At 46.9% G+C, this 50,358-nt stretch carries 45 protein-coding genes (1 of these 45 cut by a window edge); 33 read left to right on the forward strand and 12 right to left on the reverse strand.

The genetic code is table 11. The annotated features are described in order from the left end of the window. Together BM210_RS27375 and BM210_RS35040 are read right to left on the reverse strand one after the other, a co-directional pair. Positions 1–648: the 5' end (the start) of a helix-turn-helix domain-containing protein gene (locus tag BM210_RS27375; protein WP_177238029.1), read on the reverse strand. 1,665 nt of this gene lie to the left of the window's left edge; the window shows 648 of its 2,313 coding nt (coding positions 1–648); it begins with the start codon at positions 646–648; its stop codon lies off the left edge, out of view. Beyond that, a complete protein-coding gene (locus BM210_RS35040; RefSeq protein ID WP_177238030.1) occupies positions 641–778 on the reverse strand; it encodes a hypothetical protein in 138 nt (45 codons plus the stop codon). Before BM210_RS35040 ends, BM210_RS27375 begins: the two co-directional genes overlap by 8 nt. A gap of 294 nt (positions 779–1,072) precedes the next feature. Here BM210_RS35040 and BM210_RS27380 point away from each other — a divergent pair, with 294 nt between their 5' ends. Both BM210_RS27380 and BM210_RS27385 read left to right on the forward strand, forming a co-directional pair. After that, complete coding sequence (locus BM210_RS27380; protein ID WP_091175456.1) at positions 1,073–1,624, forward strand: S-layer homology domain-containing protein; 552 nt, start codon at positions 1,073–1,075, stop codon at positions 1,622–1,624. Positions 1,625–1,755: 131 nt separating this feature from the next. Beyond that, complete coding sequence (locus tag BM210_RS27385) at positions 1,756–6,045, forward strand: hypothetical protein (protein ID WP_143101105.1); 4,290 nt, start codon at positions 1,756–1,758, stop codon at positions 6,043–6,045. Positions 6,046–6,134: 89 nt separating this feature from the next. Here the strand turns inward: BM210_RS27385 and BM210_RS27390 are convergent, their stop codons facing one another. Further along, positions 6,135–6,557, reverse strand: coding sequence for a MarR family winged helix-turn-helix transcriptional regulator (locus tag BM210_RS27390; protein WP_091175459.1), 423 nt, complete (start codon positions 6,555–6,557; stop codon positions 6,135–6,137). A gap of 177 nt (positions 6,558–6,734) precedes the next feature. Here BM210_RS27390 and BM210_RS27395 point away from each other — a divergent pair, with 177 nt between their 5' ends. The 6 genes from BM210_RS27395 to BM210_RS27420 all read left to right on the forward strand — a co-directional run bounded on the left by BM210_RS27395 (position 6,735) and on the right by BM210_RS27420 (position 13,923). After that, positions 6,735–7,190, forward strand: coding sequence for a CBS domain-containing protein (locus BM210_RS27395; protein ID WP_091175460.1), 456 nt, complete (start codon positions 6,735–6,737; stop codon positions 7,188–7,190). A gap of 32 nt (positions 7,191–7,222) precedes the next feature. Beyond that, positions 7,223–8,467: an MFS transporter gene (locus tag BM210_RS27400; RefSeq protein WP_091175462.1), complete on the forward strand. Its 1,245-nt coding sequence runs from the start codon at positions 7,223–7,225 to the stop codon at positions 8,465–8,467. 161 nt (positions 8,468–8,628) lie between these two features. Beyond that, positions 8,629–11,124: a WG repeat-containing protein gene (locus BM210_RS27405; RefSeq protein WP_091175463.1), complete on the forward strand. Its 2,496-nt coding sequence runs from the start codon at positions 8,629–8,631 to the stop codon at positions 11,122–11,124. A 127-nt stretch (positions 11,125–11,251) separates the two neighbouring features. Continuing rightward, positions 11,252–11,821 (forward strand): RNA polymerase sigma factor, encoded by a 570-nt coding sequence (locus BM210_RS27410; protein ID WP_091175465.1) that lies wholly within the window; start codon positions 11,252–11,254, stop codon positions 11,819–11,821. Beyond that, complete coding sequence (locus BM210_RS27415) at positions 11,802–13,637, forward strand: DUF4179 domain-containing protein (RefSeq protein WP_091175467.1); 1,836 nt, start codon at positions 11,802–11,804, stop codon at positions 13,635–13,637. Before BM210_RS27410 ends, BM210_RS27415 begins: the two co-directional genes overlap by 20 nt. Then, a complete protein-coding gene (locus tag BM210_RS27420) occupies positions 13,627–13,923 on the forward strand; it encodes a hypothetical protein (protein ID WP_091175468.1) in 297 nt (98 codons plus the stop codon). Before BM210_RS27415 ends, BM210_RS27420 begins: the two co-directional genes overlap by 11 nt. 108 nt (positions 13,924–14,031) lie before the next feature. Here BM210_RS27420 and fliD read toward each other — a convergent pair whose 3' ends face one another. Then, positions 14,032–15,315 carry a flagellar filament capping protein FliD gene (fliD, locus tag BM210_RS27425; protein WP_091175470.1) on the reverse strand — a complete coding sequence of 428 codons (1,284 nt, stop codon included), beginning with the start codon at positions 15,313–15,315 and terminating at the stop codon, positions 14,032–14,034. 359 nt (positions 15,316–15,674) lie between these two features. On the opposite strand from fliD, the gene BM210_RS27430 reads away from it, so the two are divergent. The 6 genes from BM210_RS27430 to BM210_RS27455 all read left to right on the forward strand — a co-directional run bounded on the left by BM210_RS27430 (position 15,675) and on the right by BM210_RS27455 (position 22,407). Beyond that, the gene (locus BM210_RS27430; protein WP_091175471.1) at positions 15,675–16,151 is read left to right on the forward strand and encodes a GNAT family N-acetyltransferase; all 477 of its coding nucleotides are present in this window, start codon (positions 15,675–15,677) and stop codon (positions 16,149–16,151) included. A gap of 303 nt (positions 16,152–16,454) precedes the next feature. Continuing rightward, entirely contained in the window at positions 16,455–17,978 is a 1,524-nt protein-coding gene (gene zwf / locus BM210_RS27435; protein ID WP_091175473.1) for a glucose-6-phosphate dehydrogenase, read from the forward strand. A 162-nt stretch (positions 17,979–18,140) separates the two neighbouring features. Next, positions 18,141–19,205: a metallophosphoesterase family protein gene (locus BM210_RS27440; RefSeq protein WP_091175475.1), complete on the forward strand. Its 1,065-nt coding sequence runs from the start codon at positions 18,141–18,143 to the stop codon at positions 19,203–19,205. Positions 19,206–19,252: 47 nt separating this feature from the next. Further along, a complete protein-coding gene (locus BM210_RS27445; RefSeq protein ID WP_371263560.1) occupies positions 19,253–20,830 on the forward strand; it encodes a peptide chain release factor 3 in 1,578 nt (525 codons plus the stop codon). 58 nt (positions 20,831–20,888) lie between these two features. Further along, a complete protein-coding gene (locus BM210_RS27450) occupies positions 20,889–21,419 on the forward strand; it encodes a CcdC protein domain-containing protein (protein ID WP_177238031.1) in 531 nt (176 codons plus the stop codon). Between the two features lie 97 nt (positions 21,420–21,516). Continuing rightward, a complete protein-coding gene (locus BM210_RS27455; protein WP_371263558.1) occupies positions 21,517–22,407 on the forward strand; it encodes a YheC/YheD family protein in 891 nt (296 codons plus the stop codon). 100 nt (positions 22,408–22,507) lie between these two features. Here BM210_RS27455 and BM210_RS27460 read toward each other — a convergent pair whose 3' ends face one another. From BM210_RS27460 to BM210_RS27470, 3 genes are read right to left on the reverse strand one after another with little or no spacing between them, the layout of a single operon-like run. Then, entirely contained in the window at positions 22,508–23,434 is a 927-nt protein-coding gene (locus BM210_RS27460) for an iron-hydroxamate ABC transporter substrate-binding protein (protein WP_091175482.1), read from the reverse strand. Between the two features lie 22 nt (positions 23,435–23,456). Continuing rightward, positions 23,457–24,473: a FecCD family ABC transporter permease gene (locus BM210_RS27465; protein ID WP_091175484.1), complete on the reverse strand. Its 1,017-nt coding sequence runs from the start codon at positions 24,471–24,473 to the stop codon at positions 23,457–23,459. Beyond that, positions 24,474–25,469 (reverse strand): FecCD family ABC transporter permease, encoded by a 996-nt coding sequence (locus tag BM210_RS27470; protein WP_256224094.1) that lies wholly within the window; start codon positions 25,467–25,469, stop codon positions 24,474–24,476. 742 nt (positions 25,470–26,211) lie between these two features. Here BM210_RS27470 and BM210_RS27475 point away from each other — a divergent pair. The 4 genes from BM210_RS27475 (at position 26,212) to BM210_RS27490 (ending at position 30,550) form a co-directional block, all read left to right on the forward strand. After that, entirely contained in the window at positions 26,212–27,237 is a 1,026-nt protein-coding gene (locus tag BM210_RS27475) for a LacI family DNA-binding transcriptional regulator (protein ID WP_091175487.1), read from the forward strand. Between the two features lie 112 nt (positions 27,238–27,349). After that, a complete protein-coding gene (locus BM210_RS27480) occupies positions 27,350–28,510 on the forward strand; it encodes a Gfo/Idh/MocA family protein (RefSeq protein WP_091175488.1) in 1,161 nt (386 codons plus the stop codon). A 153-nt stretch (positions 28,511–28,663) separates the two neighbouring features. Then, positions 28,664–29,386, forward strand: a complete 723-nt coding sequence (locus BM210_RS27485; protein ID WP_091175490.1) for a ThuA domain-containing protein — start codon at positions 28,664–28,666, stop codon at positions 29,384–29,386. A 60-nt stretch (positions 29,387–29,446) separates the two neighbouring features. Then, positions 29,447–30,550 (forward strand): Gfo/Idh/MocA family protein, encoded by a 1,104-nt coding sequence (locus tag BM210_RS27490; RefSeq protein ID WP_091175492.1) that lies wholly within the window; start codon positions 29,447–29,449, stop codon positions 30,548–30,550. 136 nt (positions 30,551–30,686) lie between these two features. Here the strand turns inward: BM210_RS27490 and sspI are convergent, their stop codons facing one another. Further along, positions 30,687–30,890 carry a small acid-soluble spore protein SspI gene (gene sspI, locus BM210_RS27495; RefSeq protein ID WP_091175494.1) on the reverse strand — a complete coding sequence of 68 codons (204 nt, stop codon included), beginning with the start codon at positions 30,888–30,890 and terminating at the stop codon, positions 30,687–30,689. A gap of 168 nt (positions 30,891–31,058) precedes the next feature. On the opposite strand from sspI, the gene BM210_RS27500 reads away from it, so the two are divergent. The 5 genes from BM210_RS27500 (at position 31,059) to BM210_RS27520 (ending at position 34,749) form a co-directional block, all read left to right on the forward strand. Then, entirely contained in the window at positions 31,059–31,718 is a 660-nt protein-coding gene (locus tag BM210_RS27500) for a potassium channel family protein (RefSeq protein WP_091175521.1), read from the forward strand. 27 nt (positions 31,719–31,745) lie between these two features. Next, positions 31,746–32,594 (forward strand): TrmH family RNA methyltransferase, encoded by an 849-nt coding sequence (locus tag BM210_RS27505; RefSeq protein WP_256224091.1) that lies wholly within the window; start codon positions 31,746–31,748, stop codon positions 32,592–32,594. A gap of 95 nt (positions 32,595–32,689) precedes the next feature. Beyond that, a complete protein-coding gene (locus BM210_RS27510; RefSeq protein WP_091175495.1) occupies positions 32,690–33,526 on the forward strand; it encodes a hypothetical protein in 837 nt (278 codons plus the stop codon). A 277-nt stretch (positions 33,527–33,803) separates the two neighbouring features. Beyond that, positions 33,804–34,250: a hypothetical protein gene (locus BM210_RS27515; RefSeq protein WP_091175497.1), complete on the forward strand. Its 447-nt coding sequence runs from the start codon at positions 33,804–33,806 to the stop codon at positions 34,248–34,250. 52 nt (positions 34,251–34,302) lie between these two features. Further along, positions 34,303–34,749 carry an ExeA family protein gene (locus tag BM210_RS27520; RefSeq protein ID WP_091175499.1) on the forward strand — a complete coding sequence of 149 codons (447 nt, stop codon included), beginning with the start codon at positions 34,303–34,305 and terminating at the stop codon, positions 34,747–34,749. Positions 34,750–35,014: 265 nt separating this feature from the next. Here BM210_RS27520 and BM210_RS27525 read toward each other — a convergent pair whose 3' ends face one another. Further along, the gene (locus tag BM210_RS27525) at positions 35,015–35,929 is read right to left on the reverse strand and encodes a helix-turn-helix transcriptional regulator (protein ID WP_091175500.1); all 915 of its coding nucleotides are present in this window, start codon (positions 35,927–35,929) and stop codon (positions 35,015–35,017) included. A 179-nt stretch (positions 35,930–36,108) separates the two neighbouring features. Here BM210_RS27525 and BM210_RS27530 point away from each other — a divergent pair, with 179 nt between their 5' ends. From BM210_RS27530 to BM210_RS27540, 4 genes are all read left to right on the forward strand, one after another. After that, on the forward strand, positions 36,109–37,248 hold the full coding sequence (locus tag BM210_RS27530) for an oligogalacturonate lyase family protein (RefSeq protein WP_091175502.1): 1,140 nt from the start codon (positions 36,109–36,111) through the stop codon (positions 37,246–37,248). A 138-nt stretch (positions 37,249–37,386) separates the two neighbouring features. Then, positions 37,387–37,551 carry a hypothetical protein gene (locus BM210_RS35045; RefSeq protein WP_177238032.1) on the forward strand — a complete coding sequence of 55 codons (165 nt, stop codon included), beginning with the start codon at positions 37,387–37,389 and terminating at the stop codon, positions 37,549–37,551. A gap of 132 nt (positions 37,552–37,683) precedes the next feature. Beyond that, complete coding sequence (locus BM210_RS27535; protein ID WP_091175503.1) at positions 37,684–40,746, forward strand: endo-1,4-beta-xylanase; 3,063 nt, start codon at positions 37,684–37,686, stop codon at positions 40,744–40,746. Further along, positions 40,700–41,380: an S-layer homology domain-containing protein gene (locus BM210_RS27540; RefSeq protein WP_177238033.1), complete on the forward strand. Its 681-nt coding sequence runs from the start codon at positions 40,700–40,702 to the stop codon at positions 41,378–41,380. The genes BM210_RS27535 and BM210_RS27540 overlap by 47 nt, the downstream gene beginning before the upstream one ends. An 863-nt stretch (positions 41,381–42,243) precedes the next feature. Here BM210_RS27540 and BM210_RS34435 read toward each other — a convergent pair. Further along, positions 42,244–42,597 (reverse strand): transposase, encoded by a 354-nt coding sequence (locus tag BM210_RS34435; protein WP_218184983.1) that lies wholly within the window; start codon positions 42,595–42,597, stop codon positions 42,244–42,246. 40 nt (positions 42,598–42,637) lie between these two features. Further along, the gene (locus BM210_RS35050) at positions 42,638–42,826 is read right to left on the reverse strand and encodes a hypothetical protein (protein ID WP_091175508.1); all 189 of its coding nucleotides are present in this window, start codon (positions 42,824–42,826) and stop codon (positions 42,638–42,640) included. Positions 42,827–42,977: 151 nt separating this feature from the next. Between BM210_RS35050 and BM210_RS27555 the strand changes: the two genes are divergently transcribed. The 6 genes from BM210_RS27555 (at position 42,978) to BM210_RS27575 (ending at position 49,893) form a co-directional block, all read left to right on the forward strand. Beyond that, positions 42,978–45,242 carry a helix-turn-helix domain-containing protein gene (locus BM210_RS27555; RefSeq protein ID WP_091175509.1) on the forward strand — a complete coding sequence of 755 codons (2,265 nt, stop codon included), beginning with the start codon at positions 42,978–42,980 and terminating at the stop codon, positions 45,240–45,242. 106 nt (positions 45,243–45,348) lie between these two features. Further along, positions 45,349–45,642, forward strand: a complete 294-nt coding sequence (locus tag BM210_RS35870) for a hypothetical protein (protein WP_256224096.1) — start codon at positions 45,349–45,351, stop codon at positions 45,640–45,642. Then, positions 45,584–46,462 carry an ABC transporter permease gene (locus tag BM210_RS27560; protein WP_371263559.1) on the forward strand — a complete coding sequence of 293 codons (879 nt, stop codon included), beginning with the start codon at positions 45,584–45,586 and terminating at the stop codon, positions 46,460–46,462. The genes BM210_RS35870 and BM210_RS27560 overlap by 59 nt, the downstream gene beginning before the upstream one ends. Before the next feature lie 28 nt (positions 46,463–46,490). Continuing rightward, the gene (locus BM210_RS27565; RefSeq protein WP_091175512.1) at positions 46,491–47,372 is read left to right on the forward strand and encodes a carbohydrate ABC transporter permease; all 882 of its coding nucleotides are present in this window, start codon (positions 46,491–46,493) and stop codon (positions 47,370–47,372) included. 56 nt (positions 47,373–47,428) lie between these two features. Beyond that, positions 47,429–48,982, forward strand: coding sequence for an extracellular solute-binding protein (locus tag BM210_RS27570; RefSeq protein WP_091175514.1), 1,554 nt, complete (start codon positions 47,429–47,431; stop codon positions 48,980–48,982). A 191-nt stretch (positions 48,983–49,173) separates the two neighbouring features. Then, positions 49,174–49,893: a glycoside hydrolase gene (locus tag BM210_RS27575; protein ID WP_143101107.1), complete on the forward strand. Its 720-nt coding sequence runs from the start codon at positions 49,174–49,176 to the stop codon at positions 49,891–49,893. Between the two features lie 245 nt (positions 49,894–50,138). Here BM210_RS27575 and BM210_RS27580 read toward each other — a convergent pair. Beyond that, positions 50,139–50,358 (reverse strand): integrase core domain-containing protein (locus BM210_RS27580; RefSeq protein WP_143101108.1); only part of this gene is annotated, 220 nt, incomplete at its 5' end.

The raw sequence follows: 50,358 nt of genomic DNA on the forward strand, positions 1-50,358 counted from the left end.
TTTTTCACCCAAACGATTATTCTGAGTAAGCAGCTCCTTGAATTCATTCATTGCAATATCAATAATTAGCAATTCGCGTGGAGTGTTCGGGCTGGGAATGGCCGGAATTTTGCATACCAGACTGATGGAATTCACCACATTCGTCTCCGACAGGGCATCCCCTTCGCCTCCTGAAGACAGATTTACATATTTGCGGTATACCCAGAACATGTTATTGGGATGTTTCGTATATTCCATAATTTGCTGCCGATACGGATAAGTGCTAAAGCTGCGTGATATACTGAAATTGACAATCCAATCATCGTACAGGTTGATCAGCGATGCATCAGTTACGCGGGCAAACGTCTGCAGGGTGTATAAACCTTTGGATAAGTCCCGAATTCTAGGGAAATCGTAAGGATCCAGCGGCTGAATGGCCGAATTGATTACGATCGGTGAATTCATGTATTGTATCGCCGAAAGCTCAAGAGTCTTCAGTACCTGCTCTACGCGAATTTGAGTTTGCTGCAAGATCTGGGCATTGCTTTGATTGGCGTTATCTTCTATATCCCCGGAAGCCATATAGTAAGAGGTTGCCCCGATGATCAACACCGGAATGGCTCCCAATACAATGCCGAATACAATTAACCGCAACAGAAACTTAGGCATAGTCCCGCTCCCTTTCTTTAACCTGAAATGAATTGCCATGGGTTGACAATCTAAAATAAATCTTATAAACGATTTCTTTATGAATGGTATCTACATTGTAGAGGTACATGTCATTACAATCGATACCCATTATTTAACTCCTTTAGTAAAAATAGCTCCCCACAATGTGTAGGACTACTAAAAAAGTCCGCCTTAGAGTTAAAAGGTACAGTTTCTCAAATTTTTGAGGAAACTGTGCCTTTTTTTGATTTATCTAAGGATGCAGCATAACATGCTACTTTTCGGTCAAAACAGCATCACATACACAGGGAGCACTTTCTTTTAAAAAACAAATAATACCTAAAAACAAAATTTTTGGAAGGAATTCATTAACCTCAATTGAATCTATAAGTAGGTAGTATATATTGGAGGGAGTCCACATTTAATGAAAAAATTATCAATGTCGATGCTGATCTTTTTGATCTTAGCATGGACCTTATTTCCAGGGATTGCGCCGATTGCTAAGGCGGCTGTGGATACAAAGCAGCATTGGGCGGAGCCAATCATCGATCGATGGACAAGCGAGGGATTGATTAAAGGCTATGAAGATGGGACATTTCAGCCGGATCATTCGATTACACGTGCCGAGATCGCTGCGCTCATTAATCGTAAGTTTAAACTTACATCCACGAGGGAAATGATACCTTTCCCGGACCTAGCGAATAACGAATGGCAGTTTGAGTCACTAGGTACGGCGGCAGAGGTCGGTTATATCAGCGGTTATGAAGATGGGACAATTCGGCCCAACGAGGCGGTAACCCGGCAACAATTAGCCGTCATTATAGCGAATCTCTTAAGATTGGAAACGATGGAAGATGTTTCATTTATAGACAGTGATGAATTTCCCAAATGGAGTAAGAAAGAGATCGCTGCAGTAGTAGCACACGGTATAATGGATGGTTACAGTGACTTAACCTTTGCCCGACTCGAGCAGTAACTCGTGCAGAAGCTGTGGTGGTCCTTGATCGTTCAAACCAAGTAAAACAGAAGATAGGCCCGTTAGTATACTCGTCTACCGGTGTATTTGGTTCGGAGAAAGGCAACGAAACTTGGAACCGGGATGTTATAGTGAACGTACAAGGTGTTACACTTCGAAACATGACTATCTATGGGAATTTACTATTGGGAGAAGGAATAGGGGAAGGAAATGTGACGCTTCAGAACGTAAAAGTACTCGGAGCTACCACGGTCAATGGCGGAGGATCGAATAGTATTCATTTTGAAAGTAGTACGATAACTACCCTAATAATTAAAAAAGCAAATGGTGAAGTTCGAATTGTAGCCAAGGGTACTACTTCGGTGCAAGAGGTGGAAGTACACTCTGCCGTTAAACTTGAAGAAGAACAAATTAATGGAGTTGGATTTACGAGAGTTGTGCTGCTGGCAGACTTGGCAGAAGGGACAGAGGTAGAACTCATTGGTGATTTTCAAGAAGTCCAGGTTAATTCGAAAAATACTAAAGTGCAAATTATCCAAGGTACCATATATAAGATGTATGTCACCGAAGGAGCAACGGGCAGCTTGATCTACTTAGGTCAACAAGTTAACGTCAAGGACCTTGTTCTAGATGCAGTCGCTCAGGTTTCAGGACAAGGAACCATAGAGAAAGCAACAGTAAATGGGAGAGCAGGAGCTACGACCTTCGAAAAGAAGCCGTCTACACTCAATGACCAAACAATAACAACGACGACTTTCGGCGGCGGTGGTGGAGGAGGAGGTAGTAGTGGAAGTAGCGGTAGTAATGTAAATAACGGAAGTAACGGAAGTAATGGAGGTAATGGAGTTAATGGTAGTAGCGGTAGCGGCGATGGAGTTACGCAGCCCCAAACGCAACCGGATGACCTAACCTTTCAAGCGGCGGTTATTGGCCACAATAAATTGGGGATTACGTTCTCGAAATCCGTAATTCCCTCCTCTGTGAGTATAACATTAAAAAATTCAAGTATCGAAGTCGATCGGGTGGATTACTCAGGAGATAATAGAAATGCGACATTGATTTTAAAAGCACCCTTAACCGAGGGCAGTTATACCATTGTGGTTCAGCAAAAGTTAACTGATAGTGTTCGCACGATAGAGCAAAACATCATGGTTGAGAATGAGAGGGTTACTTTTTCCTACCTGTATGACTCTGTCATTTGGAATGCTTCGTCTCCAGCATACATTAAAGTGAAATATAAGCTCATGAATCAGTATGGGGAAGATGTAACCGCCGGATACAGTCGCCAGATTAAGTTTTCATTTTACCCTGATATTACTACCTCTGACCACCCGGCTGCAGATAATGGATCGGAGACACTACAATATCATCGGCCACTGAATGAGAATGAAAAATTATTTATATACGCTTTCCTTGGAACTACAAATCAGCTAAAAAAGGAAATGGTTGTATCTAGGGAAGGAATTTCATTGACCTCCCCGGGAATTACTTTCGTGACTCCTTCGTTTGAGGTTAAAGGCTTGTATCATCCGACAAATAAAGTATTGACAGTTATTTCCAGCTTCCAGGAGTATTCCATTTTATTTCGATGGAAAGGAGAAACGGCACTCCTCTCCGAAAATTTTTATACTAATATTAATCACTCTAATGTATTAAATGTAAGAACAAATACGAAAGGTCCTGAATTCGGTACGCTGACGATTGGCAATGAGAACTGGTCCTCTTTAACCTTAACCAGAGGAAATTCTCCTTATCCCGGTGATGTCATAATTTACTTGGTTGACAAGAGTTCGGGCGTGTCAATGAAGATCGTTGTAACCGTCTTTCCTATTGGACCACAACAATCAACAGCTGAAGCATTTTTTATTATAGGTAATCAGTTGATTACAAAATACACGATACCTGGTTATTTTTCTGATGCGAGCTGGACGCTTAACGGCAGCGTTTCTCAAGCAGTCTACCAAGCACAATACTCCTACTCTCAGCAGGACATTGCCGTATTTGCCATTCAGGGCGGCACAGTTCCTTCTGGTTTGTACACGGCGACTCTTCCGGGTAGCTCTTCTGTGTACAAAACATTCATGGTTGGAACGACCACAGTGAACGGTGCTGTGTACGGCAAAGTGTATTATAACGGTGGTAGTGAAGTGACAACGGTAATTAATGAATCGTACCTGGATCCGAATGCGCCGCTCCCGAGTGCACCGCTAGCCGTAAATGATATCATTCGTGTTTTCTATGGGAACAAGCTTTTGTTAAAAGCGACTTGGAATGGAGCTGCTTGGTCATTAAATGAAATGAAGCCGATCAATGCCCCCTCAAATGTGACGGCATCCGCTAAATCGAAACAACAAGTTCGCGTTAGCTGGGCACCAGTCGAGAGTGCGGATTATTACAAAATTTATACAAGCTCAACAGAAACGGGTGAATATAAACCACTTCTGGATGCTCAAGGGAGTGTGATCAAGACCAAGGAAACTACAATTCTTGATGACACCCTGCAGCCTAACACAAAAAGATATTATTTGATCAAGGCTGCTTTTGGCGGAACAAATTGGGAGGTAGAATCCAATGCTAGTGCAGCGGTAGCGGCAACGACTTACTATAACGAGCATATCCAGCTTGACTTTCTCGTTACAGATTCGGTGCAGCATCCGATCGAACCTATTCTATATTTGACGGATAAGGAGAATTTAAAGCTGTACGCGGTAAACTATGAAACCGGTAGTATTAACTCTGTATCCTTAGCTTTGCCACCAGAAAGCGTTACCTTCGCTGATGGGAAGATCTATGTTTCTTTATTGAAGGGCGCGCATTCTTATTATTGGGGGGATGAAGAACAAAGTGGGGCCGTGGCAATTGTTGATTCGACCGACCTATCGCTCTCCAGAACATTTGACGTCAATATCGATCCATATGATATAGCAGTAGACAGGTCCGGGTATATTTATATTGCTTCAGGTTCTGGGCAGTGGACGAGTATGAAATCATACAGTCCAACTGTATTTTCGGAGGTGTACTCTACCAGAATAAGACAAGCAAGCTATATTCATATGCATCCGATTCTTAACCGAATCTACACAATCACAACGGACACTTCTCCAAGAGATATAATAGCGTATAACCTACAGAATGGAACCTTAACTTCAGGAGGATATGATTCACCCTATCATGGAGACTATGCTATGAACACAGAAATGCGAATTTCTCCAGATGGAGAGTATTTGTTTAACGGGGCGGGAACGGTGTTTCAAGCAAGAGAAGCGCGTTCAAGTGATATGAAATATGTTTATAGTTTGAATACAGATTATACTGATATTACTTTTGACATCAATAAAAATCGCTTCTATACGGTTAAGGACAAGCTCATAGGCGCTTATCAATATGATAACTTTGAGCAGTTTGGCAAGTATCCTACCGATGGACTCACAAAATCCTTGTATAGTAGCTCGAACAAACTTTTTGCTATTTCAACGATTAGCGGTCGCAGCGTAATCGAAGTCGTCTATAAAAATGATATGCAAACTATACCGCCAATAGTAAGACAAGGTATTTACCTTCATGGTGCGATATCAGACATCGTGAGCGGTCCAAATGGGCAAAAGGCTTATGCACTGGATGAAGCATTTCATAAGTTATACGTCGTAAACCTTGTAGACAATACAATTGAACGTACGATATCGCTCACGTATAAACCATCTGAACTAACCGTATCTGAAGATGGAACTAAGTTGTATATCCGCAATAATGACGAGAACGTATTGGTGACGGAAATCAGCTTAAGCAATTTTACACAGCGGTACTTGAGTTACCAAGCGCCGTTAGATTATAATGACCCTGCCCACGGGCAGATTTATCAGAGAGGTCAGTTCCTTTATGTCGTCACAGGTGAATGGGCTCCACGCCTATTAGTGTTTAACGCATCGACCTTTCAGAAAGTGAATTATGGTGCAGAGCTTGAATCGATAGGCAATATCGCTTTCGCCAGAGATAACAGTAAGCTATATTATTGGTTCCAGTATGGTTGGAGCGCAGGTCTAGCCGGAACAGATGTATATGAGATATCAATCTCTAACACACCGTTCACACAAACAAGCCGTACAAATATCGGTTATCCAGACTTTAAGAGAGACCCTTTGGATACCCCGACTCTATTACTAGAGGACAGAGGGCTTGTTATTGTCAAAGATCGAATCCTGAGTAAAAATCAACTAAACCAAACGATAGCCGTCATGCCCGAGCCCATCTATGCTGTAAGTCCTGATAGCAAGATGTTCGTAGGGAAAAATGGACTGTACGACGCCCAATCTTATCAGAAGCTGAGATCGATCTCTCTTTCTGGAGCTCGTAATATCTTTTTTGCCAACGGTAAGTTGTACTACCTGGACGGCAGCTCACTGAAGCAATTGGAATATAAATGAGACCGAGAAACATGGGTATATATCTTCATTAATATACAAAAAAAAGACACTCGAGAGGGTGTCCTTTTTTGTTGCGATTTGCTCTATTTTTATTGTTCCATCAACGAAAGATTAAACTTTTTCAATAAATCTCCGAAGTTTTGGCATTCCTCATCTGACCATCCATTGAGCAATTTTTTCATCTTATCCAATCGTTCTTGTCTGTATTCTATCAATTCCTTTGATCCTAAATCCGTGATCTGATAAAAATAGGATCTTCCATCCTGAGGGTCGGGAATTCTGGAAACAAAGCCTTTTTGCTCCATCGCTGTAGTTTGTCTGCTTACTGTGGAAATATCCAACTGCAGATTATTGGCCAAAGTTTTTACACCAGAGGATTGTTCAACGGATAATTGATGCAATAATAAATAAGCAGATCTGTCCAGTCTGCTAGAATCAGATGTTACAGAATTAATGCGGCGAACCAAAACTGCCATTTCAAGCTCTATGGTTCCAAGTGAATGTTCGATCATTTTTTACCACCTCATATTATCCCTCTATAGGAAACATGATAACTTACCTTAGCCGTTTGTCAAATTCCCTTCAGCCAACAATAATGTTGACATATTTTTATATAGTTGTATCATACAATTATGTGGTTGTATGATACAACTAAATGATGATTCACTATATCGGAATGGGGGATCCATATGCAAGCTCATGAGATTATGAATAGTCACGTTTATAAAGTAAAAGAAGTTGATACGGTTCGTTCCGTCATAGAAAGGTTTATTAAATATCGCATCAGCGGTCTTCCTATTGTTAACGACAGAAATGAAATCGTTGCTTATATAAGTGATGGTGATATTATGCGTTACATCGGGAAACATAAGGACATTATCGTAGATACCATCTACTTCGTGAATGTAGTGCAAGGGGACGACGAGGAATATGAGGAAAGAGCAAAGAAAATACTTGATTTAAATGTTTTGAGTATCGCTAAGAAAAAGGTAATTAAGGTTAGCTGGAATGAGGAAATGGAAAATGTAGCCGCTATTTTAGGGGGAAAGCAAATCAAAAAATTGCCAGTTGAGCGTAATGGAGTTTTGGTTGGCATCATTAGTCGCGGGGACGTCATCCGTCACTCTTTTCATGCAATCCTTTAAGGTAGACGAATCTAGAATAGGAGCAAATAGCTATGACTTCTAAAATGCCAAAAGCATCAGCTGCTATAGATACAACCAATTCTTTGCTTCAAGAAGAACCAAGTCTTCTGAAACAACCCAAAGCAGTGTGGGCCGTCTTCTTCGCTTGTATTATCGCCTTTATGGGACTTGGACTTGTTGACCCGATATTGCCCGCAATTGCCAGCAAATTGAATGCAACACAAAGTGAGGTCACCTTGCTATTCACCAGTTATAATGCTGTTATGGCAGTCGCCATGCTCATTACAGGTGTGATTTCATCAAGGATTGGCATCAAATGGACACTCCTAACGGGAATAGTGATTATTGCCTTATTCTCAGCACTTGGAGGATTTTCGAACGATATTTGGTCACTTGTTGGTCTCCGGGGCGGGTGGGGCTTAGGAAATGCACTATTTGTTGCGACGTCTTTAGCCGCTATTGTATCTCTTTCGAATAGTGGAACTGCTAAAGCGATTATTTTGTATGAAGCAGCGATTGGACTTGGCATTTCAGTTGGACCGCTGATTGGCGGTTGGCTTGGAGCTATTTCATGGAGAGGTCCTTTTCTTGGAGTTGCGGCGCTAATGGTTACTGCCTTTATGGGACTTATCTTATTCATGCCAAAATCCAATATCCAGCAAACGGTGAAATCCAAAACCTCTTTATTGGATCCATTCCGCGCATTAAAGCACCGTTCGCTCTTAGTATTTGGAATTACAGCGGCCCTGTACAACTTTGGTTTTTTTACTTTGTTGGCATATGCCCCTTTCGTGATGGGATTGGATGAGCATGGACTGGGTTTTGTGTTTCTAGGTTGGGGTATTTTGCTGGCTATCACATCTGTTTTCATGGCACCCAAGCTTCAGCTGTGGTTCGGTACCATTAAATCTATGTGCCTGATGCTCATTTTGTTTTCTTGCTTACTGGTTGTTATCGGCATATGGACATCGACGCAATGGGTGGTAATCACTGCTGTTATTTGCGCTGGTGCATTATTAGGGAATAACAATACGTTAATTACGACAGCGGTTATGAATGCCGCCCCTGTAGAACGCTCGACGGCATCTGCAGCCTATAGCTTCCTGCGCTTCCTGGGAGCAGCGGTGGCACCATTTATGGCAGGCAAGCTGGCTGAGGTATACAACCCCCATGTTCCTTTTATCGTCGGTGCTGGATTTGTTTTTATTTCGGTACTCTACATCTTGTTCAATTACAAACATGTGAAGCATGTCGATGATATCAAAGCGGGTCATTGATTGCATATCCATATAAAGGAACCTATATGGCATAAACAACCTGAGCCTCATCAAATAACGGGCTCAGGTTATTTGATTTCTTTGATCACTTATAGCCCGACATGCACCGATATGGTAAGTCGCCCATATACTATAGGCGACTAACCATATGAGGTGCTGAGATGATGATGAATGAAACACAGACCGATCAGCTGAACCGGGCGTATGCCGCCCAAGCTGCGCAATCGCTGACTGTAGACATGAACTCTCCTCGTCCCGTATCTATTGCGATTGATCTGGATGGGGATGGGTATCCGGAATTAGCCTATGCCAACAGCTTGAACGGTGAGAATGGTATTACAATGTTAAAGCAGGTCGGTAAGGAATGGAGAACATTCGCCCATCTAAAAGGCCCAGGCTATGCGGTAAGCCTGCTTACTGCTGCACCGGTGACTAGCCGTGATCGCAATAACTTAATAGTCGGCTGGCAGATTGGTTCGATATGGTCGAAGCTGTCTGTTTATGAATGGACGGCAGATGGGTTCAAGGATGTCGCGCCGCCCGATATGGATTACAGTTATTTGGATATCGAGGATATGCCGGGACAAAACGGAAGAGATGGATTAAGTGAATTGGCGCTGTGGATTCACGATACGGGCGAAGCTTACAAAGTGGAAGTGCTGAGATGGCACAATGGCGAGTTCACGAATGCGTGGGATGTGTATCCCTATTATTTTCACCGGGTAGTCCGCTATTATGAGGCATTGACTCGCAAGCATCCGGATTATGCGTTCTATTGGTACTATTTGGCGGATGCGCAATATAAAGCTGGTATGCCTCATGCCGCTGCTCTATCTTTGGATAAAGCAATCAGCCTGAAGCCATCGTATCCTTCTCCTGACATGTTGAATCAGCTGCAGCAGCTCATTCAGCACGAGCAATCACAGCAGGCATCTGATATGCGTGCCACCCCGCTATATTCCTCTTCACAGCAAACGATTCATGGTATGGAGTGGGGTTATATCAACGATAGGGGCGATTGGGTAATCAGGCCCCAGTATGAGTATGCTGCAGATTTTCAGAGCAACGGCTATGCGGTAGTGCAAATCAAAGGCCAAAGCGGCATAATCGACCTTACAGGTGAGCAGGTTGTACCGCCTGTATGGGATTCCATTAGTTCATATACCGAAGGACGCGCTATTGTTATCGACAAGCAGGGTTTTAAGGTCATAAATGAGAACGGGCAAATCCTCACTGACAAAGCCTACAGCTACATTGCTCCTTACAGCAATGAGCGAGCTGCATTTGCTACTATAAACCCTAACAATCAAGGCAACCAACGCTATGGATATTTGGATCTGCAGGGTCACGAGGTCATAGCGCCCCAGTATGAGGAGGCTGGAGACTTTCATGCGGGCAAAGCCGTAGTAAAGCTGAAAAAGAAGTCATTTGGCTTAATCGATCGAAATGGAGCACTCCTATTCTCGTATCCTTATGCGGATGTCGGTGCATTGGGGGATGGACTGCTGCCTTTTCAAAAGGAGCTCTCTGGTAAATACGGATACATCAATGAACGCGGCAAAATCATCATTTCGCCACAGTATACAACAGCGATGTCCTTCGAGGATAAGAGGGCGATCGTGAATACATCCGAAGACTACACTTCACAGTACGGACTAATTGATCGCGATGCCAATTTTGTTATCAAACCTGAGTATAATTTTATTCGCACCTTGGGGGAGCAAAGGGTAGCGATCGGAAAGGCAATAGATCCCAAACGGCCTTATCTAGGCTCGAAATATGCAATTGCCGATCTGAATGGCAAGCGGCTCTCGGAGTTTGTGTATACGGATGTATCCGAGTTCAAGAATGGGCTTGCTTCCGTCACCGATGGAGATCACACTTATTTTATTGATCCAGGAGGTAAAGCTGCACCCGGCTTTCCGCGGTTGGAGGGAAGCGGTACCTTGGTCTGGATGAAGCCGCTCATTCAAGCGAATATCGATCAAAGATTGTCCTATTTGGATCGCAATGGGCATGTCGTATGGCAGCAAAATACCGTGATCCCGCTTCGCCCGCCTTATCGTGTCAAGGAGCTTAAGTATAAACCGAATAAAGACTATTTGGTGTATTATCCACAAATTGAAGGTATGAGTGCTCATACCGCACAAACACAGGTGAATGAGAAGCTGAAGCAGCTATCGCAAGTGAAACCGATACCTGCGGATACTCAGCTTGATTACAGTTATAGTGGTAACTTTAATGTCTCATTTTTCAGAAAAAATTTGTTGCAGCTTCAGTTGATTGGCTACAATTTTCCGTTCGGCGCCGCTCATGGGATGCCTACGAAGCTGTATACACCTATAAATCTGATGAATGGACGGATCTATGAACTGAAGGATCTGTTTAAGCCCAACAGTGATTATGTGGCGGTGCTTAGTGAAATCGTAGGCCAACAAATTAAGCAGGACCCACAATATTCATATGTGTTTCCGGATACTTACAAGGGAATCAAAGCTGATCAGCCGTTTTATGTATCAGAAAATGCACTGCATCTGTATTTTTATCCGTACGATATTGCGCCTTATGTGGCGGGTTTTCCGACATTCAACATTCCTTTTTCCAGCATCATGAATCTGATTGCGGTCAATGGTGAGTTCTGGCGAGCTTTTCACTAAACAACGGACGATGGAAGCAGCTCCTTGCCTAATGGCAGGTGGGCTGTATTTTTTTATTTGTGAAAAATGAAAGGAAATACGCTTGAGCTGCGTCTATATAGTATAGAGAATGTTGTGGAGGTTGATTATGGATGATCAGTTGAACGACGAAGCGCTGATCAAAGAAGTGCTTCAAGGTCGAAAGGAAGCTTTTGCGACTCTGGTTAACCGCTATAAAAACCGGGTGTATGGTTTACTTAGAGGCATGGGCGCGCAAAAGCAGGATGCTCAGGATTTGACTCAGGAGGCATTTATCAAAGCGTATCGAAGTTTATCCTCCCACCAGACTGGTCGCAGCTTCTCTTCCTGGCTGTATACGATTGCAACTAACTTACTGCGGGATTCATGGAGGCGTAAGCAGGCTGATCCGTCGTATGAACACAACCTGAGCGTGGTTGAACCTATGAAATGCCCCGAAACTGTGTATTTGCAACTGGAGAAAAAATTGGAAATCCATGATATTCTACTGGGACTATCCCAACATCACCGACTAGTGCTGCTGCTTCGATATACGAATGATCTGAGCTATGAGGAAATTGGGATCATTTTGGACGTACCCGTAAGCAAGGTACAGAATGACTTGCATCGTGCCAAGAAAAAGTTGAAGCAGTTGTTGAAGGACAAGGAGGTGAGCGTACATGAAATGTTGGAGCGCTGAGGAAGCGGATTTATATCTGGCTAGCTGGAATGTACATAAGAGCACACATAAAGCTTGTTTAAAAGAAAGTAACCTCAACGGTCAGGGAGTTCCCTTTGAGGAAATTCAGCAGCATATTAGAAGCTGCACGACGACCTGCCGTATTCGGTTTGAGGAATGTCAGAGGGAGCAGTCGCAATGGGCTGAACAGCTGTATCCCCGAGAGGATGCCCTGCCGAGTTCATTTACAGCTGATTTAATGGCTCAACTAGATGATGTGGAGCTAACAGCAGCATACATAGAGAACGTGCCGAGTTCTGCGTTTGTTCTTTCGGAGGCTGAATCAGAAATTCAGCAGGAGTTCACTCTAAACCCGCAGGAAGCTCATTCTGTGCAGTCTGTGCAGTCCATGATATCCGTACCAAGCAGTTTGGAACCGAAGTACGAACAAGAGCCGCTTCCTATGTGGAACAGCTGGTTTTTGATTCGCAAACGGAAGTGGATGTTTACGACCGCTGCATTGATCCTTCTAATATCGAGTACTTTGGCAGTCATAGCGTCTCCAACCTTGGCGGAATATGTCCGTTCCTTGTTTATGCCGGGTGTTGTGGATTACGGGCTGCTAAAGTCGCAGGAGCTTGGTTTAGTAAACGATCCCAATATCAAGGTCAAGGATCAGGGTTATACGATGGAGATCAACGAGGTAGTAGCGGATTCTACAAGAGTCGTTATGGCGTTAAAGCTGACAGGACCCGATGGACTGCCCAATCACAATATGCTGGAGCTAAGTGGCCCTAATGAAATCCAGATTACAGATCGTAATGGGAATAAGCTCGGCGAGCTGCATGATATCGGCATGACTTCACAAATGTATGTACTTGTAGCCCATTTTCCACAGGAAATCCAGGCAGATGAATTGATGATCCAAGCTACCATTTCAAGGCTGGGTAATGAGATCCTGCGTATACCTTACATTCAGGGAAAATGGAATTTTGCGTTTTATGTAAACTTAAAGAAGGCGAAGGCTTTAACTACGGTACAACCTTTAAATCAATCGTATACAACGGACAACGGAATGACCATCCGAATGAAACGGTTGGTTCGAACCCCAAGTGGAGTAAGGCTTGATCTGGATACTGAGCTTTCGGCAGCTGCCGCAGAACGATCTTCTGCAAAGCTGCGGGAACGTGAATATCTGATGTTCCATTTTGAAGATGAGAGCGGTCAAGAGATTCACAGTGTAATGAGCATGAAATTTCCGCATATCGACAGCCTGTTGACCTCATCCAGAGTAAAAGATCCTTCAGCCGATATTCTGCATTGGTCTTATTCATTCAAATATTTGCTTGCAGATAGCTTTGTACGATTTGTATTTGACGGGTACATTGTTCCTGAACTAACGGAGGGTAGGTTTACCTTTAGGCCAAGTGATTTGTCATCACATCCTGCAATATTCCGTCATGAAGGGGATGAGCTGCGCTTGACTGGCTTTGAAATGGACGATGCTCCAGATCCAAGGGAGCATAGGAAAGAAGCTGTACTGAGGGTTCAAGGGAAGTTCAGGAACCACTTTGCTAGCGACGAGTGGGTGTTAAAGGATGCAGCTGGTAATGAATACCCAGTGAATTACCGCGGAGGCTCATCAACTATTGATGGTTACGTGACGCTGGATAATGAGTTTCCAGGTAAGGATTACGCGTTTCGGATTCCGACGCTCCAAGCCATTCCGGAGCAGCTGACCTTAATCCGCAAGGTAATTGACAGAATATATCTTGAATCACCTAAGAACGGTTGGTCCTTTATTTTAAATGATGGAGGCAGAGCCAATGGCCGTTAGTACAAAAGCCTCTTCAATCGAGAAGGTAATTCCATTGACAGCCCATGAAAAGGTAACGATGCTGCGTGCCTATGAATGCAGCTGTTATCAAATTACATCGTTTATGCTGAGGGATGAGAAGCTGGCTGTCCATGCGGCCAAGCAAATTTTACTGAAATTGTATACACATGAAGAATGGTTTTATATGGATGAAGCCGCCCGTATGGCCGAGGTCAGACATGCGGCGTTGAATTATTCGTTGGAATGCAGGAAAAAGGCGCTAGTCAATGCCCTTCGTAACACGTAAACATACAAAAAGCCTTGTCTCCACTTACAGCGCGGAGACGAGGCTTTTTAGTATAAGGTTTAGCTTACGTAGCAAGACTTATTCACCGAACTTCTAGATAGGTGAAGACTAAATATAGTTATTCATTAAGATGCCGGACAGAGGCAGGGGAAGATAAGTATTAACAGGAGCTCCATCCCGCTGACTTACTTGATAGTTGTTGAAAGATTGAAATAATGCCTGTCCTTGATCCAGCAATTCAAATGAAGGCGGGTCAAGAAGTGTCTTCGCGGCAACATTTAATGCGGCAGCGAGACCGCCGAAACCTCGTAAACTGAATTCCAGCAGATCAAAGCGTGACTGGGCCTGCTGCTCCAATATGGACAAGTCCACTTTAAGTGAACCATCTGCATTCAACTGGATCCCGATCATCTCAAGAGGCAACGATGTAAGCTTGCTCATCACGGATTCAGAAGCTTCGCTTGTAAGCAATCCACCTGATTGGGTGAGCATTAAATGAAGAGAGTTATAACGATTAACAAGAGCCTGAACCTGTTGACTAATCCCGATCCTATCCGGTCGAATATCGACTTGTACAGGTTCTTTCGAAGCAGCTTGTAACGTGATTAAGACATTGCCCTGATCCAGATCAATTTGATTGGAGGCAGAGACAACCTCAGCACTACCATTGATATGGTAGATGGCATCTGCAGCTTGTTGTGTAACATTAGTTATTCCGCTGATTGCCACGGCATTACCATATATATCGACTATCGAAAAGGCGTATTCTGATCCTGTGTGAAGACTGTTGAGTCTCAATTGTACGGTATTCTTAAGATCGTCCCAGGCTATGGAAGCATGGAGATCTGATTTGGTGCTGTTGATCGCACTGCGGATTTTTTGGAGTGCTTGCTGATTCGTGTCTGTCGCTAAAATATATATGGAAAAAGAGGCTGTTTGATTTTCTGTGATCAGCTTCATCTGATTGGAGCCTGCTGTCATGAGGGTTGGTGTCGTGCTCTGTAAGATGGCTCCGTCATTTAGCTGTGATTTTGCAATTTGCTTGGATTGAATGACATAGGAACCGATTTGGGCACTTTTTTTAACTTGTGCTTTCAAAACCGAAGGGTTGCTAATTTCAACCGCTCGACGATCCAAAGACGAATCTGAACCCAGCATCGCTTCCCCAGCTTGCTTCAACTGCTCTGCTGTAGTCAGCAAGCCAGCTACCGCCATCGCAGTTGCACGGGCATGCTGTCCAAAGGCATACCGTTGAAACACAACCTCTGCACTTGCTTTGGATGAGACCAAAGGTCGATACTGCCAGCCGCCCTCCTGCCATGCATGTTCTTCCTCACGCCATATCTCATTTGTTCGATACACACGATTGACCTCGGATATTTTGGAAATCATAGCCCATACACCTCACGATCACGGATGTTATATGTATAATTATACATTAATGAAAGTTATTCGTAAATTATTATTGACAGTTGGATGAAAGATCATTTATGATGTAAAATTGACTTCACAAGGTTCGTTTTAATCTAATTATCATTTAATAAACTCCAGATACAGAATTTGAAACAGATTTTTGTAAATTTGATTAAGGGGCATAGGCTATGGACTGGATTCAGATTGCCGTTATTATCATTGTAGTTGTTATCAGCGTATTGTTTTTGGGCTTTGTCGGCAAAAAGTATTTAAAATAATAGCAGACAGTAAGCGCTCTTCATAAGATAAAGTATAAGTATCTTTGGAGGCGATGGTCATTGATCTGCAAACATCTTCCGCTTCATGACAAAGCGATCCTGGGGCTGGTTAAGAGCTTGCTACTGCCCTATGCCAGAATAACCCAACCTCATGTAAAATTGGATCTTAAGACGCTCAGGAAGCGATTACGCGGCTGCATGACCTTCGTTTTTATCCGTGGCGGGCGTAAGGTGTGTGGTTTTATAGCTATCAGACAGGACAAGAATGTGATGTATGTCGACATGCTGGCAGTTGATAGAACGAACCAAGGGCTTGGAATTGGGTCTACCTTGCTAAAGCATGCGGAGCGATATGGGCAGTTGAAGGGTCATAAGGAAATATTCCTATGGGTTGATGATACGAATATACAGGCGCAGCGCTTTTATACGGCCAAAGGTTATGAGTCGATTCATTACGATGCAGGCATTCGTTGTTACATGCTTAGAAAGTTTTTGAATGTAATTCAAACCCAAGAGAGACAATGGTCTATGGGTTAAATAGCTGTAAAAGGTTTTCCCGCAATCATGAATGAAAATGACCATTGGACAACAAGATAAATGGTGAGCACATTCATTTTAAAGGTGGGATTATTCAAATCCAAGGCTTCGCACCATGTGGCGGAGCCTTTTTGCGCCAGCTATGATGTCTATATACAAATTTTATGTAGAAGCTTATAAAAATTTGTTATAGCTGGGATGTTGAATCCTGCGTTATATTTGGTTATGCTTAGGAAGCTGAGATCATGTGAGTTGAATTGAAATAATAGTAACGAAAAATACATAAGAGAGAATGATGATAAAATGACCGATACGGTAATTTTGCTTTTTGGAGCAACTGGAGATTTAGCACGCCGCAAGCTATATCCTGCAATATACAGTCTTTACCGTGAACGTAAGCTTGGCGACCGCTTTGCTGTGATCGGTTTGGCGCGCAGACCGCGGACGAATGAGCAGTTTCGTGAAGATGTACATGCGTCCATTAAGGAATTTGCTCGCTACAATGTGACGAAGGACGAGCAATGGGAATCCTTTGCCGAGCATTTTGAGTATATGTCGTTGGATACGAATAATGTGGAAAGCTTTAAAGAGCTGAGCATTATGACCAACCGTCTGGATACCAAGTTTGAAGTAGGCGGCAACAGGCTGTTCTTCCTGGCGCTTTCCCCTGAGCTGTTTGGCAACGTGTCGTACAATTTGAAGGAAGGCGGTTTACTGGAAACATCCGGTTGGGCGCGTCTCGTTATCGAGAAGCCATTCGGTTATGACTTGCCATCCGCAGAAAAACTGAATGCTCAGATTCGCGATGTGTTTGAAGAAAAGGACGTCTATCGGATTGATCACTACCTCGGTAAGGAAATGGTACAAAATATTAATGTGGTGCGGTTTGCTAACGCATTCTTTGAGCCGCTGTGGAACAATAAATATATTGCTAACATTCAAATTACGTTAAGCGAGACGGTTGGTGTTGAAAGCCGCGGCGGTTACTATGATCACTCAGGCGCATTGCGTGACATGGGCCAGAACCATATGCTTCAAACGCTGGCTATGATCGCGATGGAACCGCCAAGCCGATTGTCTCCGGAGGATATCCGTGATGAGAAAGTGAAGGTATTCCGTTCGCTTCGTGGCTTCCAAACCGCATCAGAGGTACGTTCCAATACGGTCCGCGGTCAGTATTCGGCAGGAACGATGAAGGGAGCTCAAGTATCCGGCTACCGTCAGGAGGATTCGGTGAATCCGGAATCGACGACGGAAACCTTCTTTGCAGCCCGAGTTTTTGTTGACAATTTCCGCTGGGCTGGCGTACCGTTCTATATTCGTACAGGCAAAAGGCTGCCGGTAAAAACGACTGAAGTCGTTGTTGAATTCAAGAATGTTCCTAACAATGTGTATTTATCCAAAAAACATAAGCTAGAACCTAATCTGCTCGTATTCCGGGTCAATCCGATGGAAGGCATTTATTTCAAAATGAATGCTAAACAACCGGGCTCGGAGGGATCCATCCTGCCGATCTCGATGGACTTCTGCCAAAGCTGCCAGGTAGGTTTGAATACACCGGAAGCTTATGAACGTTTGCTGTACGATGCTGCTCGCGGCGATTCCACCTATTTCACTCGTTGGGACGAAGTCGCATTAGCCTGGAAGTATGTAGATAAGATCGCTTCCGCATGGGCTGAGCGTACAGACAATTTGATGCTATATCCTGCTGGAACGTGGGGACCGGATCAAGCCCAGCAGCTGCTCTCTGAGGATGGCTTTAAGTGGTGGCCTGTCAATGGACAAGACGAAGGCGAAGTTGCTTGGGAAACTGCTCAAAGAAAATAAGCCCAGCACAGGTTAAATCATTCCGCTGTTTGCAGGCAGGTCCGTACTTTATCGGGTACGGGCCTTTTTTTGCTTACTGGCCGTCAAAAAGTGTACAGATACCCGTCTAACAAGATATAATATAAAGACATCATTTTGGAGGTCGTCAGGGGGTTATTGAATATGTCGCGTCGGGCTTTTATACGTTGGATGCTCGGGCTTTTTGTCATGATAGGAGCGGCGACAACCGGTCTTATTTATTTGCTCCAACGCTCCGTTAATTCACAGAGCGTCGCTAAACATGCTGCTGAGCAGCCTGTGGCTGTACCAGAGCCCGCCGCACCTGAGGCGAAACCAGCACCGGTCCCAGATAAAGAGCCCATGCTGTCGTTCATGATATTAAGCGATCTTCACGTATCGGTCTACGATCCGGATACGATCAAGCATTTGAAGGAAGCCTTGGATGATATCAAGAAATTCGAATCACCTGTGGAGACTGTGCTGTTGACGGGTGATTTAACGGATTTTGGAGACCCTGATGGATACAACGAGCTTCAAAAGGTATTATCTGCCTACAAGCTGCCGCCGCTGTACGCCAATATGGGGAATCACGACTATTACGATATTTGGATTGACAAGAAGGGTGCATTCAATAAAGATACGATGCCTAATGGCAAGACCGATTGGCAGGCTCGTGAGCGGTTCCAGAAATTTTTTGGCTTGCAGAAGCCTTACTATGCCGTAGAGATCAACGGTTTACCTATCCTTATGCTATCACAGGAAGCTTATGTTCAAGAGAAGCCTGAGGTGGGTGAAGGCGCCTGGTATTCCGATGACCAGTTGGACTGGTTCAAAACGGAGCTAGCCAAGCACAAGGATGGCAAACCGGTATTCGTAATGGTCCATCAGCCATTGCCTCCAATCGGCTCTGATGGTGGCAGCCATACACTGATCCGAGCCAAGCTGTTCCGCGAAATTCTAAAGCCGTACCCGAATGTATTTGTGTTCTGCGGCCATCGTCATCAGGATTTCCAGAATGGGACTGAGCATTATGTGAAGGAAACCTTCCACTTTTTTCACAACTCCTCGGTGGGCCGTGTATTGAACCGTAATTTTCAGAATGAAGGCAAGAACAAGTCCCAAGGGCTTTATGTGCAGGTGTACAAGGACCGGGTGACAGTACGGGGACGCGAGTTCAGTAATCGTACCTGGCTCAAAGAAGCCGATTGGAATTTGAAGTTGACTTAGTGTAATTATTTAGTGAGATGAAGGAAGGAACAATACAACCAATGAGTATGAACATGCCACAGAAGATGCAAGAAGAAGTTGAAAAACGCCGTACGTTCGCGATTATTTCTCACCCCGATGCGGGTAAAACCACATTAACAGAGAAGCTGCTGCTGTTTGGGGGAGCGATTCGACTGGCTGGTACGGTCAAGGGCCGCAAGGCAAGCAAGCACGCCACCTCTGACTGGATGGAGATTGAGAAGCAAAGAGGGATTTCCGTTACTTCCAGCGTGATGCAGTTCGATTATGATGGGCATCGCGTCAATATTCTGGATACACCGGGTCACCAGGATTTCTCTGAGGATACGTACCGGACGTTAACCGCGGCTGACAGTGCCGTGATGCTGATTGACTCCGCCAAAGGGGTCGAGCTGCAAACGAAAAAGCTGTTCCAGGTATGTCGTAAACGTGGAATTCCGATCTTTACGTTCATTAATAAAATGGACCGTGAAGGGCAAAATCCTTTTGAGCTGCTGGAAGAGCTTGAGCAAGTGCTCGGTATCAGATCGTACCCAATGAATTGGCCAATTGGCTCGGGCAAACAGTTCCGTGGCGTCTATGACCGTCAACAGACACAGGTTGAACTGTTTCAGGGTGACGATCATAAAATGATTGAAGTGCGCAAGGTAAGCGGCTATGAGGACCCGCTGGTCAAAGAAATTGCAGGGGAGTTTTTCTACGATCAGCTGGTACAGGACTTGGAGCTGCTGGATGTAGCTGGCGATCCGTTCGATTATGACAAAGTGCAGAGCGGCGAACTGACACCTGTGTTCTTCGGCAGTGCGATTAACAATTTCGGAGTACAAACCTTTCTGGAGAATTTTTTGGAGCTGGCGCCTATTCCTTCAAGTCGTAGAAGCACTCAAGGAGATATTGATCCGCTTAGTGAGCAATTTTCCGGTTATGTGTTTAAAATTCAGGCGAATATGAACCCGGCGCATCGGGACCGTATTGCTTTTCTGCGTATTTGTTCAGGTAAGTTTGAGCGTGGGATGTCGGTTAAACACGTTCGTCCCGGTAAAGATATCAAGCTGGCTCAGCCGCAGCAGTTCCTCGCACAGGATCGCGATATTGTCGAGGAAGCTTATCCGGGCGATATTATCGGACTGTTCGACCCCGGAATTTTCCGAATTGGCGATACGTTGTGTCAAGGCGGTAACTATGAATTCGATGAACTTCCGACCTTTTCACCTGAATTGTTTTCCAAGGTGACGGTCAAAAATGCACTTAAGCATAAGCAATTTCAAAAAGGTATCGATCAGCTGACAGAGGAAGGCACCATTCAAGTGTTCCGTACGATTGGCTTCGACGATATGATTCTTGGTGTGGTTGGCCAGCTGCAGTTTGAAGTGCTGGAATATCGGATGAAAGCGGAGTATGGAGTTGAAGTGCAGCTGCAGCGGATGAATTTTCAGTTCGCACGCTGGCTTGTGGATACCGATGTCGACCCTGCCAAGTTCCGGATTAATTCTCAGCTGGTTAAGGATAAGAAAAATAATTATGTCGTGCTCTTCGAGAGTGAGTACGCAATGCGCTCAGCAATGGATAAGAATCCGACTGCACAATTTTTGGAGAATGCTCCTTAAGGAGTTAAGGTTTTGATCGATGTGTTCTCAATGAAAACGGCTGGGAGGGATGATCCACATGGAGCATATGGGGCCCACACTGCTTATTATGGCATTGATTGCCTTTGGAATTTACCGCAGGGTGAAACGGACAATCGGGTTTCAGAAGCTGAGCCGAAAACGGCTTATATTTCGTACGACGATATTCAGCTTGTTAGGCTGCGTGTTCTTGTACACAGGGCTGCTGCATCCTATCCATTTTATTGCCGACGCGATAGGTTTGGCTGCTGGTCTGATTCTCAGTTACTATGCTATCAAACATATTCGTTTTGAGAAGAGAGACGATGTTTGGTACTATCGAACCCATTTATGGGTGGAGGTAACGATCATTGTGCTGCTGCTGGGGCGGATAGTATATAAACTGCTGTCAGTGTATTACTTGCAGAATGGCTCGGATATGAGCTCAGCAGCGCCATCGTTGGAAAGCTATACGAAGGATCCGCTGACAGTAGGCATATTCTTTGTACTGATTTCGTTCTATATCCGTTATTTCACTTACCTGCTGCGAAAGCAAAAGGAATTGGAGGCACCTGAATCGAACTTGACTTAAGGGCATCAGGCAAACAACCGCATATGAAGGTTAAATCGAACAAAAAGCAGTCTCACGGGGGCTGCTTTTTTGTGTTCCGGCAAGTATGCGGCAAGGAATGAGTGAAATTGGAAGCGCCCTTTCAAGTGGCTACGCTCGTGCATACAATAGGTTGAAAGTGGCAGCTATTTGTCTAAAGTCTGTGACTACTGAGGAAGCGAGAAGAAAGGTGGAGCCGATGCGTAAAGTAAACCGTAAGAGACATATTGTAAGTAAATGGAGAAAAACAAGCGTAATGCTGCGGAATGCCAAACTGCGTGCTCATGTCCCCGAGACGAGAAAAATGACGCGCACCACTCTGCATGAGCTGCTAAATCAATATGGGATGGTCTATATCAAGCCGGATAGCGGCACTTATGGCAACGGTGTTATGCGAGTGGAAAAGAGCTCACTAGCAGACGGAAAAAGCTATAAGTACCAGAATGGAGTGGTGAAAAAATCATTTACCGACTTTGATAATCTTTATAATTCGATCCGAAAACGCACAAGAAACAGGCTCTATCTCGTACAGAAGGGAATCCACTTAACCAAATACCATAAACGGCGCTTCGATATTCGTGTTATGGTCCAACAAACTCCGAATAAAAAATGGGAATCAACGGGTGTCATAGGGCGTGTTGCGCATCCTAAAAAAATTGTCACGAATGTCCATAATGGAGGTACGTTAAAACCGATAGAGACACTGCTGTCCGCCTATGTATCGGGTACTGCCAAGAAAAAATATATTCAGCGGTTACGGAAGCTAGGTTTATCGACAGCTCGTCAGCTTCATACGACGTTTCGTGGTCTGAAGGAAATCGGCTTGGATGTGGCGTTGGATAATAAGCTGCATCCCTGGGTGCTTGAGGTGAATACATCTCCTGATCCATATATTTTCAAACGATTAAAGGATAAATCCATATTCGGAAAAATTCGCCGATATTCGAGAGCATACGGCAAGCCTGTATGACTTAAGAAGAAGTCTCACCTGAACGGTTCCCTTATTTGGTAAATCGACACAAAAAAGCTGTGCAGTCGGTTCGACCACACAGCTCTTTCATATGCTCCAATTATTTGGCGAATTTTTTCTCGGCATCATCAAGTGCCATTTTGGTGCCGAGCGCGGAGTAGTCCAACCACGGTTGATCAGGGATCAGATAGACATGTTTGGATTTCACAGCTTTAAGACCTTGCCAAATCGGATTGCTTTCAATTTGCTTATATAATTTTTCCGCTCCATCTTCTCTGTTCACAATAACGAAGATCGCATCGGCATCATAATCCGGCAGAACCTCTTGAGAGATCACGTCAAATGATTTATCCTTGCTTACCTTCTCAACACCTTTGGCTGGCTTGAGGCCAAGGTCTTCATACAAGAGAGGACCCATGGGGCGCCTCGTTCCAAATACACGCAGCTCCTTGGCTGTTACACGAACGGCCATTACGGTGGCATCCTTGCCGAGCTTGTCATTGATAAGTCCTTTTACACGTTCCTTCTGGGTTTCATAATCCTTAATAAAAGTCTCGGCTTCCTTATCGCGATCGACAAGCTTTCCGATTTTTTTCAAGTGATCCCGCCATGTGCCTTCATCCAGATCGAATACTACGCTTGGGGCGATTTTTTCGTACTTGGAAATATCTTTGCCGGCATATTGCTTATCCAGGTAAATAACGTCAGGCTTTAATGACAAAATAGCTTCCATATCCGGTTCGGTGACCACACCGAGCGGTTTCGTGTCTTTCAAACGGTCCGCTACGTGAGGCAGGAATGCTTTTAGATCGCCACCGATTACAGAGCCGACCGGAGTGATACCGAGCGCCAGCAAATCATTCGTTAAATGGATCGAAACGGAAGCAATTCTTGGTGCTTTGGCTGCTGGTTTATCGGCAGTGGCTGTAGGGGCAGCAGCGGGTGCTGGTTGTGGTGTGGCTTGACCGCAAGCGGAAACGGTAATCATCGATACGGCGCTTAATAGGATCATGAGTGTCTTTTTCATAAGGTCTCCTTAATATTGAGTTTTATTTGGATTTGGTAAGTAAATATAAGAAATAGGGAGCACCGATAGCGGCGACTACAACACCTGCAGGAATGGCATTAGGCTGGAATAAGGAGCGCCCTATCGTATCCGCCACAACGAGAATCACGAGACCTATAAGGCCTGCTATCGGTAAAAAGTGTTGGTGCATCGGTCCGACCAAGCGGCGTGCAAGATGAGGTGCAACCAAGCCGATAAACCCGATTCCTCCTGCCATCGCTACACTTGCACTGGATAAAGCTACGGCAGTAGCCAGAAGCAGCAAACGCTGCTTGCGTACGGCGGTTCCAATACCGGTGGCCACCTCGTCCCCGAGCGAAAATGCATTTAATGCTTTCGTCTGGAAGAAGCTGTAAGGAACAAAAATGAGAATCCATGGAAGCAGAGCATAGACGTGAATCCAATCCCGTCCCCAGACATTTCCGACCAGCCACCTTGCGGTGAATGCATAGGTCGTTTCATCCAGACGAAGCGATAAAAACAACGTGATGGCACTAAATCCCGCAGCAACTGCAATTCCAATTAGAATTAAGCGAATAGGCAGGAGACCTCTTTGACGGTCATAAGCTAGAATCACAATCAGAAAGGCTGACAAAATACCACCGATCAAAGTAAATAAAGGAATCAGAAGTGCGGAAGTATCCTTCATCGAATGAAAAAAACTAACGAATGCAATCAGACCAAAAGCGGCCCCTGCATGAAGACCGAGAATACCGGGATCAGCCAACGGATTGCGTGACAACCCTTGTAAGATGGCTCCAGAAACACCTAAGCCGATTCCTGCCAGCATTGTGATCAAAATTCGCGGCAGGCGATATTCGAATAAAACCAATTTGTCATCAGGGCTGCCATGACCCAAAAAGGTTTGGATCACCTGAAAGGGAGCGAGCCGTATGGTTCCTGTGTTCAAGCTGATCAAGATGGCACACATGCCAATAATGAGCAGGATGATCCCGATCTGAATTGTTTTTTTCTCACGTGTCGGTGCTTGCCGTTTCATCTATAAGCTCCTCCTTTCTTTACGAGCTAGATAAAGAAAGAAAGGAACGCCGACCATAGCGACCATAATGCCAAGTGCAAGCTCTCTGGGCGGGTTGACCATTCTGGCACCCATGTCGGCTACAACCAGCAGCACAGCACCCAATATCGCAGAGAGGGGAATGATCAATCGGTAATCAACACCGACCAGCTTGCGTGCCATGTGCGGGATAACCAGCCCAACAAAGCCAATCGCACCCACGGCTGAAACCGATACCCCGGCAAGAATCACTGATGCGGTCATGCCAAGCAGCCGGATCCGTTTCGTATTGACCCCGAGATTCAGCGCGACATCATCACCCAAAGAAACCAGCGAGACTGAACGTCCAAGCGTAAAGGCCCACACGATAGTAATCAAAATAACCGGTACTAGCAGCTTCAATTGTACCCATTTGACTCCGGCAACGCCGCCGGCATACCAATAAGCCAAATCCTGAGCCAAATTGTAATAAATCGCGATCCCAGAGCTCAGTGAATGAAGCAGAGCAGCTACCACTGCGCCTGCAAGGGTTAGTCTTAAGGGGGTTAGCCCGCCGGCCGAGGATCTGCCCAGCATGAAAATAAATAGCGTGCTCAGTACAGCCCCGCTGAAAGAGAGCACAATTAAAGCCGAATAGGGCAAATTAGGGAAAAACGCAAAGCTAAGAGCGACGGCAAAGGTAGCACCTGAGTTAATTCCCAGTATTCCCGCATCCGCCAGCGGATTACGTGTCACACCCTGCATTAAAGCTCCAGCGACGGCAAATGCTGCCCCCATGACCGCTGCCCCTATTACTCGAGGAAGTCTGAGCTCATGAATGATCTGGTGAGCAGTCAATTTGGGATTATAATCGATCACGGCTGTCCAAACGGTACTAAGTGTCATCTCCTTGGCTCCATAGGATATCGCCAAAAACATAGCAGCCAATAATCCACACAACGCAATAATAATGATAAGGCTAAAGGAAAAGAGCTTCATACTTGAAGTGGCTTGGATTTTTCTCATAGGATTGCTGTGCTGCTTTTGACACCTCCAGCGTACGGATCCCTCTGTATGTAAAACGATAATGATAATTATTATCAGTCGAAATTATACGTTCTTTTCTATAGAATAGCAAGCAACAATTTAGGATTCCTTGGGAAGAGAGATCAGAAAGCTGGAGCCGATTCCCGGTGTGCTGCTGGTCTCGATGGTTCCGCCATGCGCTTCAACAAGATGCTGGACAAAATCGTGAAATGAATGAAGGTAAGACTTGCAGATTATGTATTGACATAGGAAGCATCCCATGAGAAAATGTACGCGTGTACATTGTGTATAAATATACTATAAGATATTGCTCGTGAAGTCAGTTTTCTGAATGTTGTGCGTAGATACTAAGCCTAATTTTAAAGAGGTTAGTCAGTCATTCAGTCATTCAGTTTGCCTACAAACTGTAAGAGTGTGATGAATAAATGAGCGAAGCGACCGTGGTGTTCTGGAGATAGCGGAGCGGTGCCTTTGTTTCCGGAATTTAACCGCTAAATATCTTATAGAATAAATCTGGAAACAACAGCAATCGGAAGAATACTTCGGTCGCGCAGCGGGACTTATTCACTGCATCTTGCTAGTTTTCTACGAAAACTTTAAGGTGGATGCTTACGAAGTCAGTTTTCTACGAAAACTTTAAGGTGGATGCTTACGAAGTCAGTTTTCTACGAAAACTTTAAGGAGGGATCGTCCTATTGTAACCAGGAAGGAAGTTGCTGAGCTGGCAGGTGTATCCGAGGCTACAGTTTCCCGTGTTTTTAATGGTGTAGGGCCAATGAAGGCACAGACGAAGCTGCGAGTGCAGGAAGCTGCCAAAACACTTAACTATCATCCCAACGCGATAGCTCAGAGCTTTGCCCGCCGCAAAAGCGGAAATTTGGGCGTTATACTTCCCTTTTTGCCAAAGGTTCATTTGTTCTCGACGTATTATTTTTCTGAAGTGTTAAGCGGTATTGGCGCCAAGGTGAAAGATAAGGGTTACGATCTGCTGCTTACGTTTCGTTCGCTTGATGAAGAGAGCGATTACATTGAACGCTTCCGCTCGCAAAAGGTGGATGCCTGCATTATTCTGGGAGCTAGTGATACCCCGCAGGAAAGGGAACAGCTGAAGACACTGGAGTCGGAAGGGCATCACTTTTGTCTGGTCAATCAGCATTTTACCGGTGAAAGCTTCAATGAAGTCGACGCGGATCACATCGGCGGCAGTTATCGCGCGGTCAAGCATTTGATGGATAAAGGACATAAGCAAATCGCTTTTCTGAATGGCTCCTCGCAATTTTCCAATAGTGCGGATCGTTATGAGGGCTATAGAAGGGCAATGGGGGAAGCGGGAAAGAACGCGGAGGCTGTTCGTAATTTATATTACGAAGGCAATTACAGCCGCACCAGCGGATACCGGATGGCGGCAGTATTGTATGAACGCAGGCATGAGATCGATGCGATATTTGCGGCGAACGACCGGATGGCCATAGGTCTTATGCAAGGTTTTCGTGAGCTGGGTTGGGAAGCCGGGAGAGATGTTGCCATCGTTGGCTACGATGACTCCGATGCGGCCAGAGTGACAGACCCGCCGCTCACAAGCGTGTCGGTTCCTTTCTATGATATGGGCAGTCTGGCAGCGGAGCGACTGCTTGCTCAAGTGAATGGTGAGCAGGGCAGCTTTCAAGTTAAGCTGGACACCGAGCTTGTGGTCAGACAATCATGCAGCAAAATCACATAAATTGAACACAGCTAAGTCAGGCTTACGGGTGGTTCAGCCCATTCAGTGAGGGCATGTGCACCCAATTTCAGATGATAGTCCAGTGTGAAATGATGAAGGAGGCAGATTGAGTATGAAGCAGATTAATATCGGGATGGTTGGTTATAAATTTATGGGCAAGGCGCACAGCCATGCTTACCGTGATTTACATATGTTTTTCCCGAAGGTTGCCAAGCCAGTTATGAAGCTGATCTGTGGCCGTGACGAAGAGGGTGTGGCTCAGGCAGCCGAACAGTTCGGTTGGGACGGTTATGTGACCGATTGGCGCGATATGTTAGATCGTGACGATATTGATGTGATCGATATTAATGCGCCAAGTAATGCGCATATGGAAATTGCCCTAGCAGCGGCTAAGGCTGGCAAGCATTTGTTCTGCGAGAAGCCGCTGGCGCTGACGCTGCCAGATTCCAGGGAAATGCTGAAAGCAGCAGAGGATGCAGGCGTGAAGCATATGGTTGGCTTCAATTACCGTTTTGCACCGGCTGTAATGCTGGCCAAGAAGTTAATCGATGAAGGCCGATTAGGAGAAATTTACCATTTTCGCGCTTGGTTCCTGCAGGATTGGATTGTTGACCCGGAGTTCCCACTGGTTTGGAGATTGCAAAAGGAAATTGCCGGCTCCGGCTCTCATGGAGATTTGGGCGCGCATCTGATTGACCTGGCTCACTATTTGATCGGCGGCATGACCGAAGTGATCGGGATGAGCGAAACGTTCATTAAAGAACGACCGGAGCCTACATCCATGACAGGCTTGAGCGCGAAGGGCAGTAAGGATGCACCTAAGGGTCCAGTTACAGTCGATGACGCGACACTGTTTATGAGCCGTTTTGCGAATGGAGCTCTGGGAAGCTTTGAAGCGACGCGGTTTGCACCAGGACATCGCTGCACGAATTCATTCGAGATTAACGGCAGCAAGGGCAGCGTGAAATTCGATTTCGAGCGGATGAATGAATTGCAGGTATATTTTACAGATGACGCCGAGGATGTTCAGGGCTTCCGTCGTGTATTGGCGACCGATCCTTCTCATGCTTATATGGACGCTTGGTGGCCAGCCGGTCATACCATCGGATATGAGCACACGTTTATCCATGAGGTTGTCGAGCTCATGCAAGCGCTTCAAGAAGACCGTCAGCCTGTGCCTAATTTTGTTGATGGCGTGAAGTGCCAAGAGGTTCTGGAAGCCGTCGATCGCTCGATAGCAGAACGCCGCTGGGTTCGAATAGACGAAGTCTAAGAGTTTAGTAAATTAAATCACGCTGCGCGTCTATATATGCTTCAGAAATTATGCTTACGATGCAAGTTTGCTCAAGCAAACGCTCAGCTGTTGAAATGATTCTTATGAGAGTATGCAATCATCCAATCCTACTAGTTCAAAGGAGCGTATAGAATGAAAAAAGCATTGATCGTTCAAGGCGGTTGGCAAGGTCACCAGCCTAAGGAAGTTTCTGAAATTTTTCGTGTTGTCTTAGAGGAAGAAGGTTTTGAAGTCGAGGTATCCGATACGCTGGAGGCTTTTGCCGATGCTGATAAGCTGTTGGGACTAGACCTGATTGTACCTGTGTGGACCATGGGCGAGATTGATAAGCAGTACGCCAAAAATGTATCGGAAGCCGTACAAAGCGGAGTTGGACTTGCAGGCTGCCATGGTGGTATGTGTGATTCCTTCCGTAATAATGTCGACTGGCAGTTTATGACCGGCGGCAACTGGGTAGCACATCCGGGCAATGATGGTGTCGAATATGTAGTCAATATTAAGGGCAGTACGAGTCCGCTCGTAGAAGGAATTGAAGATTTCACAGTATCCAGCGAGCAGTATTACCTGCACGTGGATCCAGCCGTAGAGGTATTGGCAACAACGAGATTTCCTGTGGTAGAAGGCCCACACTCCTTGAATAAAGCAGTCGATATGCCAGTGGTCTGGACTAAACGCTGGGGAGTTGGACGCGTATACTACAACTCGCTTGGTCATCAAGCAAACATTATCGACATACCTCAGGTTAAATTGCTTATGCGTCGCGGCCTCTTATGGGCGGCAGAGGGTAAGGCTCAAGCAAGTACCAAGGCTTCTGCTTCTGCCGCATACTCAGGTATGGGCGATAGCCAGGTCTAGGTCTAGTCAAGCAATGAAATAACTTAATCAAAATCAAGAACCAGAGAGGAAGCATTTGAAATGGAAAAAGTACGTGTAGGTATTATCGGATGCGGGAAAATAAGCGCTATTTATTTTAAAAACTGCCAAACATTTTCGGCTTTGGAGGTAACGGCATGCGCTGATTTGAACGTGGCAAGAGCAGAAGCAAGTGCGGAAGAGTTCGGCATTGCCAAAGCTTGCTCAGTAGCCGAGCTGTTGGCTGATCCGGATATTGATCTGGTCATTAATTTGACGATTCCAGCAGCTCATGCTGATGTATGCATACAGGCACTTGAAGCAGGTAAACATGTGTATGTAGAAAAGCCGCTGGCTGTAACCCGTGAAGAGGGACAACGTATTCTGGCTGCTGCGAAGAAGCAAGGACTATTGGTAGGCAGTGCACCGGATACATTCCTTGGCGGCGGAATCCAGACCTGCATCAAGCTGATCAACGATGGTTGGATTGGAACTCCGATCGCTGCCAGCGCATTCATGATCGGTCGCGGTCACGAGCATTGGCACCCGGATCCTGAATTCTATTATGCACCGGGTGGCGGCCCTATGTTCGATATGGGTCCTTATTATTTGACTGCTCTCGTAGCTCTGCTGGGCCCTATTCAACGTGTAACGGGTTCCGCTAAAATCTCATATCCTGAGCGGACCATCACCAGCGCTCCAAAATTTGGACAAAAAATCAAGGTAGAGACACCTACACATGTTGCCGGCGTACTCGATTTCCATAGCGGCGCTATTGGAACAATTATTACGAGCTTTGATTCCTTTGGCGGTTCGCAAGTGCCACGGATTGAAATTTATGGCAGCGAAGGTACGCTGAGTGTACCGGACCCGAACACATTTGGTGGTCCTGTACTAGTACGTCGTCATGATGCGAAGGAATTTAGTGAAGTGCCGCTAATTCACGGTTATACGGATAACAGCCGTGGTTTAGGCGTATTGGATATGGCTTTCGCTATTCGTAACGGCAGATTGAATCGTGCGAATGGTGAGCTTGCCTACCATGTGCTTGAGGCGATGCATGGCTTCCACGATGCGTCCGAGCAAGGTAAACATTATGTTATGCAAAGCACGTGCGAGAAACCTTTGCCGCTTCCAAGCGGATTGGTTCGAGGTATATTGGACTAATCTTTAATCATTGACTGGTTAAAGAATATGATATTAATACAAATAGCCACTACGGTCCGAGCTGCTTTCGAATGATAGCAGGATTCGGATACCGATAGTGGCTTTTGTGCAATCTGCTCATTGTAGACGAATGCCTCTAAACCAAGTGCTCCTTTAAAGCAGTTACCATTTGCGATTGAGCGCTTTTTTCGCTGTGCTGCCAAATGATCTCGAACAATACACCCAAACCGGGAAGTACCTGCTCGGCGCCACCAACAGAATCCTCGATAATACCTGTCAGCTCATCATCATTTTTATCCGTCACACGTTGAATAATGGCTTCTCTAAGGGAAATGTTCATAGATTGGTTCCTCACTTTGCTTACTGAATTTACTTGAATTAATATGTGCCAAATCGCTGTCGTTCATGCTTGATTATGGAGAAATCATTTTATGGTATAATAAAATACAATGGAAAGTTGTTCTGATATGAAGTCAAACCGTGATTTATAGAAGGGTGGTCGTTGTCCGTGAAAAAACAATTTGCCGTTATTGGCTTGGGTCGTTTCGGCACAAGCGTTGCCAAAACCTTGTCAGGCTTAGACTTTGAAGTATTAGCTATTGATAGCAGTGAACAACGGATCCACGAAATATCGTCTATCGTTACCCATGTTGTGCAGGCGGATTCGACAGATGAAGAGGCACTCAGAGCATTGGGGCTGCGCAATTTTGATGTTGTCGTTGTCGCGATCGGGGATGATATTCAAGCAAGTATTCTCACCACCATCATCGTCAAAGAAATCGGAGTGCCTACCGTTATTGTGAAGGCGCAAAATGAGCTTCATGGCAAAGTGTTGAAAAAAGTGGGTGCCGATAAAGTTATTTATCCGGAACGGGATATGGGCCAGCGGGTAGCGCATCATTTAATTTCCACAAATATTATTGAATATATCGAGCTGTCTGAGGACCATAGCATTGTTGAACTTAGAGCATCCCGAGCGATGATTGGAAAAAGTTTAAGCCAGTTGAACATTCGAGCCAAATATGGCTGTAACGTTATCGGAATCAAAACAGGTGCCAAGATGAATATTGCTCCGAGTGCTGATGACTTGCTCGATGCTGAAGATATTTTAATTATTGTTGGGAACAATGAAGATTTGCAAAATTTTGAAAAGACGTTCGCGGAATAGCAGGATGATGAGGAGCAGTGAAAAGCATTGATTACATCTGTACACAATCCGCGAGTCAAAGCGTGGACACAGCTGCTGGACAAAAAAGGACGGGATCAGCAGCAGCAATATATGATCGAAGGCGTACATCTGGTGCAGGAAGCATTGGCTTCCGGTGTCAAGATGGATACGCTCGTATACGCGGAGGAGCGGCAGCACGCGCTGCCCTCGAATTTATTGAATAACGCTGTCAGCGCCGGGGTGGAATGTATTGCCGTCAGCGATGCGGTTTTAAGTAAATGTGTGGACACGCAAACGCCACAAGCCGTATTTGCTGTGCTGCCAAAGTTGAGCTGGAGACCCCAGGATTTGCTTCAGCCCTACGAGAGTGATAGGGAAGCTGGACAAGATACGAAGCATATAACCACTGCCGCGGCTTTAGTACCGAGCCTTGTTGTAGTTATCGACGGCGTGCAGGACCCAGGCAATCTGGGCACGATTATTCGCAGCGCGGATGCTGTAGGTGCTACCGGAGTCTTACTGGGGAAGGGCACCGTGGATTTATATAATCCGAAAACCGTACGTTCCACGATGGGCTCGATATTCCATTTACCGATCGCTTCAGGCGATTTGGTAGAATGGCTGCCTTCAGCCGCTTCGCAAGGGGTTGCTATTGTGACAACCAGCCTACAGGCAACAGCAAGCTGCTATGATTTCGACTTTTCCCGTCCGGTCTGGTTCGTTATAGGTAACGAAGGTCAGGGAGTATCTCCCCAGGTATCCAGTCTGGCGACAGAGCGTATCCGGATTCCCATGCAGGGTCAAGCTGAGTCGCTGAATGCGGCGATGGCAGCGACAGTTGTGCTTTTTGAAGCGATGAGGCAAAGGGGTTTGTAATTCATTTATTTTGTTATTTAAATCAAGAAGATAAATCAAAACAAACACTAAGATGTGATGCACCTTGGTGTAAAAGTTTTGGAGTAGAAGGGAAATTGCTTTCAACCACAACAAAGAATGCCCAGAGATATGGTCAAAGCCTAAAGCGTTATTTAATCTGTCCGGATTGTGGTTGTGAATATGCCATAGACTCTAACAAAAAATTACTTGAAAGGACGTATTTTATAAAGGGATTTGAGGTGCTTTCAAATTTTAACATTGCTAATTTAACTTGGCCAGAAAGGGAAAGAGTATTTGGGCTAAAGCGAAATAGGATCCTCCGAATCATTGCATATTTTTCCTCAAGGGGGAAAAATGCGGATATTGCTAAATATACTGAAAAGGATATAGATGAGACAAAAATTGATAAAATTATTGAAAACATTAAAGCAGGTACAAAAATTTATGAAATTCAACATTGGGAATGTTGGGGAAATGATGAATACTATTTATTACATAGGTATCATTCAAGAGTGATCTTAGCTTATATTGCTAATAACTATTCTATATCACCAACGATAGAACAAGACAAAGATTTGGCTGGTATTATTGAAAATGTTTGTAGTGAATTATTGGAATCTGATGGAGACATAACATTGACGACGGTTTCAATGAAAATTGGTTGCAGCGCTACAACAATTCGGTGCAAAGGATGCTCCTCAATAATTAACAGATATAGAGAACAACAACAAATGAAACGTAGACATTCTCTAATTTTAAGAATAAAGCATTCCGTTAATGAATTTTTCAATCGGCATAAGGACGAAATGATTTATTTAAAGAATCTTTTCGAAAATCTCGAAGTATGTAGAGAAACAATCAGGAGGATTTCCCCAGATTTATGTAAACAAATCGATCGAAGAAGGGAAGAATGGAATCAAAGAATAAAATGAGAGATAATGTAAAGTGTAATACGCTAGGTCCAAGTCTGAATTGGCTTGATCTATATCACGAACAAATATTTTCTGACTTACCACAAGCATTCTTACAAGTCGAACGACTGCGGCCGCGGCGACTCTTCACTGAATAATTTTGGATCTTAGCTCTATTGGTTGGGTACACAAGTATGAATAGACTACCATCCTTCCCACTGATTATTTTGAGAAGGCAAGGTTTATCTAACTACCTTTTTTTATCAAGGCCCGATAATCATCATTAAAGGTAAAGCTTTTGAAGGAAGTAAATGCGGAGCTCGTTCAGCAAAAGCAGACTCTTGAGACGCTGGATAGCAATTTGACAGCTCTTCGTCAGCAAAAGGATGAATTAACACACCGATCCAATAATAAGAAGACAGAACATGCTACGGAAAAGGCATTCTACGAACAGGTGATAATGGTCATTCCAGAAGATTTGCGAAATCTGCAGCAGCTTGAACTGCGGATCCGAACAGAGGAAGAACTCAAAAAGTTGCTCGATGTAGAATGGAAGAAGGCGCAGCAGCAACATCAAGAGTGTAATAAGCGGTACGTAAAGGCTGTGGCTGTTTGTGACGTTGGACCCCATGAGCTACCTGCCGATCTATCTGTGCCACGCCACGCTCAAGCCGCGGGAATTCTACGGAGGCCTGCTGGAGGCACTGGGCGTCGAACCGGTCGACACGGTATCCAAGGCTCGTAAGCTATGGTAGGAGACGGTGAAAAGCCGTTGTGTACCGGGAGAACGAACGATTGTGCCGATCATTGATGAAGCCCATGAGATGAGCGAAGAGATGCTGCTGGAGCTGCGATTCGCGCTGAACACCAACATCGATTCTACCCTGCTGTTTCCCTTGATTCTGGTGGGTCAGCCCGAGTTGCGCAAGCTGCTGCGGCTCAAAAAGTACGAAGCGACGGTGCAGCGCATCGGGCTGCAATACCACCTGGGTCCGATGAGCAAGGAAGAAACCAGCGCGTATGTCCGGCACCACATGAGCGTCAGCCAAACCCAGAAGCCGGTATTTGCCGAAAGAGCCCTTCATCGGCTGTTTGCGGCAAGCCAAGGTTTGCCCCGCGTGGTCAACCAGATCGGCAACCAGATTCTGTTGGACGCCACGGCTCGCAATCTGGAGGTGATTGAGGAAGCCGATGTGGTCCGGGTGCTGGCGGATATGGACCGGCAGCGCGGCGTTACGAGTTAACCTCTCCGTATCCCCATCATCCCCAACGATTGGCGGATGCTGCTCGTATTCACAACGAGTGGCATCTGCTTTTTGCTTGCTTGTTTGGCTGGCGGTACATGTCTCACGCTGTTGGCGGGTTGTCACTCGGCTTCTACCGCCATTGTCGTTGATTTCTAAGCCGTCATTTTACGTGAGCGGCAACATCATGCTAAATTCGCAACACTCAAGTAAATCAGAAAGGATCTAATACCGGGGGAAGGGGAGCCCTTTCTCCGAAAGGGCGTCATCTACAGCTTGAGGGTCCTGAATTTCTCCTGAATTCGTTAGGACTCAGGCCTGCAATCGCTTTGAACACCTTGCTGAAATAATACGGATCGGAGAAGCCGACTTGCCCGGCTATGTGGGCTATGGACTGGGAGGAGCTGTCCAGCAAATACTTGGCCCGCTCTACCCGCAGCTCGCGAATGTAGGACTGCATCGAAATGCCCGCATATTTCTTGAACAGCTGGCACAAGTACACGTAGTTGTGATGGAACTGCTTCTCCAGCGTATCCCGTGTCAGCGATCTGTAGTAATATTCGTCCAGGTAGCGGACGATTGCCCGGTATGTGGCAAAGGAAGCGGGAATAACTCTTCCCGTGACGCTTTGCTCCAGAAACTGCCCCGCCAATTTGCTCAAGATTTGCCCAAGTAGTAAGGTCGAGTTGAACCGGAAGAAGCCCCGTGGGTCGTTCTGGTAGTCCAGCAATTGCTCGAACAGGCTTAATATTTCGTAACGGCGCTCCAATACATGCCGACGGGGAATCCAAAGTGGGTCGTGAGCAATGAATTCAGAAGTGCGCAGATCCTGCCGGTGCAGCTGTCCGGATTTTAGCTCCTCTGCTAAATGCCCTCCATCCTCCACAGAGCGCAGGCTCGGGTCGGCTGTGAACTGTGCCCAGAAAAACCCTGCGCTGTCCGGGACCTCCCTCCACATCGTATGTGTCTCCCAGGGCTGCAGCAAATACCATTCCCCCGATAGCAGCTCCAGCTTATTTAATCCGACCTGCAAATAAATCGGCCCCTCAAACACGATAAGCAGCTCAAAAAAAGGATTGCAATGCTCATTGTGGTTGAAGGCAAACAACGAGCCCAAATACCGTTTGGCCCATTTGACATCCAGTCTTGCCAAGCGCGACAAGGCGAATAGCTCCGGCATCCTGCACCTCTCATTCACGATTTTTCTTCATTATATCAAAAACTGAATAAATGATGGGAGTAAAAACGAAAGGCAGTCCATTTCAACCAACCAAGGAACACTCTATAGTAAGGGTACCCAATGCTTGCAGCGGATTACCGTAATCGGCAGAAGCGGGATAAGAGAGGGAGGGGATTGACATGGGCAAAGGAAAGATCTGGGCGCCGGAATGGAGCACGTATAATGATATGGACACCGGCGTGCCAGTGACGCAATTGACGAATTACAAGGGGCATAGCCATCACCTGTATTTCACCAACAATGGCTGGTATGACCAAGGCAATAAGCTGGTATTCGGCTCGGACCGCGGGAACCGCTCCGACCTGTTCTCGATTGACTTGCGTAATGGAGAGATCACACAGTTGACGGACACGGGGGACAACATCGACAACTTGACGGCTTGCCTTAATCCGCGGCGCAGGGAAGCTTATTTCTGGCAGGGACGCAAGATTATGGCCATCGACTTGGACAGCTTAAACGAACGGGTTCTGTACGAACGGCCGGAGCAGTTCCGGGGACACATCATGAATGTGACCGCTGATGGCAAGTATGTATGCACCAGCATTCATGAGCAGCTGCCCGCCCATCTGAAGCTGGACCGCACGAAATCGGCGGACTACCCTAATAAGGAAACCTTCGAGCATCAGCCCATCAGCCGGATCATCCGCATTTCCACGGATAGCGGTGCAACTGATATTATCTACGAGAATCAGGTCTTTCTCGCTCACGTCAATACTTCGCCAACCCAGGCCCACTTGCTGACCTTTTGTCACGAGGGGCCGTGGAACCGGGTAGAAAACCGGATTTGGGGACTGAATATGGACACCGGGCACACCTGGATGATCCGCCCGCGTACTACGCCCGAAGAAACCATTGGTCATGAGTATTGGCATGCCGATGGGCTAAGCATCGGCTATCACGGCTCACGCGGAGGAGAGAGATTCTTTGGCAAGGTCCGCTACGATAATACGGGGATGGAGGAAGAGAGCTTTCCGTTTCGTAACGGGCATGTTCATTCCAACGATTTTGAGCTGATCGTAGGCGACGGACAGGCGGGAACGTCGGTCAGGCTTTGGCAGAGAACGGGCAAAGACTTCTCCGGGCCGCGCACCTTATGCGCCCACCGCGGCAGCTGCCATGTGCAGAAGCTGCATATTCATCCGCGGTTCGACGCTGCCGGCGGCAAGGTGCTGTTTACCAGTGACATGTCCGGGTACGGCAATCTGTATTTGGCCCAGGTGCCCGATTTCAGCTCACTGCCGGAGACGGTGGAGGGGTAGCTGCTTGGAACTAAGACTTTGCATGTGGCATTCCTCGGGCAGTAAAATGGGTATCAGTCATGAGCTAATATGGCGTAAGCGAGCATGCAGCTTTACCGGAGCGCAGGGTTTCATACTAGGAGGGATTCATCGCCAAATATGATCCATCAGATTAAGCAAAAAATTGGAGGCCGTTGCCAAGATGATAGTCGGCGACAGCCGATGGAGTCTTTCGATGAGTTTGTGACCATGTGGAAGAAGCAAGGCGGCGATAAGATTATCAAGGAAGCTACCGAATGGTATAACAAGAACGGCAAGAAATAATCGGCAGGTTGAAGGTTCATTCCGAAGCGTCCAGATGCTATCCCTTGCATAGGCTAATACGCTTATTGTCATGGGATTGCTGCTGGCGCATTCGGTTGATCCATATATTAAGGCAAAAAGGGGCGCGGATTAATGAGAAGGCTTACAGCATTTATTTTAGCGGTTATTTTAAGTGTGATTCCGTTTTCTTCCTTTTTTGGCGGTGTTGCATCTGCCAACAGCAGCATCGTGAGACAACTGATATTTGATGACCGGGAAACTTTTGAGGTTAATCATGATTTTGTTATGGGCGGTGCATACAAGGCTGAGTATGTATCGCTTTCGACAGAGGTGGATCACACAACCGGTGAAGGCAAGAGCCTCAGAATGGGAAATCGCACAGCTTCTTATCACAGGGTTAAGCTGGAGAATATTTTCTTGGAGTCGGATCTGGGCAATAAATTTACGGTTGTGGCCTGGGTTTACTCCAAGGATGAGGCTGCTACCGGCGTATCAATAGGAGCTTATGGGGCAATAGGCACAGCATATGCAACTTCGCCCGCAACTTACGCTGCAGTTGATGTGCCGCCGAATACCTGGACCAAGCTTGTGATGGAATATGAGCATAAGAATGGGACCATTACTCAGCTTGGCATTGACCAAAGAGGCAGTGTCGGTACAAGCGCCGCCTCCACCTTGTTCATCGATGACATTACAATAACCAAAACAACCAAAACCGAAGGACTTCTTCCCTTCGAGACGAGGGTTACAAAAGAAGGCAGAAGGCCGATCCCGGTTGTTGCGGACACGGGAAAAGGTTATGAGAATTTAATTTTCTATGACAGAGAGTTTAATGATGATTCAAAGACGGACCCCGAAACCCAATTTAATAAGCTTCCTCCGGGGAGGGTCGTCAAGAACCAGAGCGACTTGATTAGCGCCAGCGTCACAGGTTCGCAATACGGCCAACTGGATATCGTCCCGGTAACGGAAATGCCCTTTACTACCGCGTGGCAAGCCGATGTCATTTCGGCTCCGGAAAATCCGTGGAACTATCAGCTTGTATTGGACAACATGACGGAGGGCACTGATTATACAGCCGGAGACAATATGCTGCTGGTGTTTTATATGAGAACACTGGAAACTTCTAAGGAAGACGGCACAGGCATGGTGCAGACTATCGTAGAGATGGATCAACCGCCAAATTCGAAAGCGCTTGCAGAAAATGTGGTAACCCTTGCGGGGCAAGGATGGCTCAAGGTATATCTGCCGTTTATAGCCAAGGCTGGGTATCCACGCTTATGCATTCGCTTGGGGTATCACCTGCAAACCGTACAATTCGGCGGGTATGAGCTGATAAATTATGAAAATCAGGTTGCGTTTGACAAGCTGCCGTCCTCCTCCATTATGAAAAGAAGTGATGGACGAGGCGTATTCAGCAAGGATAAAGCATGGCGCATAGATGCATGGGACAGAATTGAGCAGAACAGAAAGGGTGATATCAACATCGTTGTAAATGATCAAAACGGAAACCCGGTTGAGGGCGCTCAGGTAGACGTGAATATGGTCGAGCATGAATTTAAATGGGGATCAGCGATTAACGCTAAACTGTTGGCCAATGATCTGAGAGCTGTACGGGCAAGGGCTGCAGTAGCCGCCCTGTTTAACTCGGCTGTTCTGGAAACTGAGCATAAATGGGTGCCGTATGAGAATGATCCACAGAAAGCCGCAGACCTTGTGGACGCAGCAGCATCATTAGGGCTTAAGAGCTTAAGGGGCCATGCACTAATATGGGACAGAAGCTTCCCCAACGGTTGGACACCCAACTCGTCCATACCTCAGGATATGGCGGAGATGCTGGCGCAAGACGACAGAACTGGATTGGAAGCCAGGATTAGAGGACATTTCCAGAGTATTCTTCAATCGGCGCCCCATGTGATTGATGAATGGGATGTACTTAACGAAACACTGTCCAACAGGGCCATGCGCGAAAAATACGGCAACATTATAATTAAGGATTGGTTTCAATGGGCAAGGGAATATGCTCCTCAGGCGAAGCTGTATTTAAACGAGACGGGGATTATCGGCTTGAATCCGTCCAAGGTGTCCGCACTAAAAGCCGTGCTGGATTCAATGGTGGATAACCAGGTTGAATTTGACGGAATCGGTATTCAGAGTCATATTGGAGACAATTACACGGACATAGAAGATGTGTATGCCGATCTCATGGAGTTTGCTGCATATGGAAAAGAAATGAAAATCACCGAATTCGATATGGGAGCTGGAATTAGCAAGGACAGGGAGTATGAATCCAGCTTTACCCGAGATATGATGATCCTGTCGTTTAGCATTGAGAATATAAACGGATTTTACATGTGGGGCTTTCACAGCGGCATGCATTGGCTGAAAAATGCTTCAATTCTGAACGATGACTGGACGCTCAAAGCATCCGGAGAGCAGTATCTTGATCTGGTATACAACAAGTGGTGGACGCAGGAAAGCGGCCAAACCGGCACGGACGGCAAATTCACCACCAGGGGATATTACGGCCAATATGATATCACCGCAACCGCACTGGGCCAAACCAAGACCGTTGAAGCAGACTTCTCTAAGGGCCAGAACAACACCATCGTCATCACCCTGCCGGTCGAGCTTCCGCCAACCGAAGTAGTACTGGGAACGCCTGTTCTGAGAGTTGATTCAGTCGGTGATGCTCAGGTTGCTCTCAGTTGGGAACCCGCAATCGGGGCAACGGGGTACACCATCTATCAGAGTGTAACTGCCGGAGTTTACGGTGAAGAAGTGCAGTCGGTACAACAATCGGTATACCAGTCGGTATATCAGTCGGTATATCAGTCGGTATATCATTACACCGTCACCGGACTCAGCAACGGCACAACGTATTATTTCACCGTAAAAGCCACCGGTGCGGATGGAAAGAACTCGTATTCCCATGTGGTGAGTGCGGTGCCCATCTCCGCCGTAGGCTACGTATTTGCTCCACCACCACAAGGTACTGATTCCGATACAGACGAAACCGACAGTAGGAAAGACATTCATTCTCTGACCGTAGATGAGGAGGAAGCAGTGGCAGTGTTGCGAGATGCAGCCAATCAGGCACTGGTTCTTGATCTCAGCGGTTTGGGCGGTGAAGCCGGGCGGCAAATCGGTGGTGCAGCCCGCAGCAGTCATTCAAGCGGCCAGGGAAGCTGGTAAACCGCTTGTGCTCCAGGATGAAGGCACCGAATGGATAATACCTGCAGTTGCTTTAGCTGGAGAGGAAGCGGTGGTCTTGTCCATAGAGTCAGTGAAAACTTTCGGCGATATGGCGAACCACTGGTCGCAGCGGACGGTGGAGGTGATGGCGGCATGGCAAATTGCCAACGGTGTAAGCGAAGATGAATTTGCTCCGGATGACACCATCACCCGTGCCCAACTCGCGGCACTGCTGTCCCGCATTCTGCAACTGGAAGGAGCGCAAGCGTCTTTCTCTGATGTGGAGCCGGGAGTCTGGTATGAAGAAGAAGTAGGAGCGGCAGCCGCAGCAGGTATTATCCAGGGCGATGGAGACAGCTTCCGGCCCGATGATGCGGTTACTCGCCAGGAGATGGCGATGATGATTTTCAGAGCGTATGAAGCAGCAGGTGGTGCAGGGGTCGCTGCAGGCTCGTCTCTCCCGTTCACCGATGCGTCCGAGATCAGCGGATGGGCAGAGGAAGCGGTGGCCGCAGTATACAGCCTGGGCATCGCAGAAGGGAATCCCGACGGCACCTTCGCTCCCGGCAACAATGCTGCTCGTGGGGAAGCTTTAACTATGCTGCTGCGTTTTATGGATATTACAGGAATGTAAAAAGACACCGACAAAAGTGATATCCAAATTCAGCTGTTGGTCTCCTAATGCAGGTTCACTGAATACTTACAATAATTTCTACATTTAAATGATATTATCCCATCTTTCGCACCTTGAAAATCAATGTCAACAGGTTAAGGCTGAGGATGCCAAAGGTCAACAATTCACCTTGCGATTATGATGGAATTTGGATTTTCTGGGTGAAGGAATTCTAGGAATCGAGCGTCCCAAGCGCTTGGATCGACAGATCGGGCGATTTCATCCATCATGCACTGAATCATGGCACTACTCTTGTCGGGATCCTCTTGAACTACAGCCAGAACAAAGCGATCTTTTGATATGAAAATGAAGTATGTAAGAACGCCCCATGATGCGTTTGTCAAGTAAATGGAAGTTTTTTCTTTTGGAAAAAGGCATGCAAATGCCCGAGCGCCCTCATGTAAGTTTTTCCAGGTATTCAGGCTGCGGGATTTTTCTGAACCAAGTAGTCCAATTTTTGGAGTTGCTTCACTAATTGGCGTTCCCGGCGTTCGTTGTTGCGATTGGTCAGGTAGTCATTTCCCAAATCCGCATAGTCTTCTCTATTGGACAACAGATGATAGACGATGACCAATAACTTGTGAGCCGTGGCCACAGTAGCCTTATGGGTCCCCCTCCGTTTGGCGAGAGACCAGAACTTTGCCCCTAGGTAGGTTTTGGTTTTGGAGGCGGCATGAGCGGCTTCACACAGGGCGGTCTTCAGGGCTTGGCTTCCGTGAGTGGTTCGTGTACTTTATACGAAAATGATCTTTAAGGGTGGGTTTGCACGCATTTGACACAAAAAAACCACCTCCCGAAAATTTCGTTCAGATTTTTTTTGAAAGTTAGACAGATTGGCTATCCTCTAAATGGATCGTATACCCCATGGACTTGATATTATTCACCCAGTAATCAAGTCCTTTTTCCTTTTTGGGTAAATACTCCGCGCCTAACTCTTGGTATGTGGTTTTGTCTCGCAGCATCACATAGCAGATTTTTAAGATGACATGGGCTGTCGCCATGGTGGCCTTCTTGGGTCCTCGTCGTCGGACGACTCGGCTGTGTAAAGCCGCTAATCGCGAGTTTTTCGTCTTCGAAGCCGCCCATGCAACCTGACAAAGCACGCTTTTGAGCCCCTTATTGCCTTTGTTGGTTTTGGAGCTCCTTTTCTTGCCTGCGCTTCGTTGCTTCCCGGACATACCGCCGCCCATGAAGCCAGTAGCCGTTGGCGCGTTGTGCTCATATCTGGTGCATGTCGAAGTGAATGACAATAATCTCTTCGCTCTCGATGCTCTGCGAGTAGTCGACAGCAGGAGGAATATACAGCAAATCCCCGGCTTCCACGTGAAGCGTTTTCTGGTCACAGTGAATTTCGGCGCTGCCGCGCATGCCACAGGCCTGTTTAGTTCCCATGGGATCACGGCTCATCACACCTTACTCCGTATTGATTTTACCACAAGGCCAAGCAGAACGCGCTTTTTTTCCCCTCATAGCCGCTTGGGATTATTGACGGAACCTGCGATTTTCGATTAAGCTGTTGGCGGAGACATCTTAAGTCGGCATCTTCGGGAGGACTGAAATGAAAGCGTTTAAGTCAAGATATTATAACCAACTGATCTTATTTGCCGTATGCTTGATTGCACTGCCCGTTGCGGCCGTCGGCATGTTCTCCTACTACCGATCCTCCCATACCATCCAGGAAAGGGTAAACAGCAGCTCACTGCAATTGCTGGAGCAGACGCGCCAGCGGGTGGAGCAATCCCTTCGCACAGCCGATAACGCGGTAATCCAATTCGCTTCCTCCACCACACTCTCCAGGCTGCTGTCCATCGACGTAACGGAAGTACACCGCAGCGAGAACATATTGTTGATTGATGAGTTGCGTGAAGGCTTGGGCAGAATCAAGACCTTCGACCTGGGACCGGGCGATGTCCAGTTCCTGCAATTGCGTTACCGCTGGAAGTTTACCACCAACGGCGGATATCAGAGCTTCGCGCCGGACGAGCCCGATTGGGCAACGATGATCGATGCGCGGAGGGGCTCTTACTGGACAATCAATAACGATACCATCGATTTCGTCAAGCCGCTTCCTGCCACCTCTCTTGAACCGGTAGCCATTGTCATCCTGAAGATTCCTCTGCAGGATATCAGCAAATATCTTAATCCGCGCCAGGGAATGGGCAAGCCGTTTATTTATGACCGGGATTTCCGCATGGTTTACGATACTGTGCCCCTGCAGGAGGAACAGCTGGCCAAGCTTTCCCCTTATATACAGCAAATCGAGGAGAGCAAGCGGGAGGAAGGCTTGATTCCCGTCAGGGCAGGCGGAGAAAGCTATAATGTGATCTTCAGCAAATCAGACTACAGCGGCTGGACGTACGCTTCCTTCATTTCTGTCCGGGAGATGAACCGGGAAGCGGAGGCAATCAAGTGGTTTACACTGTTCATCTGCCTGTTCGTGGTTGCTGCGGGTGTTGCGGTTTCTTTGCCTGGTACCCGGCGAATCTATGTGCCTATCCGCCGGCTCTATGAAGAGGTGGTCGCTCCGCGGGCAGAGGAAGAATTGCTGAGGGGCAAGAACGAATTTGAGCTGATCGGCGAAAAGGTCAGACATTATGTACAAACCGAACTGAAGATGACCCACGAGCTTCAATACCAGCGCAACCAACTGAATGATTTCTTTATGATGCGTCTGTTTCTGGGCGAGGCCAGACCGGAGGAGCTGGAGGAGCCGCTTGCAGCCCAGGTGGCGTTATGGACAAACATGAATGTGATCGTGGTGCAGATTGATACCTGGGAAGGCACAGCGTATGGAGACAATGACCGGAATCTGCTGCTGTATGCCGCGGCCAACATTGCCGCCGAGCTTGTTCCTCCTGCGAATCGGCTGCTGAAGCCGATTGTGACAGACCAATCCATAGCTCTCCTGCTGGGAAGCGAGCGGCCCGAGGAGCATGGGAAGCTGGTTGATCAGCATGCAAGCCGGATTCAACAGATGCTTAAGCAATATCTGAAATTCCAGGCGAGTATCGGTATCAGCCGGCCGTTCCACAATCTGAAGCATACGGCGAGAGCCTATAAGGAAGCGTTGAACGCATTGAATTACCGGATCAAGCTGGGATATGAGTCCATTCTGTACATGGAGGATGTATCGCCCAATCACCGCATTGCTCCTGAATACCCGGAGAAGCTCAAGAGCGAGCTGACCGATGCCATCAAATTGTATGAACGGGAGCGGGCTTATGGACTGCTGAAGCAGTTTTCCCAGGAAATATTCAGTGTTCCCTTGTCCCACAGGGAATACCAGATGATGATGATCGTGCTGCTGACCGATCTGTTGAAGGTGCTGCAGGAGGCGGGCGGCTTGCCGCAGGCTCTGTATGGCGAGGAGAAATCGCTGTTCGATCAGATATTTGAATTGCAAACCCCGGATCAGATGGTGGAATGGTTCCACGAATCCATTGTAGATCCGTCCATCCTGCTTCTGGAGGAGCAGAAAAACTCCCAGCACCGCCGGATTTCCGATGAGCTGCTTCAGATGGTCCACAACGAATACAACACGAATTTGACGCTGGAGGGCTGCGCGCTGCGCATTAATTATCATCCCGATTATGTCCGGCATGTATTCCGCCGGGAGATCGGCATAACCTTCGGAGACTATCTGGCGCAGTACCGGTTGAAGATCGCCAAGGCCTGGCTGGCGGAGACGCCTATGAAGATATCGGAGATCGCCGAGCGGCTCCAATATACGAATCCGCAGAACTTCATCCGCTACTTCCGCAAGATGGAGGGAATGACCCCGGGACAGTACCGCAGTGCCCAATATGACACGGATGGCCGATGAGGCCCCCGTGTTTTTTTGTACATTATAGATTCGCGGGGCTATTTGGCAGCCGTCTAAGATTATCGGACAGCCGCCTGGGATAACACTGCCTCCAGGGAAAGAGAAAATGCTGAATTTGCGGCTATTCGGCAAGCGGCTCCTATTGAGCCGCCGCGGATTATTGCCGGAACCGCCGAGGGCATTTTACGATAAGGGCATCGCAAGACAAAAATATGAATTTGGGATGGATGGAGGCAAGGACGATGGAAGTAAGCAAAACAGCTGCATCTTCGGCAACGGATTACCCGCAAGCGGCCGCCGGCAGGCGCTCCGTGTGGAGACAGAGGGCTCGCCAGGTGAGAATGGATTATTGGTTGTATCTGATGCTGGTGCCGGGGCTTCTGTACTTTATTGTATTTAAATATGTGCCCATGTGGGGGGTGCTGCTGGCCTTTAAGGATTATCAGCCTTACATTGGCTTTATAGGCAGCCCGTGGGTCGGGTTGAAGCATTTTGAACGGTTCTTCACCGATCCTTCGTTTTGGGAGCTGTTCCGCAATACCTTTGTTATCGCCTTCTATAATCTGGTCTTTTATTTCCCGCTTCCCATCGTTGTGGCGCTGATGCTTAATGAAATCAAGAACGAATTCTTCAAGCGGCTGGCCCAGTCCTTCATTTATGTGCCCCACTTCTTCTCCTGGGTGGTGATCTCGGGAATTACTTACATCATGTTTACCACAGAAGGCGGGTTGGTCAACCAGGTCATTGAATATTTCGGCGGGGACAAGATCAACTTCCTGCTCAGCAAGGAGTGGTTCCGCACGATTATCACCGGACAAGTCATCTGGAAGGAAACCGGTTGGGGGACGATCATCTTCCTGGCTGCGCTGGCGGGAGTCGACCCCTCCTTGTATGAAGCGGCAAGAATGGACGGGGCCAACCGGTTCCGGCAGCTGGTTCATATTACTCTGCCTGCCATCCGCAGTACCATTATCATCCTTCTGATTCTGCGGCTGGGGAATTTCCTGCATATCGGGTTCGAGCAGATCTATCTGATGCTAAACGGCATGAACCGCGAGGTGGGGGAAATATTCGATACCTACATCTACACCAACGGGATTCAGCGTGGCCTGTTCAGCTATACCACAGCCGTAGGCTTGTTCAATTCACTGGTGGGCCTGGTGCTGATCGTCGCGGCCAACACAATAGCCAAGAAATTCGGCGAAGAGGGCGTTTACTAACGGAGTTTACAAGAAAGGAGCAACATCGATGATTCACGACCGCACATGGGGCAGTAGAGTGTTCACGGTAATCAATTATGTCTTGATCAGTTTGTTAGCCCTGGCAACCATTACTCCCTTTATTCACCTGATCGCCGCTTCCCTCACTACGGCGGAGGAGGTACGGGAGAAGAGCTTCATCCTGTTTCCCACGGTTCTGTCCTGGAATTCGTACTCCTATATTTTGAGCACCAATACGATTATCCTCAGCATGGGCAATACCGTCTTTATCACCGTCTTCGGAACCTTGGTCAATATCGCCATGACGACGCTGATGGCCTATCCCCTGGCGCACAAGACGCTGATCGGGCGGTCCCGCATCATGATGCTGGTGCTGTTCACCATGATGTTCGGCGGGGGGATGATTCCCTCCTTCATTCTTGTCAAGCAATTGGGTATGCTGAATACGTACTGGTCTGTCATTATTCCCGGCGCCATCAGTGCGTTCAATCTCATTGTGATCAAGAATTTCTTCCAGCAGCTTCCCGAGGGACTGGAGGAGTCGGCTAAGATGGATGGCGCCAATGACCTGTATATTCTGGCACGGATTGTCATCCCTCTGTCCATGCCTGCCATTGCCACGTTCTCGCTGTTCTATGCCGTAGGACATTGGAATGCGTTCCTCGGACCGATTCTGTATCTGAACGATCCCGACCGCTGGCCGATTCAGGTGCTGATGCGGCAGATTATCATTTTGTCCCAGGGAGGTATCGGGAATGCGGAGGAGATGGGGTCTGAATTCATTCTTCCACCGGAGCAAACGCTGAAGTCCGCTGTTATCGTTTTTGCCAATCTGCCCATTCTCCTGGTATACCCGTTCTTGCAAAAGCACTTCGCCAAAGGGGTGCTCCTAGGCTCGGTTAAAGGCTAAGCATCCATCGATGCGGCTTTAACAATACACTATAAAAATCAAGGGGAGATGTTGTCATGACAACTAAGCAAAAAAGAGGGAAGCTGTTGCCCGTCATCTGTGTGTTGACTGTATCGGCCGGGCTTGCCGCGGGCTGCGGAGACGGCAAAGACGCTGGAGGGCAGGAAGGGTCGATGGCTGGGCAATCGTCGGGAACCGCTGCCAAAGGGCCAACCACCATCACGATGATGATGCCTTACTACTCAACCGAGGCGCCCAAGAACAACCCCATTATCCAGAAGCTGGAGGAGTTGACCAATACCAAGCTGAACATTACCTGGGTGCCTGATGCAGCATACAAGGATAAGCTGTCGGTCAGCCTTGCGTCCGGCGACCTGCCTCAGGCAACGGTCGTGTCGCATATTGACGGTGGCATCTATGCACCGAGCATTGTCAGCGGTATCCGTTCGGGAGCGTTCTGGGAGATTGGACCGATGTTGAAGGATTATCCTAATCTGAGTACCAAGCTGAATAAGGATGTCATGAAGAATGCCTCGCATGACGGCAAGTATTATTCGCTTTACCGTTCCAGAGTGCTGGCCAACGGCGGATTTGTTTACCGGCAGGACTGGCTGGATAAGCTAGGGCTCCAGGAGCCCAAGACGCTTGATGATCTGTACAATGTGATCAAAGCTTTTGCTCTGAATGATCCGGATGGCAATGGGAAGAACGATACCTATGGGCTGATTTCCCGCAAGGGCTTCAACGACTTGAACATGCTGGCAGGCTTTTTCGGAGCGGGCAACGAATATGAGAAACGGGATGGCAAGCTGATTCCCAGCTTCTTCACCGATGAGCATCTGAACGCCATGAAGTTTATGAAGCGTCTGTATGATGAAAAGCTGATGAATGGGGATTTTGCCGTGACGGAATCCAGTCAATCCAAGGCCTTGTTCGAAGGCGGCAAAGGGGGGGGATTCATATCCACTTCAATCCGCGATGCAATTACCCACGATGCCGCCATCAAGAAAACCAATCCCAACGGTCAAGTGGGCGTAGTTTCCAGAATTCAAGGGCCCAAGGGGGAACGGATCATGGCTTCTCCGGGCTATAACGGCATCTTCATGTTCCCGAAGAACTCGGTCAAGACAGAGGAGCAAATGAGAGGCATCCTGAGCTTCTTTGACAAAATGTTCGAGAAGGATGTTGCCAATCTGCTCGGCTTTGGAATTGAAGGGATGCATTACCATCTGGAGGACGGCCTGGTAGTGGGAACGGAGCAGGAGAAAGCCTTAAGTCAGAAGGATGGAGCGCCGATCCCGCAATTGTCCATCATCGGTGATGAGATTCCCACATTAAAAGCAAAGAGCACCCCTTTGAACAATAAGGTAAAGCAAATGAACGTGGATAACGTAGACATTGCCATATCCAATCCGGCTTTGTCCACTCAGTCCCCCACCTTCACCGAGAAGAGCGGAGAATTGGATAAAATTAAGAACGACGCCAGAATGAAGTTTATCCTGGGAGAAATTGATGAAGCCGGATGGAAGAAGGAAGTGGAAAAATGGCTGAAGGCCGGCGGAGAGAAGGGCCTGGAGGAGCTTAACGCCGAATATGCCAAGTTGAAATAAAGGCGCTGCTTAAGTCCAATCCAGGCAAGGGCGCTGATAACGTATGTTGGGAGTCTTGACTGATGAAGGGTGACGTTTACTACTCCGCTATGACCTCCGGCAAGGATGAACAGAACAGACCGGGGCGGAAATGGTGCAGATGATTCAGGTGACACATACCATCCTTATTTTACCAAAACCTTGATTGAGGCATGAGCAATGAGTACATGCTGCTGGCCTCAAACCGGACGGGAGAGATGCAATTATACACCTTCCGCTTCCGGGACGGGCAGATGGTCCAGCTGACGGAGGAGCAGAATGTGGTACCGTTTAGCTCAGTGCTGGACCCTGTGCAGCATCGGGTATATTACTTCGCCGGACGGACACTGAAGTGTGTTGCGGCGGTTCCCTGGAGTCCTCCGGCCTGGATGAAGGATAACGGCTCCGCTGTCAAGGGAGGGCATGTGCGGCCGGAGCATTATGATGACCTGGCGTTGTATCTGAAGACCTGGGTGGAGCGCTATACCAAGGAATACGGGTTGAATATCAGATGGCTGAGCATTCAGAATGAGCCGAGCAATGCCACTGATTACGCATCTGCGGTGTGCTCCTTCCAGGAACTCAATGAGGTTGCCGTCCGGGTGGCAGATGCATTCGAGGAAGCGGGATTGTCCACCCTGATTGGCGCGCCTGAGGCAACGACGCTTGCGACCACCATGAATTTCATGAACAGCATGTCCCGAGAAGCGCTGGAGAAGCTTGATTATATCCCAACCCATTTCTACGACCTGGCTCCCGGAGATCTGGAGCGTTATGATCTGCGCAAATTCAGCAAGCCCCTGCTGATGACGGAGGTATGCGACGCTTGCGGCACCCGACAGAGGGCAGTTATGCCCAGCGCGGCTCCTTCTTGTATTTCTGTAATATTGTGAAGCTCTAAGTTTTGGTAGATCAATTGAACTGCACCCCAATTGTTAGACACAGTCTAACAATTGGAGGTGTAGTTTTTTGGCTAAATACTCAACTGAAGAGAAATTAGAAGCTGTCCTGGCTTATCTAGAAGGTAAAGCGTCATATAAGACCGGTTCAACACCCTAATGCTGGACACTATACCTCTTAATCAGCGGGTTTCATAGAATTGCTTGAAATTGCTATGTTTTGCTTAGTCTTTTGTGTCTTATACCTGAATAGATTTAGGTTTTACCTCGTTTTTCTTTAAAGCATCGATATATTCATAGGGCGACAAGTCGTAAATGCTCCCGTGAATCCGCTGCTGATTGTAGTCTTGAATGAATTGCGTGACGATCTCATAGGTCTGTGGATATGTTTCGAATTCATGCCTCCCATAGCATTCGGCCTCCAAAATAGCGTGGAAAGATTCAATATGTGCATTTTTA

Source organism: Paenibacillus sp. 1_12, from assembly GCF_900114475.1.
Lineage (GTDB): Bacteria > Bacillota > Bacilli > Paenibacillales > NBRC-103111 > Paenibacillus_S.

Bases quoted from the DNA above. Each gene is read 5' to 3' on its own strand.
- BM210_RS35040 (WP_177238030.1), bottom strand. From the start codon at position 778: ATGGGTATCGATTGTAATGACATGTACCTCTACAATGTAGATACCATT.
- BM210_RS27380 (WP_091175456.1), top strand. From the start codon at position 1,073: ATGAAAAAATTATCAATGTCGATGCTGATCTTTTTGATCTTAGCATGG.
- BM210_RS27390 (WP_091175459.1), bottom strand. From the start codon at position 6,557: ATGATCGAACATTCACTTGGAACCATAGAGCTTGAAATGGCAGTTTTG.
- BM210_RS27395 (WP_091175460.1), top strand. From the start codon at position 6,735: ATGCAAGCTCATGAGATTATGAATAGTCACGTTTATAAAGTAAAAGAA.
- BM210_RS27400 (WP_091175462.1), top strand. From the start codon at position 7,223: ATGACTTCTAAAATGCCAAAAGCATCAGCTGCTATAGATACAACCAAT.
- BM210_RS27405 (WP_091175463.1), top strand. From the start codon at position 8,629: ATGATGATGAATGAAACACAGACCGATCAGCTGAACCGGGCGTATGCC.
- BM210_RS27410 (WP_091175465.1), top strand. From the start codon at position 11,252: ATGGATGATCAGTTGAACGACGAAGCGCTGATCAAAGAAGTGCTTCAA.
- BM210_RS27415 (WP_091175467.1), top strand. From the start codon at position 11,802: ATGAAATGTTGGAGCGCTGAGGAAGCGGATTTATATCTGGCTAGCTGG.
- BM210_RS27420 (WP_091175468.1), top strand. From the start codon at position 13,627: ATGGCCGTTAGTACAAAAGCCTCTTCAATCGAGAAGGTAATTCCATTG.
- fliD (WP_091175470.1), bottom strand. From the start codon at position 15,315: ATGATTTCCAAAATATCCGAGGTCAATCGTGTGTATCGAACAAATGAG.
- zwf (WP_091175473.1), top strand. From the start codon at position 16,455: ATGACCGATACGGTAATTTTGCTTTTTGGAGCAACTGGAGATTTAGCA.
- BM210_RS27440 (WP_091175475.1), top strand. From the start codon at position 18,141: ATGTCGCGTCGGGCTTTTATACGTTGGATGCTCGGGCTTTTTGTCATG.
- BM210_RS27445 (WP_371263560.1), top strand. From the start codon at position 19,253: ATGAACATGCCACAGAAGATGCAAGAAGAAGTTGAAAAACGCCGTACG.
- BM210_RS27450 (WP_177238031.1), top strand. From the start codon at position 20,889: ATGGAGCATATGGGGCCCACACTGCTTATTATGGCATTGATTGCCTTT.
- BM210_RS27455 (WP_371263558.1), top strand. From the start codon at position 21,517: ATGAGTGAAATTGGAAGCGCCCTTTCAAGTGGCTACGCTCGTGCATAC.
- BM210_RS27460 (WP_091175482.1), bottom strand. From the start codon at position 23,434: ATGAAAAAGACACTCATGATCCTATTAAGCGCCGTATCGATGATTACC.
- BM210_RS27465 (WP_091175484.1), bottom strand. From the start codon at position 24,473: ATGAAACGGCAAGCACCGACACGTGAGAAAAAAACAATTCAGATCGGG.
- BM210_RS27470 (WP_256224094.1), bottom strand. From the start codon at position 25,469: ATGAAGCTCTTTTCCTTTAGCCTTATCATTATTATTGCGTTGTGTGGA.
- BM210_RS27480 (WP_091175488.1), top strand. From the start codon at position 27,350: ATGAAGCAGATTAATATCGGGATGGTTGGTTATAAATTTATGGGCAAG.
- BM210_RS27485 (WP_091175490.1), top strand. From the start codon at position 28,664: ATGAAAAAAGCATTGATCGTTCAAGGCGGTTGGCAAGGTCACCAGCCT.
- BM210_RS27490 (WP_091175492.1), top strand. From the start codon at position 29,447: ATGGAAAAAGTACGTGTAGGTATTATCGGATGCGGGAAAATAAGCGCT.
- sspI (WP_091175494.1), bottom strand. From the start codon at position 30,890: ATGAACATTTCCCTTAGAGAAGCCATTATTCAACGTGTGACGGATAAA.
- BM210_RS27525 (WP_091175500.1), bottom strand. From the start codon at position 35,929: ATGCCGGAGCTATTCGCCTTGTCGCGCTTGGCAAGACTGGATGTCAAA.
- BM210_RS27530 (WP_091175502.1), top strand. From the start codon at position 36,109: ATGGGCAAAGGAAAGATCTGGGCGCCGGAATGGAGCACGTATAATGAT.
- BM210_RS35045 (WP_177238032.1), top strand. From the start codon at position 37,387: ATGATCCATCAGATTAAGCAAAAAATTGGAGGCCGTTGCCAAGATGAT.
- BM210_RS27535 (WP_091175503.1), top strand. From the start codon at position 37,684: ATGAGAAGGCTTACAGCATTTATTTTAGCGGTTATTTTAAGTGTGATT.
- BM210_RS34435 (WP_218184983.1), bottom strand. From the start codon at position 42,597: ATGTCCGGGAAGCAACGAAGCGCAGGCAAGAAAAGGAGCTCCAAAACC.
- BM210_RS35050 (WP_091175508.1), bottom strand. From the start codon at position 42,826: ATGAGCCGTGATCCCATGGGAACTAAACAGGCCTGTGGCATGCGCGGC.
- BM210_RS27555 (WP_091175509.1), top strand. From the start codon at position 42,978: ATGAAAGCGTTTAAGTCAAGATATTATAACCAACTGATCTTATTTGCC.
- BM210_RS35870 (WP_256224096.1), top strand. From the start codon at position 45,349: ATGCTGAATTTGCGGCTATTCGGCAAGCGGCTCCTATTGAGCCGCCGC.
- BM210_RS27560 (WP_371263559.1), top strand. From the start codon at position 45,584: ATGGATTATTGGTTGTATCTGATGCTGGTGCCGGGGCTTCTGTACTTT.
- BM210_RS27565 (WP_091175512.1), top strand. From the start codon at position 46,491: ATGATTCACGACCGCACATGGGGCAGTAGAGTGTTCACGGTAATCAAT.
- BM210_RS27570 (WP_091175514.1), top strand. From the start codon at position 47,429: ATGACAACTAAGCAAAAAAGAGGGAAGCTGTTGCCCGTCATCTGTGTG.
- BM210_RS27575 (WP_143101107.1), top strand. From the start codon at position 49,174: ATGAGCAATGAGTACATGCTGCTGGCCTCAAACCGGACGGGAGAGATG.